44 protein-coding genes and 1 pseudogene (1 of these 45 running past the window's edge) are annotated in these 57,671 nt (G+C 67.8%); 23 read left to right on the forward strand and 22 right to left on the reverse strand.

Features of this window, described 5'->3' with window-relative positions:
• The 3 genes from dnaG to rpsU all read right to left on the reverse strand — a co-directional run.
• On the reverse strand, positions 1-1,365 hold a 1,365-nt coding region (gene dnaG, locus F8M74_RS03320), incomplete at its 3' end, for a DNA primase (protein WP_205604096.1).
• Between the two features lie 333 nt (positions 1,366-1,698).
• Positions 1,699-2,157: a GatB/YqeY domain-containing protein gene (locus F8M74_RS03325; protein WP_141255844.1), complete on the reverse strand. Its 459-nt coding sequence runs from the start codon at positions 2,155-2,157 to the stop codon at positions 1,699-1,701.
• Between the two features lie 105 nt (positions 2,158-2,262).
• Positions 2,263-2,457: a 30S ribosomal protein S21 gene (gene rpsU, locus F8M74_RS03330; RefSeq protein ID WP_002614080.1), complete on the reverse strand. Its 195-nt coding sequence runs from the start codon at positions 2,455-2,457 to the stop codon at positions 2,263-2,265.
• A gap of 111 nt (positions 2,458-2,568) precedes the next feature.
• On the opposite strand from rpsU, the gene F8M74_RS03335 reads away from it, so the two are divergent.
• Positions 2,569-4,182, forward strand: a complete 1,614-nt coding sequence (locus tag F8M74_RS03335; protein WP_141255846.1) for a HEAT repeat domain-containing protein — start codon at positions 2,569-2,571, stop codon at positions 4,180-4,182.
• Between the two features lie 24 nt (positions 4,183-4,206).
• On the opposite strand, the gene F8M74_RS03340 is transcribed toward F8M74_RS03335, so the two are convergent.
• Both F8M74_RS03340 and F8M74_RS03345 read right to left on the reverse strand, forming a co-directional pair.
• Positions 4,207-5,118, reverse strand: coding sequence for a GGDEF domain-containing protein (locus F8M74_RS03340; protein WP_026114337.1), 912 nt, complete (start codon positions 5,116-5,118; stop codon positions 4,207-4,209).
• A 60-nt stretch (positions 5,119-5,178) separates the two neighbouring features.
• Positions 5,179-6,240: an asparaginase gene (locus F8M74_RS03345; protein WP_141255848.1), complete on the reverse strand. Its 1,062-nt coding sequence runs from the start codon at positions 6,238-6,240 to the stop codon at positions 5,179-5,181.
• 72 nt (positions 6,241-6,312) lie between these two features.
• Between F8M74_RS03345 and F8M74_RS03350 the strand changes: the two genes are divergently transcribed.
• From F8M74_RS03350 to truD, 3 genes are read left to right on the forward strand one after another with little or no spacing between them, the layout of a single operon-like run.
• The gene (locus F8M74_RS03350; protein WP_141255850.1) at positions 6,313-7,299 is read left to right on the forward strand and encodes a thioredoxin domain-containing protein; all 987 of its coding nucleotides are present in this window, start codon (positions 6,313-6,315) and stop codon (positions 7,297-7,299) included.
• Positions 7,300-7,306: 7 nt separating this feature from the next.
• Positions 7,307-8,644 (forward strand): DUF4388 domain-containing protein, encoded by a 1,338-nt coding sequence (locus F8M74_RS03355; RefSeq protein ID WP_171410110.1) that lies wholly within the window; start codon positions 7,307-7,309, stop codon positions 8,642-8,644.
• The gene (truD, locus tag F8M74_RS03360) at positions 8,641-9,675 is read left to right on the forward strand and encodes a tRNA pseudouridine(13) synthase TruD (protein WP_141255854.1); all 1,035 of its coding nucleotides are present in this window, start codon (positions 8,641-8,643) and stop codon (positions 9,673-9,675) included. Before F8M74_RS03355 ends, truD begins: the two co-directional genes overlap by 4 nt.
• 92 nt (positions 9,676-9,767) lie before the next feature.
• Here the strand turns inward: truD and F8M74_RS03365 are convergent, their stop codons facing one another.
• Together F8M74_RS03365 and F8M74_RS03370 are read right to left on the reverse strand one after the other, a co-directional pair.
• On the reverse strand, positions 9,768-11,177 hold the full coding sequence (locus F8M74_RS03365) for an OmpA family protein (RefSeq protein ID WP_163884321.1): 1,410 nt from the start codon (positions 11,175-11,177) through the stop codon (positions 9,768-9,770).
• 17 nt (positions 11,178-11,194) lie between these two features.
• Positions 11,195-11,512: a DUF4398 domain-containing protein gene (locus F8M74_RS03370; protein ID WP_141255858.1), complete on the reverse strand. Its 318-nt coding sequence runs from the start codon at positions 11,510-11,512 to the stop codon at positions 11,195-11,197.
• A 77-nt stretch (positions 11,513-11,589) separates the two neighbouring features.
• Between F8M74_RS03370 and F8M74_RS03375 the strand changes: the two genes are divergently transcribed.
• Together F8M74_RS03375 and F8M74_RS03380 are read left to right on the forward strand one after the other, a co-directional pair.
• A complete protein-coding gene (locus F8M74_RS03375; RefSeq protein WP_141255859.1) occupies positions 11,590-12,645 on the forward strand; it encodes a HEAT repeat domain-containing protein in 1,056 nt (351 codons plus the stop codon).
• Positions 12,642-13,607 (forward strand): N-acetylmuramoyl-L-alanine amidase-like domain-containing protein, encoded by a 966-nt coding sequence (locus tag F8M74_RS03380; RefSeq protein WP_141255861.1) that lies wholly within the window; start codon positions 12,642-12,644, stop codon positions 13,605-13,607. Before F8M74_RS03375 ends, F8M74_RS03380 begins: the two co-directional genes overlap by 4 nt.
• Positions 13,608-13,613: 6 nt before the next feature.
• Here F8M74_RS03380 and F8M74_RS03385 read toward each other — a convergent pair whose 3' ends face one another.
• Positions 13,614-14,096 (reverse strand): DUF2007 domain-containing protein, encoded by a 483-nt coding sequence (locus tag F8M74_RS03385; protein WP_141255863.1) that lies wholly within the window; start codon positions 14,094-14,096, stop codon positions 13,614-13,616.
• A gap of 83 nt (positions 14,097-14,179) precedes the next feature.
• A complete protein-coding gene (locus tag F8M74_RS03390; protein WP_163884322.1) occupies positions 14,180-14,542 on the reverse strand; it encodes a response regulator in 363 nt (120 codons plus the stop codon).
• Positions 14,543-14,711: 169 nt separating this feature from the next.
• On the opposite strand from F8M74_RS03390, the gene raiA reads away from it, so the two are divergent.
• The 4 genes from raiA (at position 14,712) to F8M74_RS03410 (ending at position 18,656) form a co-directional block, all read left to right on the forward strand.
• Positions 14,712-15,071 (forward strand): ribosome-associated translation inhibitor RaiA, encoded by a 360-nt coding sequence (gene raiA / locus F8M74_RS03395; protein ID WP_011555159.1) that lies wholly within the window; start codon positions 14,712-14,714, stop codon positions 15,069-15,071.
• Between the two features lie 144 nt (positions 15,072-15,215).
• The gene (locus F8M74_RS03400; protein ID WP_141255865.1) at positions 15,216-17,309 is read left to right on the forward strand and encodes an MXAN_5187 family protein; all 2,094 of its coding nucleotides are present in this window, start codon (positions 15,216-15,218) and stop codon (positions 17,307-17,309) included.
• 137 nt (positions 17,310-17,446) lie between these two features.
• Positions 17,447-17,779, forward strand: coding sequence for an SMR family transporter (locus F8M74_RS03405; protein WP_011555157.1), 333 nt, complete (start codon positions 17,447-17,449; stop codon positions 17,777-17,779).
• Positions 17,780-17,831: 52 nt separating this feature from the next.
• Positions 17,832-18,656 carry a class I SAM-dependent methyltransferase gene (locus F8M74_RS03410; RefSeq protein WP_141255867.1) on the forward strand — a complete coding sequence of 275 codons (825 nt, stop codon included), beginning with the start codon at positions 17,832-17,834 and terminating at the stop codon, positions 18,654-18,656.
• A 1-nt stretch (position 18,657) separates the two neighbouring features.
• Here F8M74_RS03410 and F8M74_RS03415 read toward each other — a convergent pair whose 3' ends face one another.
• The 5 genes from F8M74_RS03415 to F8M74_RS03440 all read right to left on the reverse strand — a co-directional run bounded on the left by F8M74_RS03415 (position 18,658) and on the right by F8M74_RS03440 (position 26,864).
• The gene (locus tag F8M74_RS03415; RefSeq protein WP_163884323.1) at positions 18,658-20,307 is read right to left on the reverse strand and encodes an ATP-binding protein; all 1,650 of its coding nucleotides are present in this window, start codon (positions 20,305-20,307) and stop codon (positions 18,658-18,660) included.
• A 10-nt stretch (positions 20,308-20,317) separates the two neighbouring features.
• On the reverse strand, positions 20,318-21,688 hold the full coding sequence (locus tag F8M74_RS03420; protein ID WP_141255871.1) for a peptide ABC transporter substrate-binding protein: 1,371 nt from the start codon (positions 21,686-21,688) through the stop codon (positions 20,318-20,320).
• Positions 21,685-23,043 carry a VCBS repeat-containing protein gene (locus F8M74_RS03425; RefSeq protein WP_141255873.1) on the reverse strand — a complete coding sequence of 453 codons (1,359 nt, stop codon included), beginning with the start codon at positions 23,041-23,043 and terminating at the stop codon, positions 21,685-21,687. Before F8M74_RS03425 ends, F8M74_RS03420 begins: the two co-directional genes overlap by 4 nt.
• Positions 23,040-25,667, reverse strand: coding sequence for a penicillin-binding protein 1A (locus tag F8M74_RS03430; protein ID WP_216619701.1), 2,628 nt, complete (start codon positions 25,665-25,667; stop codon positions 23,040-23,042). Before F8M74_RS03430 ends, F8M74_RS03425 begins: the two co-directional genes overlap by 4 nt.
• 96 nt (positions 25,668-25,763) lie before the next feature.
• On the reverse strand, positions 25,764-26,864 hold the full coding sequence (locus tag F8M74_RS03440) for a tetratricopeptide repeat protein (RefSeq protein WP_141255876.1): 1,101 nt from the start codon (positions 26,862-26,864) through the stop codon (positions 25,764-25,766).
• A gap of 197 nt (positions 26,865-27,061) precedes the next feature.
• Here F8M74_RS03440 and xth point away from each other — a divergent pair, with 197 nt between their 5' ends.
• The 7 genes from xth to F8M74_RS03475 all read left to right on the forward strand — a co-directional run bounded on the left by xth (position 27,062) and on the right by F8M74_RS03475 (position 36,082).
• Positions 27,062-27,832: an exodeoxyribonuclease III gene (gene xth, locus F8M74_RS03445; protein ID WP_141255878.1), complete on the forward strand. Its 771-nt coding sequence runs from the start codon at positions 27,062-27,064 to the stop codon at positions 27,830-27,832.
• 99 nt (positions 27,833-27,931) lie between these two features.
• Positions 27,932-28,132 carry a hypothetical protein gene (locus F8M74_RS03450; protein WP_011555148.1) on the forward strand — a complete coding sequence of 67 codons (201 nt, stop codon included), beginning with the start codon at positions 27,932-27,934 and terminating at the stop codon, positions 28,130-28,132.
• Positions 28,133-28,502: 370 nt separating this feature from the next.
• The gene (locus F8M74_RS03455) at positions 28,503-28,883 is read left to right on the forward strand and encodes a hypothetical protein (RefSeq protein ID WP_228559898.1); all 381 of its coding nucleotides are present in this window, start codon (positions 28,503-28,505) and stop codon (positions 28,881-28,883) included.
• 421 nt (positions 28,884-29,304) lie between these two features.
• The gene (locus F8M74_RS03460; RefSeq protein ID WP_228559900.1) at positions 29,305-31,380 is read left to right on the forward strand and encodes a hypothetical protein; all 2,076 of its coding nucleotides are present in this window, start codon (positions 29,305-29,307) and stop codon (positions 31,378-31,380) included.
• Between the two features lie 81 nt (positions 31,381-31,461).
• Entirely contained in the window at positions 31,462-33,159 is a 1,698-nt protein-coding gene (locus tag F8M74_RS03465) for an MBL fold metallo-hydrolase (protein WP_141255882.1), read from the forward strand.
• The gene (locus tag F8M74_RS03470; protein ID WP_141255884.1) at positions 33,159-34,580 is read left to right on the forward strand and encodes an HEXXH motif-containing putative peptide modification protein; all 1,422 of its coding nucleotides are present in this window, start codon (positions 33,159-33,161) and stop codon (positions 34,578-34,580) included. Before F8M74_RS03465 ends, F8M74_RS03470 begins: the two co-directional genes overlap by 1 nt.
• Positions 34,577-36,082, forward strand: a complete 1,506-nt coding sequence (locus F8M74_RS03475; protein ID WP_141255886.1) for a radical SAM protein — start codon at positions 34,577-34,579, stop codon at positions 36,080-36,082. The genes F8M74_RS03470 and F8M74_RS03475 overlap by 4 nt, the downstream gene beginning before the upstream one ends.
• A gap of 27 nt (positions 36,083-36,109) precedes the next feature.
• Here F8M74_RS03475 and F8M74_RS03480 read toward each other — a convergent pair whose 3' ends face one another.
• The 3 genes from F8M74_RS03480 to F8M74_RS03490 all read right to left on the reverse strand — a co-directional run bounded on the left by F8M74_RS03480 (position 36,110) and on the right by F8M74_RS03490 (position 37,942).
• Positions 36,110-36,910 carry a glycosyltransferase family 9 protein gene (locus F8M74_RS03480; protein WP_228559902.1) on the reverse strand — a complete coding sequence of 267 codons (801 nt, stop codon included), beginning with the start codon at positions 36,908-36,910 and terminating at the stop codon, positions 36,110-36,112.
• A gap of 250 nt (positions 36,911-37,160) precedes the next feature.
• Positions 37,161-37,367 (reverse strand): hypothetical protein, encoded by a 207-nt coding sequence (locus tag F8M74_RS03485; protein ID WP_216619702.1) that lies wholly within the window; start codon positions 37,365-37,367, stop codon positions 37,161-37,163.
• 374 nt (positions 37,368-37,741) lie between these two features.
• The gene (locus tag F8M74_RS03490) at positions 37,742-37,942 is read right to left on the reverse strand and encodes a hypothetical protein (RefSeq protein WP_216619703.1); all 201 of its coding nucleotides are present in this window, start codon (positions 37,940-37,942) and stop codon (positions 37,742-37,744) included.
• Positions 37,943-38,217: 275 nt separating this feature from the next.
• Here F8M74_RS03490 and F8M74_RS03495 point away from each other — a divergent pair, with 275 nt between their 5' ends.
• Positions 38,218-40,641 carry an ABC transporter permease gene (locus tag F8M74_RS03495; protein ID WP_141255891.1) on the forward strand — a complete coding sequence of 808 codons (2,424 nt, stop codon included), beginning with the start codon at positions 38,218-38,220 and terminating at the stop codon, positions 40,639-40,641.
• 4 nt (positions 40,642-40,645) lie between these two features.
• Here F8M74_RS03495 and F8M74_RS03500 read toward each other — a convergent pair whose 3' ends face one another.
• Positions 40,646-42,403, reverse strand: coding sequence for an ABC transporter ATP-binding protein (locus F8M74_RS03500; protein WP_141255893.1), 1,758 nt, complete (start codon positions 42,401-42,403; stop codon positions 40,646-40,648).
• A gap of 104 nt (positions 42,404-42,507) precedes the next feature.
• The gene (locus tag F8M74_RS03505; protein WP_141255900.1) at positions 42,508-43,728 is read right to left on the reverse strand and encodes a M20/M25/M40 family metallo-hydrolase; all 1,221 of its coding nucleotides are present in this window, start codon (positions 43,726-43,728) and stop codon (positions 42,508-42,510) included.
• A gap of 286 nt (positions 43,729-44,014) precedes the next feature.
• Between F8M74_RS03505 and F8M74_RS03510 the strand changes: the two genes are divergently transcribed.
• Positions 44,015-45,631: a GMC family oxidoreductase gene (locus F8M74_RS03510; RefSeq protein WP_163884326.1), complete on the forward strand. Its 1,617-nt coding sequence runs from the start codon at positions 44,015-44,017 to the stop codon at positions 45,629-45,631.
• 2 nt (positions 45,632-45,633) lie between these two features.
• Here F8M74_RS03510 and F8M74_RS03515 read toward each other — a convergent pair whose 3' ends face one another.
• Complete coding sequence (locus tag F8M74_RS03515; RefSeq protein ID WP_141255897.1) at positions 45,634-46,149, reverse strand: OmpA family protein; 516 nt, start codon at positions 46,147-46,149, stop codon at positions 45,634-45,636.
• Positions 46,150-46,395: 246 nt separating this feature from the next.
• Between F8M74_RS03515 and dgt the strand changes: the two genes are divergently transcribed.
• The gene (dgt, locus tag F8M74_RS03520) at positions 46,396-47,814 is read left to right on the forward strand and encodes a dGTP triphosphohydrolase (RefSeq protein ID WP_141257529.1); all 1,419 of its coding nucleotides are present in this window, start codon (positions 46,396-46,398) and stop codon (positions 47,812-47,814) included.
• 171 nt (positions 47,815-47,985) lie between these two features.
• Here the strand turns inward: dgt and F8M74_RS03525 are convergent, their stop codons facing one another.
• Positions 47,986-48,951, reverse strand: a complete 966-nt coding sequence (locus tag F8M74_RS03525) for an IS630 family transposase (protein ID WP_141257527.1) — start codon at positions 48,949-48,951, stop codon at positions 47,986-47,988.
• Positions 48,952-48,997: 46 nt separating this feature from the next.
• On the opposite strand from F8M74_RS03525, the gene F8M74_RS38395 reads away from it, so the two are divergent.
• A complete protein-coding gene (locus tag F8M74_RS38395; RefSeq protein ID WP_228559905.1) occupies positions 48,998-49,378 on the forward strand; it encodes a LexA family transcriptional regulator in 381 nt (126 codons plus the stop codon).
• A gap of 42 nt (positions 49,379-49,420) precedes the next feature.
• Here the strand turns inward: F8M74_RS38395 and F8M74_RS03535 are convergent, their stop codons facing one another.
• The gene (locus F8M74_RS03535; protein ID WP_141257526.1) at positions 49,421-49,687 is read right to left on the reverse strand and encodes a hypothetical protein; all 267 of its coding nucleotides are present in this window, start codon (positions 49,685-49,687) and stop codon (positions 49,421-49,423) included.
• Between the two features lie 4,945 nt (positions 49,688-54,632).
• Here F8M74_RS03535 and F8M74_RS38615 point away from each other — a divergent pair.
• Both F8M74_RS38615 and F8M74_RS03545 read left to right on the forward strand, forming a co-directional pair.
• The gene (locus tag F8M74_RS38615; RefSeq protein ID WP_162295022.1) at positions 54,633-56,099 is read left to right on the forward strand and encodes an RHS repeat-associated core domain-containing protein; all 1,467 of its coding nucleotides are present in this window, start codon (positions 54,633-54,635) and stop codon (positions 56,097-56,099) included.
• 673 nt (positions 56,100-56,772) lie between these two features.
• A pseudogene (locus tag F8M74_RS03545) lies at positions 56,773-57,671 on the forward strand (ISL3 family transposase) (it continues 751 nt past the right edge of the window).

The following is a 57,671-nucleotide window of genomic DNA, read 5'->3' on the forward strand; positions in this document are numbered from 1 at the left end:
GGGCGGCTTCTCCAGGGGCGGGGCGGGACGGTTGGGGCTCGAAGGAGGTGCGTCCCCGCCGGCGGGCTTGGGCAGGGGCACCTTGCTGCGCAGGGCCGCCTCCACGTCCGCAGGCCGCCAGCCGAAGTGCTCGGCCACCGCGCTGAAGAGGGTGGCGCGCACCAGGCCCACGGGGACCTGTCCCACCACCGGCTTGAGCCGCTCGAGCGCTGCCATCTTCTCCTCGAAGCTCGCGGCCTTGCCCTCCGGGAGGAGCGAGGCGAACAGGTGGCCAGTGAGCGGGTGGGCGCCTTCCAGCAGCCGTTCCACGCCCTCCTGGCCCTCCCGACGCGCGAAGGTGTCTGGATCATCCCCTTGCGGCAGCAGGGCAACTCGCGCGGTCGCTCCCGCGGCGAGCAGGGGACCGGCAAGCCGTTCGACAGCGGCAAGGCCGGCCGAGTCTCCGTCCAACAGCAGAATCAGCTCGCGGGCCTCGGCGCGCTTCAGCACCTGCATGTGTCCGGCGGTGAGGTTGGTGGAGCACAGCGCCACCGCGTGCCGCACGCCCACCTGGTGCAGGCCAATGGCGTCGAAGTAGCCCTCCACCAGCACGGCGGCCTTGCGCTTGCGAATCTCGTCGCGGGACTGGTCCATGCCGAAGAGCGTCTCGCTCTTGTTGTAGAGCCGGGACTCGCGCGAGTTGAGGTACTTGGGCCCTTCATCCGCGCCAATCAGACGGCCACCGAAGGCGATGGGGCGGCCCTCCGGCGCGCGGATGGGCACCATCACTCGGCTGCGGAAGAAGTCGTAGAAGCCGTCGCCGCTGTTGCGCTTGAGGACCAGGCCGGCCTTCGCCGCCCACTCCAGCATGCCCAGCTTCTGGAAGCGCTCCGTCAGTGAGGCCCATTCGAGGGGCGCCCAGCCCAGGCCGAACGAAATGGCCGTCTCTTCGGAGACGCCGCGGCTGGCGACGTAGGCGCGGGCGGAGCGGCCTTCGTCCTGCTGCCACAGCATGGCGCGGAAGTGCTCGGCGGCCTGGTCCGTGGCCTCCTTGATTTGCTGCCGCTCCCGCATGCTGGGGTCCTGCTCGGCCTCCAGGTCCACGCCGAGGTCGCGCGCCAGGTCCCGCACCGCGTCCAGGAACGTCTTGCCCAGGTAGCGCTGCACGAAGGACACCGCGTCACCGCTCGCGCGGCAGCCATGGCAGAAATAGAAGCGCTTCTCCGGCACCACGTAGAACGAGGGTGTCTTCTCCTGATGGAAGGGACAGCAGGCCTTCCATTCGCGCCCGGCCTTCTTCAGGTCGACATGCCGGGAGATGAGCCCGACGAGGTCCACCCGTTCGAGGACCTCCTGGATCTTGTGCTCAGGAATCACGACTCCCACCCCCTGGCCCACCCCTGGGCGGGCCCAGCCCCTGCATCCTGCCCGACAGGGCTGACGTCGCCTGCCCACCGGCCGACCTGGCGGATCATCCCCATGGGGGCAGAAGCCGGAGCGCTCGCGAGGGGAGGGAGTGATTGCGGCATGGGGTGGACTCCTGAGGCCCCTGCACGCGACTTCCGCTGGGGGGAGCGGGGTGGCACGGCGGGACTGACCCAGGCACTTAATGACGAGGGGCCGAGGGAGCAAGTTTCCGCATCCCTGTCCAGCCCTTCAATGCAAAGGCGCCGCCGGTTTCCCGACAGCGCCAGCGCTGACCTCAGAACGGTGGAATGCTCAGGAGAGCTTCGCGAGCTCCGACTTCACGGCCTCGGAGATGGCTCGGCCTTCCGCCTTGCCGTGAATCTTGGCGTTCAGGTTCTTCATCACCGCGCCCATGTCCTTGGGCCCCTTGGCGCCCGTCTCGGCGATGGCGGCGCGGACCTCGGCGGCCAGCTCGTCGGCGGTCAGCTGCTTGGGCAGGTAGTTCTGGAGGATGCTGATTTCAGCCTCTTCCTTCTCCGCCAGCTCCGGGCGGCCACCCGACTTGAACTGCTCCACGGAGTCGCGGCGCTGCTTGATGAGGCCGGCGATGACGGTGAGGATTCCCGCGTCATCCAGGGCGGACGCGCCGGGCTCCACTTCCTTGTACTTCACCGCGCTCTTGAGCATCCGCAGCACGCTGAGCGTCAGCTCGTTCTTGGACCGCATCGCGTCCTTCAGGTCCGCGTCGATCCGCTCCTTCAGGGTGGCCATGGTCGCAACTCCAGGAGGGTAAGGCGTTGTTCAGGGGGACTTCGACGGCGGGAGCCAGGGCACCTGACATCGGTGGCGCCCCGGCTCCACGCGCGAGGCACGCGCCTAGAACGACTTGCGGGCCTTCTTCACAGCGCGCTTCTTGGCGGCGAGGGCCTTCTTCTTCCGCTTCACGGAAGGCTTCTCGTAGTGCTCGCGCTTACGGATCTCGGAAAGGATTCCAGCCTTCTCGGTGGCCTTCTTGAAGCGCTTGAGGGCGCTCTCAATGGACTCTCCTTCCTTCACTCGGATACCGGGCATGCAGTCACCTCCTTCCGCCGTACGTAGATGTGGGTGTAGATCAAAAGGGGCAGCGGGTATGACCCACTGGGAGGGAAAACGCAAGGACGCTGGACGAAAACGCTAAGTCGGATGGACTACACTGTCCGTCTCGTGAGCCCAGCCCTCCTCCTGGTGGTACTCCTGACGACCGGCCAGCAGCAAGGTGGGACCCCGACCCGAGAATGCTGGATGTCCTGCCAACGGCACGTGACGGATCCGTCCCTGCGCGCCCGGACTTGCAATAGCTGCCTGCCGGGTGGCCGCGTGGATTCCTGGGTGCAGGGCTTGGCGGGGCAGCGGCCCATTCCTCGTGCGCCGCTCGTCTCCGCCATGAAGGACCCGGACTGGCGGGTGAGGTGGGCGGCGGTGCGCGCGGATGCCAGGCGGCAGGGCGTCACGGATCGCCGGGCCCTGGCGGATTGGGTCATGGAGGAGCCGGTGTCGTCCAACCTGACTGCGTGTCTGACGGCGGCTCGCGCCGCGGCGGAGGCCGGGGCTTCCTCCGCGAAGTTCCTGCGAGATGCCGGACCTCGCGGCGCCAATGCCGCGGCCCGCGTGTGGGGGCGGCGGGAGGCCATTCGCGAGGCGCTGGAGTTGGAGCTGTACGCGGAGGACCTGGCGGTTCGGAGCTCGGCGCTGGCCCACCTGGCCGGGTTCCTGAGCCGCAAGCCCGCACGCGTCCTTCTGGACGCCATGGCGACGCGGCCGGAGAGCGTGGATGCGGTCAGCGCCAGCGCGCTCAAGGTGGTGGCCGGGCGCAGCCGGTCGTCGGTGGGACGGATGCTGCTGGATGAGGCGAAGCCCGCGGAGGAGGCGCGCATCAACCGGCTCTTCGCTGTGTATTCGAAGGAGCTGGAGGGGATGCAGCCGGAGCTGACCGTGGCGGATCCCCTTCAGCGCCGACGTGCGGTGGAGTCGTTGCGAGTGTATGGGCCGCTGGCGATGCGGGAGCTGGAGCGGGCGCTCGGCGATTCGGATCGATGGGTGCGCCGGGATGCGGCGCGGGCGCTGGCCGAGGCGGAAGGTGTCCCGCTGCGCACGGCGGCGGAGCGGCGCATCGAGTCGAGTGACGCGATGCAGGCTCGGCCGTGGCTGGAGGCCATGGCGAGGGAGAAGGGGTGTGTGGCGTTCTTCCTGGGGACGGCTCGGGACAAGGCGCTGGCCGCATCCGTCCGAGGGGCCGCGCTGGCACAGCTGGCGGACTGTGGCGAGGGGGCTCGGGACCGGGTGTCCTCGGTGGAGCCGTTTCTGACAGATGCGCAGCCGCTGCTGCGGGCAGGGGCCGTGCGGGCCTTGAGCGGTTTGACGACGCGGCAGCCGGGAGTGCCGGAGGCCACGTCGCGTGCGCTGAGGGACGGGGCTCCCGAGGTGGTGAGCGCCGCACTGGAGTTGCTGACGCTTCAACGGCAGACGTCCCGAGGCGATGAGGCCGCGATGCTGCTGGAGTCGGACCATGTGATGGTGCGCACCGTCGCCGCCGAGGCACTGGAGCAGATTGGCCGCGCGTCACATGTGAAGGCGCTGGCCGGGTGCCTGCGGGAGGACACGGAGGCCGCTGTGCGGGTGGCCGCGGCAATGGCCCTGGGCCGGATTGGTGGAGCGCAGGCGGCGGCCGCGCTATCGGACGCAGCGGCGCGCGACCCGGATTCCCATGTGAAGCACGTATCGCGCGAGGCGCTACGGCGACTGGGCTTCGGCCAGTAGGCGCGGGGGGGCCGCGCCCGAAACTCAGAGCCCGCTGATGGCCTTCGCGTCCACGCGGTTCCGGCCCGCGCGCTTGGCCCGGTACAGGTACTTGTCCGCCGCGGCGATGAGGTCCTCGGGCTGGGAGAAGTCCGAGTCCAGCAGCGTGGCCACGCCCAGGCTGATGGTCACCTTGATGGGCGTGCCACTGAAGACGAAGTCGGCCTTGTCCACGGCGTACCGGCAGCGCTCCGCGCACGCCAGGGCCTGGTCCTCGGCGGACTCGCGCAGCATCAGCGCGAACTCCTCGCCGCCGTAGCGCGCGAGCAGGTCCTCGGTGCGCACCGTGTCGCTCACCCGCTGGGCGATGCGCGTCAGCACGTAGTCACCGGCCGGGTGGCCATACGCGTCGTTGATCTTCTTGAAGTGGTCCACGTCGAAGAGGACCAGCGACAGCGGCACCCGGTGGCGCAGGCAGTAGCTGAACTCCTTGCGCACCGTCTCCAGGAAGTACTTCTTGTTGTAGACGCGGGTGAGGCCGTCACGCGTGGCGGACTCATAGATGCTGCGCTGGTACTGCTCCTCCAGCGCGTCCTGGATGGAGAACTTGAGGACGGTGTTGGAGCCGATCTGGATCTTGTCGCCGTCGTAGAGCGGGGCGGCGTTGACCTTCAGGCCGTTGAGGTACGTCCCGTTCGTGCTGGCCAGGTCCACCAACTGGAACCGGCCGTCTCCCAGCGCCACCACCTTGGCGTGCTTGCGGGAGATGCCGTCATCCTCGACCTGGAACTGCGCCTCGGAGCTGCGCCCCAGGACGACTTCGGAGCGGTCCAGCTTGAACATGCGCCCGATGCCCGCCGCGGACTTGGCGCTGATGACGATCAGATAGGCGCTCTGCTGCTGGGCACTGCCCAGCAGGTCCGAAATCGAATGGACGGAAGTTTTCTCCTCGGACATCGCGGCACCCATCTTACGGGCCGCCTTTTCGCGGCGGCAAGCATACTGCCCGACTCTCCACTACTCTCCTCGGGGCCGCCGAGTGGCGGGGGGGCCGGCGGGGGCCTCCGGAGCGACTGTCGGCCTTCCGACGGTCAATTCTCCGGCCACCGGGCCCTGGATGTAGCGCGCCAGGGCTCCGGACGAGCCGGAGTGGTAGGCCAGCCCCTGCATCAGCTTCACCAGGGCCGCCGACGGCGTCATGTCCGCGCCGCCCATCGCCCCGGCCTCCAGTGCCGCCGCCCCGGACTCATACAATGAGAGGTCCACGCCATTCCGGTGCGCCTGGCTCACCACCACCACCGGGACGCCCCGCTCGCGCGCCTGGAGGAAGAGCGGCGTCAGCGAGCGCCCCAGCTCCGGGGCGATGGGGAAGTTACCTGCCCCGTAGGCCTCCAGCACCAGTCCCCGGACGTGCGGTAGCAACTGGAGCGGCAGCGCAGGGTCCAGCCCCGGGTACACCTTGAGGAGGAAGACCTTGGCATCCAACCGCTCATAGAGGCGGAAGGCCCCGCGGGGCTTGAGGCCCGGCTCGAAGGTGGTGTCCACGCCCAGCGTGCCCAGCACGGGGAAGTTGGGGCTGTCGAAGGCGTCGTACTCGGACACCTTCACCTTGCGCGCCCGGTTGCCCCGGTACAGGCGCGAGTCGAAGCAGATGGTGACCTCGCGGGGCCCGTGCAGCGCGGACAGCACCGCGTCGATGAGGTTGAGCCGCGCGTCCGAGCGAATCTTGCCCAACGGCCGCTGCGAACCCGTCAACACCACGGGGCAGGGCGGGTTGCGCAACATGAAGGAGAGGGCGCTCGCGGTGTAGGCGAGCGTGTCCGTGCCGTGGGTCACCACGGCCCCGTCGAAGTGGGGCAGGCGCGCATGGAGGTGCGCGGCCATCCGGCTCCAGAGCTCCGGCTGCATCTCCGAGCTGTCCAGGTTGCTGAACAGCTCCAGCTCGATGTCGGCCAGCTCGAACAGCTCCGGCACGCGGGCCTTGAGTGTCTTGAAGAAGGCCGCGGGCTTCAGGGCGGACGGGCGCCCCCCGGCCATTCCGAGCGTACCCCCGGTATGCAGCAACAGGACTCTGGGCATGATGAACAGGCGCTTCCCTGCCAAGGCTGGCGTTGCTTTACAAGCCCCGCGCGCGTCGCTAAGACCCGCCGCGTGCTCCTTTTCTGCTGGAAGCGTGTCGTTCCCCTGCTGGCCGTCGCGGTCCTGACAGCCCCGGGGTGCAAGAATCCCGAGAGCGCGGCCCCGACGGGGGGGCAGTCGGCGTCGCCCGCCCCGCAGGCTTCCGCCGCTCCGGCCCCGGCCGAGCCCGTCGCCGCGCCCGTGGACCCGGCCGCGGCCGTGTCGGGCATCCCGGGCATGGACTTCTCCTCGCTGTCGCCCACGGCGAAGCGGGAGTTGGGCACGGTCTTCAATGACGAGTTCTGCTACTGCGGCTGCCCTCACACGCTGGGCGCCTGTCTGAAGTCGCACACTCCCTGCAAGCACGCCCGGCGCATGGCGCAGCTGGCCGCGCGCAGGGTGTCCGAGGGCAGCCCGGCCACCGAGGTCATCCTCTCCCTGTCGACGTACTACTCCGCCTTCCGCGACCCGCGGGCGCAGTTCAAGGTGGATGACCGGATGTGCATGGGCCCGGCCGGCGCGCCGGTGACGGTGGTGGAGTTCTCCGACTTCGAGTGCCCGTATTGCGCCAAGGCCCGCCCGGTGCTGGAGGCCTTCGCCAAGAAGCACGCGCAGCAGGTGCGCTTCTGCTACCTGCCGTTCCCCCTGTCCATGCATCCCAACGCGAAGCCGGCCGCCCAGGCGGCGCTGTGGGCGAGGGATCAGGGCAAGTTCTGGCAGATGCACGACGCCCTTTTCGAGCACCAGTCCAATCTCAAGCCCGATGCGATTGCCGCCCTGGCGACGTCGCTGGGCCTGGATGGCGCGAAGCTGGCGGCGCTCCTGAAGACGGACGCGTATAAGGAAGAGCTGGACGGCTACCGCAGCCAGGGCCGCGCGGCGGGCATCAGCGGCACGCCCTCTGTGTACTTCAACGGACGTGCGCTGGATCTGTCCTTCGTGGAGGCGGAGATGCTGTCGCACAGCCTGGAAGACGAGCTGGAGTGGTCCGCCAACAAGAACGCTTGGGCGGCTGACTGACGCCGCCATGACACCCCGCTTCCGCATCGACGCGTCGGCGCAGCTCGTCCCCGAGGACCGGCATGTGCCTTCACCGCTGGCGGGGCGCTCGGGGACGTACGCGTTGATGGCGACGGCGCCCGACCTGCTGGTGTTCTCCCGCACGCCCGCGGAGGGCGGCTCCATCCCGCTGCCGCGCGTGGTGCTGGCGGGGGACGCGGGCGGCTTCCCGCTGTCGGACCTCATCGCCTTCCTCAGCCAGTCGCGCTGGAGCGGCGTGGTGCGCGTCCACTCGCCGGGCGGAGAGCGCTCCGTCACCCTGCGCGAGGGTGAGGTGCGCGGCGCCTCCTCCGACGACCCGGCCGACCGGCTGGGCGAGGTGCTGGTGCGGATGGGCTACGTGGAGCGCGCCCAGGTGGAGGCGGCGCTGCGTGAGCAGCCGCCCTCCAAGGTGGGGCGCTCGCTGGTGGAGAAGGAGCTGCTCAAGTCGCACGACCTCTTCAAGTGCATCACCCACCAGGTGAGCGAAATCTTCCACGCCATCGTCCTGTGCCGCGAGGGGACCTTCTTCCTCATCGACCATCCGGTGGAGGACAAGTCCGGTCACATCATCCAGCTGTCCACGCAGAGCCTGCTGATGGACAGCATCCGGAAGATTGACGAGATGGCGCACTTCCGGAAGCGCATCCCCCACGGCCGACTGTACGTGACGCGCAAGCGCGCCTCGGACGGCAAGCTGGAGGAGGACGAGGACCGGGTGCTGGGCCTGCTCGACGGCCGGCGCACGATTCTGGAGCTGGGGCACGCAGCGCGCCTGTCGGAGTTCGACGTCACGAAGGTGGTCTTCCGCCTGCTGGAGGGCGGCTTCGCCTCGGTGACGGACAAGCCGCTGATGGTTCCTGGCCCGGGCGTCCCGGCGCCGATTCCCCAGCCGTCCGAGCGCACGGCGCAGGCCCCGGCCCGCGCGCCCGCGCGCCCGGTGGTGACGGTGGATCCGCGCCCGGTGGCCCGCGTCTTCAACTTCATCTTCCGTGAGATTCGCGACGAGGTGGCCAAGCAGGGCATGGATCGCGAGTTCATCGCCGCGGCCAACGCGGCCCTCTCCGGTCAGGGCCTGTCGTCGTCGCCGGTGCTGGAGGGGCTGGCCTTCGCTCCGGACGGCAGCCTCCCGGAGAGCAAGCTCATCGAGAGCTTCGAGCGCCACCGCGCGCAGCTGGGCAGTGAGCCCCTGGCGACCTTCAGGCAGGCGCTCAGCGACATGATGTTCTTCCTGCTCTTCCAGGCCGGTGAGTTGCTGGAGTCGCGCGCGGACGAGGACCTGGCCCGCCGCGTGAAGGAACTGCTGTCCACGCTCGAGGTATCGTGACGGATTCTGGTTGGCCGCGCCTGACGGCGGAGGTGCCCGGCTGTGGGGGCGCCTTCAAGTTGGTTCCCGAGGACTTCGAGGTGGAGGAGGTTCCCGCCTACCTGCCTTCCGGCGAGGGCGAGCACCTCTACCTCTGGGTGGAGAAGCGGGGCCGTGACACGCGCGAGCTGGTGCGCGCGCTGGCCGCGTCGCTGGGCGTGTCCGAGGACGACATCGGCGTGGCGGGGATGAAGGACCGGCACGCCATCACTCGGCAACTGGTGTCTGTGCCCGCGCGCGCCGAGCCGAAGGTGCCGGAGTTCGCCCTGGACGGCGTCCAGGTGCTGTGGACGAAGCGCCACGGCAACAAGCTCCGCACCGGGCACCTGCGGGGCAACCGCTTCCGCCTGCGCCTGCGCGACGTGAAGGATTCCGGCGCGGCGCGGGAGACGTTCTCCCGGCTGGTGGCGCAGGGCGTGCCCAACTACTTCGGCGAGCAGCGCTTCGGCCGGGCAGGGGACAACGCCGACCTGGGCCGGCTGCTGGTGCTGGGCCAGCGGCTGCCGAAGCGGCCGGATCGTTTCCAGCGCAAGTTGTACCTGTCCGCCTTCCAGTCGCGCCTCTTCAACCAGGCGCTGGCGGCGCGGCTGCACGCGGGGACGCTGTCCACCGCGCTCGCCGGCGACGTGCTGCGCAAGGAGGAGACGGGCGGCCTCTTCGTGTGCGAGTCACCCGAGGTGGACGGCCCCCGCGTGGCCGCTTTCGAGGTGAGCCCGGCAGGCCCGCTCTTCGGGCCGAAGATGACGGCCTCCGCCGGAGCCGTGGCCGAGCTCGAGGCGCGGCTGCTGACGGAAGCGGGCGTCACGCCGGAGGACTTCAAGCGCGGCGGTGGTGAGACGGAAGGCAGCCGCCGCCCCTACCGCGTCCGCCTGGGCTCGCCCGAGCTGACCGCGGAGAAGACGGCGGACGGTGAGGACCTCTGGCTCACCTTCGAGTTGCCTCGGGGCGCGTATGCCACCGAGGTCCTCCACGAGCTGCTCAAGGACGGCTGAGCCCCGAAACGACGACGCCTCCGCGGGCGCGAGGCCCCGGAGGCGTCTGGTGCGTCGTGCCCCGGCCAGGTGCGGCCGGGGCAGGGCGGCTGCTACTCCGCCACCTTGAACTCGGTCCGGCGGTTCATCGCGCGGCCCGTCTTGGTGCTGTTGGGGGCAATGGGCTGCGTCTCGCCAAAGCCCACGGCCTGGACGCGGCCCGGGTCGATGCCGCGGCGGATGAGTTGCGCCATGACCGCGTCCGCGCGGCGCTGGGACAGCCGCAGGTTGGAGGCGTCGTTGCCCATCGAGTCGGTGTGGCCCTCGATGCGGATGCGCTTGATCCACGGCGCGTCGCGCATGGCCTGCGCCACGTCGTCGAGCACCGCGGTGCTCTGCTTGCCGTAGATCTTGTGCGAGCCGGAGCTGAAGAGGATCTGCTTCTTGATTTCAATCCGGTCGCGCTTGATGACGACCATCTTGTACTGCTTGGCGCAGCCGCGCTCCTCCTGGACGCCCGGCTCCTCGGGGCATGCATCCAGCCGGTCCACGATGCCGTCACCGTCGGTGTCCTTGTCCGGGCAGCCGCCGTTCTCCGCCGGGCCGGCCTCGTTCGGGCACTTGTCCTGGACGTCCGGCGTACCGTCGCCATCATTGTCCAGGTCGGGGCAGCCGTCCTCGTCCTGGAAGCCGTCCTTGTCCTCGGGCTCGTCCGGGCACTTGTCGTCCACGTCGAGGATGCCGTCACCGTCCTTGTCGACGATGGGGCAGCCCAGGTTCTGCATGGGGCCAGCCTCGTTGGGGCACTTGTCGGCCGTGTCGACGATGCCGTCGCTGTCGTTGTCCAGGTCGGGGCAGCCGTCCTCGTCCTGGAAGCCGTCCTTGTCCTCGGCCTGGTCGGGGCACTTGTCCTCGGAGTCGATGATGCCGTCGCCGTCGCGGTCCTTGGGCGCCTCGGCCGGGCAGCCCTGGTTCTCCGGCACGCCGGGGGTGAGAGGGCACTTGTCGTTGCCGTCCAGCACGCCGTCGTTGTCGTTGTCCGGGTCGGGGCAGCCGTCCTCGTCCTGGAACCCGTCCATGTCCTCGGCCTGGTCGGGGCAGGGGTCGTCCTTGTCCAGGATGCCGTCGCCGTCGCTGTCCGTCTCCTCGATACGGACCACCACTTGCGGCTGTTGCGGCTGCTGGGGCTGTTGCGGCTGCGAGGCCTCCGGCCGGTCGCGGACCAGCACCTGGCGCGGGCCACAGTTCTTGGAGAGCTCCAGCGCGCGGTTCACCGCGGCGTCGGCGGTGCGCGCGTGGGTGTCGGCACGGCCGCTGTTGCCCTGGCTCAACTCGCCACGGGCGAAGTCGAGGTGGGCCTCGGCGGTGGCCAGCTCCACGGGCGCGCAGCGCAGGGCGCCGCTACGGCGGGCGCGCTCCACGTTGGCCGCGAGCACCTCCGTGTCCGCGCGAATCTTGCTGCCGCTGACACAGGAGAGGGAGAAGAGGAGGGGAAGCAGCGTGACCAGGGAAGGACGCGTCATCGGGAAGCGCTCGGTCATCACGGGTTCGGAGTACGGCCGCCGGGGTCGCTGCTTCCGGCCACGGCCATGGCCTTCTCGCGGGCCTCGTTGGCGTAGCGGGAGGCCTTCACGGCGAAGTCGACGCCGGCTTGATAGTCGGAGTACCCCACCTCCTCGCGGGCCTTGCCGATGTACAGGTTGGCGGCGGTCCACTCGTAGGGCGCGAGCTTCTCCGCCCCAGCGGTGCGCGCGGCCTGAATCTGCACTTCAGCGTCGAGGATGTTCGCGGTGGACTTCACGGGGCCGCACGCGGTGAGCGTCCCCGACACCGCCACCAACGCCATCAGCTTCTTCATAGGGTGGCGCCTTGAGAGAGAGGTGAAACCTGGCGGTCGTATCAATCGCCCCCTGGAGGGTCAAGAATCGGGCAGACGTGGCGGCCGGGGGACCGGGCATGTGGCGGGACTTTGACGGCCGGCGCCGCCCTTGCCATCGTCGGGGGCCCGTGCCTCCGTCCGTCCGCCTCGTCCTCCTGCTCTCGCTGCTCCTCCCCTGGACCGCCCTGTCCGGACCCGCGTCCGCCGCCAAACGGAACTCCCGGCGCGCGGACACGGACGCGGTCATCCAGACCGTGGTGCAGGGGGGCGCCGTCCCCGCGGCCGTCTCCCGCCTGCGTTTCCTGCGCGAGGAGGCCTACGCTGCCCGGGAAATCGCCACCACGCTGCGCACCGTCCACGAGGAGCGCCTGCGCCGCAACCTCACTGCGGTGCTTGCGGGGCTGGGAACGCGCGCCGCCGAGCCCACCCTTGCGGGCCTGGCGTCGGATGAGGACAGCGCGGTGCGGATGTATGCCGCGCAGGGCCTGGCGAAGCTCAACAGCCGGCTCACCCAGGTGCTGGTGCCGCTGCTGGAGGACAAGAGCAGCGGGGTCCGCCGCGAGGCGGCGCGGGCCCTGGGCGCCTCACGCAATCCGAAGATGGGCGCCCTGCTGGTGAAGACCGCCCGGAAGGAGCCGGAGCTGGAGGTGCGCGCGGCCCTGCTCGCCGCCGCGGGGGAGGCCGGGGACGCCAAGCAGGCGCCGGCCCTCAAGGAGTTCCTCGCCAGCGATTCGGAGAGCACCCGCTTCGCGGCGGCGCGCGGCCTGTGCCGGCTGGGCTCGCCGGAGGGCTTCGCCTTCGCGGGGAAGCTGCTCGGCTCGGACGACCGCTTCGTGCGCCGGCAGGGCCTGGAGCTCTACGAAGGCGTCAGCGCGAAGAAGGCTTCGCCCGCGCTCAAGCCGCTGCTGGAGGACAAGGACCGCGCGCTGGCCGCCAGCGCCGCCCGCATCCTCCACGAGGGCGGGGACGCGTCGATGTTGGAGTGGCTGGTGCTGGCGTCGTGGAACGCGAAGTCCGACGAGAAGCTCGCGTACGAGCGGGAGCTGGAGACGCTCCAACTGCGTGACGACCGGCGCAAGGCCATCCTCCGCAAGGCGGGTGTCGCGCAATGAAGGTCGTCGCGGTCCTGGCCGCGGCCCTGCTGTCGCAGGCGCCCGCGGTCCCCACGCCCCCGGAGGACGTGGATGCCCGGCCCGGTGCCGAAGCGCTCCTGGAGTCGCCCTCGGCGTCCAAGCAGCTCGCCACGGCCCGGCCGGTGAAGCCCAATGGCTGGGTGGGGCTCAGCGCGGAGGCGCGCGCCGCGCTCGTGTCGGAGGACGCGGACGCGCCGCTGATCGGGCGACTGCTGCGGATGAGCGAGCGCTTCATCAACACGCCCTATGTCCTGTCGCCGCTGGGCGAGGGCCAGGGCGTGGACCCCGACCCCACCTTCCGGCTGGACGCGGTGGACTGCCTCACCTTCGTGGAGCAGTCGATGGCGCTGAGCCTCGCGGGCAGCGAGGACGAGGTGGCGCCGCTGCTCGAGCGCATCCGCTACGCGAGCTCGCCCACCTATGAGGACCGCAACCACCTCATGGAGGCGCAGTGGCTGCCCAACAACATCCGCAAGGGCTTCCTGACGGACGTGACGCGGCGCTACGCGGGGGATGACGCCGTCACGGTGACGAAGTCGCTGACGAAGGTCACCTGGCAGTCGCGCTCGTCGCAGGCGCTGGGCCTGCCCAAGGCGCAGCAGGTGGTGGGCACGTACCCGCTGAACATGTTGCCCCTGGAGCGGGTGATGGCGCACGCGCGCGACATCCCCTCGGGCACCATCCTGGTGGTGATGCGCGAAGACCTGCCGCTGAAGGCCACCCGCATCACCCACCTGGGCTTCGTGGTGCAGCGCAAGAAGCGCACGTACCTGCGCCACGCCTCACGCGGCGGCTACAATCGTGTGGTGGACGAGGACCTGGAGACGTTCCTGGCCCGCAATGGCCGTTACTCGAAGTGGAAGGTGACGGGCGTCAGCCTCTTCGAGCCGCGCCGCCCCGATGTGGCGAGCGGCGGCTCGGTGGCGCGCCCGGTACCCTGAGCGCGTTCAGTAGGCCGGTGGCGGCGCGGCGGGGGATTCGGTCTCCCGCTCCTCGGCCTCGGCGGCGGGGGATTCGGTCTCCCGCTCCTCGGCCTCGGCGGCGGCGGCGGCCTCGTCGTTCGTGGCCAACTCCCGCAGGCGCTCCTGCTCAATCAGCGTCGCGGCCCGGACCTGCTGGTCGGCGGGGACGTGGATTTCCCACCAGGGCAGCACGTTGCCGGTGGTCAGCTTGTCCACGACGCCCGAGCGGCCAGCGCGCACCAGGACGGGGATGTTCGCGTCCTGGATGAGCTGCGCGTAGACCTCGGCGGAGAAGGGGTCCTCCGCGGAGCCAGCCCGGACGAAGATGCGGGTATCCAGCTCATGCGGGAGCGGCAGCCCCCTGCTGCGCATCTCCTCCGCGCTCACGAGGAGCGGGTTGCCTGGACAGTCAGCGCACGCATTGACGCCGTCCTGATACTCGGAGCCGCACCTCGCACAGTATTTCATCGCCGTCCCTCCTGCCCGTGGGTGTCTGGAGGGAAATAGTAGGTCTGGGTTCCGTGGACGGCACCCGGGGCCCGACACTTCGTTCAGTGTCGCGCTTCGTCGCCCAGCCTGCATACCGCGGCGCTGAGGCGCTCCACGTCGATGGGCTTGCGCAGCACCACGTCACAGTGTTCGGAGCCCTGCACCTGTGTGTAACCGGACACGAGGATGACGCGGGCCCGGGGTTCGCGCTCCTTGACCTTCTGCGCGAGCTCGGTGCCGCACATGCCTGGGAGGGATTCGTCCGTCACCACCACGTCCGGGTGCTCGGCCTCGAACATCTTGAGGCCGGCCAGGCCATCCGTGGCCGTCTTCACGTCGAACTCCGACTCCAGCAGCTCCGCCAGCAGCTCCCGGCTGTCCCCGTCGTCCTCGACCAGCAAGACCTTGATTCGTTCGGCGCCCATGCCCTTGAGAAACCCGCGCGGCGGTGGGGATTCGTCCTTCCCGGATGCGAGCGCTTCGCTGCCCAGCCGGCCGGAGAGCAGGGGAGCGCCATGCGGGCTCCATTAATGGGCAGGGGGTGGCTCACCACCGGGCGTCAGGCTGCCCATCTTTGGGCTCGGAGGAAATGCCATGAAGGTGTTGCTGCGTGGAGTGCACCTGAACCTGTCGGATGCTCTCAAGTCGTATGTCGACGAACACCTGGTGCGCCATATCGAACGGTTCGCGGATGACGAGGCAGCGGAAATCGACATCTCGCTGGTGGACACCAACGGGCCCAAGGGCGGCATGGACAAGGAATGCCGGGTCACGGTGCGACTGCCCGGGCTCTCCTCGGTGCATGTGACGGAGACGGCGGACTCGTTGTTCCCCGCCATCGACGCATCGCGTGACCGGTTGGAGACGAGCCTCAAGCGCATGCTGGGGAAGCGGCGCGATGTTCATACCAACGGCCTGCCCGAGGACGTGGCGGTCGACGTCCCCACCTATTAATCGCGGTTGGCGGCGGCAAGAGCCCGGCCTCCCAGGTCGTACACCTGGCGGCCGGGCTCGTCTTGTCCAGTGCCCGAATCTTGCTGGGGCCGAACGGTGAACGCTATAAGCGGAACCCTTCAACCTCGGGCTAAAAGGACGGCGATGGTCCGCCTCAAGTTCCTCGTCTTCGCATTCCTGGTCATCGGACTGGGCGTTGCTCATCTGCCGATGCTGTCGGGACCGCTGCGCGAGCGCGCCGTCGCGGGTGCATCGGCCCAGGCTTCCGCGGGCGCCGCCGAGGTGGCGCGCCGTGTGGATTCTCGTCGTGCTGAAGTGCAGTCGCTGGTGCTGAAGCTCGCGGCCATGCCGGAGGTGGTGTCCGCCGCTGCGCCGCCGCTTCCGGAGCAGCCCGCGCCGCGCAACCAGCGCGAGCGTGAGCGCGTCGAGGTGGATGTCGCCGCCGCCCGCGCCTTCACCGCCGAGCGCTTCGCCGCGGTGCGTAGCGCCGTCGAAGCCCTGATTCCCCAGGAACTCAAGGGCGCGGTGGTGGCCGTGGTCGCCCAGGACACGCAGTTCCACGCGGTGGCCGGGGCCGAGCCGTCCTCGGATGCGGCGAAGCTGGACGTGGTGAGCCTCGTCAAGTCCGGGGCCAGCGTGGTGGATGCCTTCGGTGCGCCGCATGCGTTCGCCGCGGTGCCGTTGTCGTGGAACGCCGGGGCGCCGGCGGTGACGCTGGTGCTGGGCGCGCCGCTGCTGGACGAGGGCGGGCTGGAGGCCGCCGTCCAGGCGTCGGGCGCGGCCGCGCTGGCGCTGGTGAAGGGCGACGCGCTGGCGGGCGTCGCCGGTCCGCAGAAGCTGCTGGCGGAAGGTTCGCTGACGAAGGTCGCCGCGGATGCCTCGGGCGTGGTGCTGAGCACCGGCAAGTTCCTGGAGCTGGGCCCGGTGGCGCTGCCTGTCTTCACCCAGAATGACCCCCTGGGTGGGAACGCGCCGCTGATGGTGGGCTCGCGCCGCGCGCTGGCCAGCACGCCGCTGGAGGTGCTCGCCATCGCCAGCACGCAGCCGGTGCTGGGCACGCTGGCCGCGTATCAGCAGAACGCGCTGTTCGCCCTGGCGGGCCTGCTGGGCCTGAGCCTCCTGTGGACGCTGATGATGGGCTCCGGCCGCAAGGCGGCTGACGCGGAGGCGTCCAGTGGCAGCTCCGACACGCTGAGCCTGTCGGCAGCCATGGCCTCGGCGCCCGCGCCGGCCGCCGTCACGCAGCCGCCGGCCCCCGCGCCCGCCGCCGACCCGTTCGCTTTCGCGCCGCCGCCCGCCGCTCCGGCTCCGGCGCCAGCCGCGGACCCGTTCGCCTTCGCGCCGCCGCCCGCGGCTCCCGCGCCCGCGGCGGACCCGTTCGCTTTTGCTCCTCCGGCCCCCGCGCCCGCCGCGGACCCGTTCGCTTTTGCTCCTCCGGCTCCCGCGCCCGCCGCAGACCCGTTCGCGCTGCAGGCGCCGCCGCCGGCGGGAGACCCGTTCGCGATGTCGCGCCCGGCGCAGGCTCCCATGGGCGATCCATTCGCGTTCGCCCCGCCGGCTCCGCCTCCGGCCCCCGCGGCGGACCCGTTTGCCTTTGCCCCTCCGGCGCCCGCGCCCGCGGCGGACCCCTTCGGCTCGGCCGAGGCGTTCCCGTTCCCCGCGCCGCCGCAGCAGCAGCCCGCGCACGCGGGGGCGATGCCGTTCGAGTCCTCTCCCGAGTCCTTCGGTGGGCCCGAGCCGCTGTCGCCCGCGTCGCCTCGCCGGGGCGCGTTCGCCTTCGAGGACCAGCCCACGGCGGCGTACTCGCTGCAACAGGCGGCGGACCCCTTCGCCCTGGCGGCCTCCCAGGCCGCACCGGACAGCCCGGAGACGACGCGCGTGGCGGCGATTCCGCGCGAGCTGCTCCAAGCCAGCGCGCGGCCTCCGACGTCGGACGCCATCCCCATGCCGCCGCCGCGCTCCGCCCCTCAGCCCGCCGCGATTCCGCTTCCGGGTCTGGGCAACTCCGCGGTGGCGCTCACCGACGAGCAGCACTTCCAGGAGGTCTTCCGCGAGTTCCTCACCACCCGTGAGCGGTGTGGCGAGGCGGCCGACGGCCTGACGTACGACAAGTTCGTGCAGAAGCTCCGCAAGAACAAGGAGCAGCTCGTCCAGAAGTACGCGTGCAAGACGGTGCGCTTCCAGGTCTACGTGAAGGAAGGCAAGGCGGCTCTCAAGGCCACGCCCGTCAAGGACTGAGCCCGAGCGCGGCCCTGTCCGCTGCTGAAGTGCCGAAGGCCCGTGGTCTCCTCGAGAGGCCGCGGGCCTTCTCGTTTCGGACGTTCGCGCGGGCCGCCTTCGGAGCCGGTGGTTATAGAGGCCCGCGGAGGCGGTTCATGCACAACGCGGTCTATCTGGGGATTGCCATCGTGGCCGAGGTGGTGGCGACCTCTGCGCTGAAGAGCTCCAACGGCTTCACGCGGCTGGGGCCGTCCATCCTCGTGGTGCTGGGCTATGGCGTGGCCTTCTTCTGCCTGTCCTTCGCGCTGAGGACCATCCCCACGGGCATCGCCTACGCCATCTGGTCCGGGGCGGGCATCGTCCTCGTCTCCGGCGTGGCGTGGCTCCTTCACGGCCAGCGGTTGGACGTCCCCGCGCTCGTGGGCATCGGGCTCATCCTGGCGGGCGTCATCGTCATCAATACCTTCTCCAGGTCGGCGGCGCACTGAGGCGCCTGGCGGAGTTCGCTCGGGAGAAGTCGTTGATATCAGGAGGGGGACGATGCAGACGCGGTACGTGCCGAACCTCACGGGGATTCCGGAGACGATGCTCTGGACGCTGCACTGCCGAGCAGGGGAGGCGAAGCGGCCGGACGGCGTCCTGAAGGACGCGGAGGCGCTGCGCATCTACGGCGCCATCGACTACGACTTCGAGAAGTCCTTTGGCCGCGCGGAGCCGTCCCTCGCGATTCGCGCGGTGGCGATGGACCGGGGCATTCGCGCGTGGCTGGCCACGCACCCTGACGGCTTCGTGGTGTCGCTGGGAGAAGGGCTGGAGACGCAGGCGCAGCGGCTGGACAACGGGCAGTTGCGCTGGCTGAGCGTGGACCTTCCGGAAGCCGTGGCCATCCGGGAGCGCTTCCTCACGCCGAACGAGCGGCTGATGCACTTCCCGGTGAGCGCCCTGGACCGGGCATGGATGGACCGCGTGGACGCCAGCAAGGGCGTGTTCATCGTCGCGCAGGGCCTCTTCATGTACTTCGAGGAAGACGACGTCCGTCGGCTCATCGTGGACATCGCCGAGCGCTTCCCGGGCGCCGAGCTCCTTTTCGACACGATTCCCCGCTGGCTCTCGCGGCGCACGCTCAAGGGGCTGCGCCGCACCCGCGCGTACCAGGTGCCACCCATGCCCTGGGGCATCAACCGCGACGCGCTGGAGGCGACGCTGCGGCGGTGGGAGCCGCGAATCCGCCAGGTGGAATTGAAGCCCTACACCTTCCCGCGGGGCTTCTTCCGGTACGGTTACAACGGTCTCAACGTGCTGCCCTGGGTGAAGGAACGGTTGCCCGTGCTGGTCCACGTCCGCTTCGCGGAGCGCAGCGTCTGAGTCAGGCTTCGCGCGGCAGCACGAGGCTGAAGCGCGCGCCGTGGCCGGGCTCTCCGCCCACCTCCAGCTTGCCGCCGTGCTCCTGGAGGATGCGCGAGGCGATGGCCAACCCCAGGCCGGTGCCGCCGTCCTTGGTGGTGAAGTAGGGCTCGAAGACCCGGGCGCGGTGCTCCAGGGGAATGCCAGGGCCGCTGTCCTCCACCTCGACGATGGCGTCGGCTTCGGTGGAGCGTACGCGCACGCGCAGGGTGCCCCCCGTGGACGCCATGGCCTCCTCGGCGTTCTTCACCAGGTTCACCAGCACCTGGGTGAGCTGGTCGCGGTCCACCCGCGCCACCACGCCCGTCTGGAGCGTGGGCAGAATCTGGATGCCGGCCGGAGGCGTGGCGTACAGCGCCAGCACGCTCTGCGCCAGCTCGCCCAGGTCCACGGGCGCCAGCTGCGGCTTGGGCATCCGCGCGAAGTGGCTGAACTCGTCGACGATGCGGCGCAGCCGGTCCACTTCCTCCAGCACCACGCCCGCGCTCTCCTTGAACATGTCTGGGAAGCGTGGGTGCTTCGCTTCTTGCGCGGCTTGGAGCGTCTCCAGCGACATGCGGATGGGCGTCAGCGGGTTCTTGATTTCGTGGGCCAGTCGCCGCGCCACTTCCTGCCACGCGGCGATGCGCTCGCTGACCATCAGCCGCTCGGTGGTGGCCTTCAGCTCGGACGTCATGCGGTTGAACGTCCGCACCAGCTCGCCCACCTCGCCGCTGGCCTCCACCGTCACCTGGGACTCCAGCGCGCCTTCGGCCACGCGCCGGGCGCCCTCGGTAAGGGCCTCCACTGGCCGCGTCATCCACCGGGACACCAGCAGGCCCAGCAGCACCGCGAAAGTGCCGCCCAGCGCCGCCAGCAGGAGGAATGCGCGCATGACGCCCTGTTCCGCTTCACGCGCGGCGGCGCGGCTGAAGACGAGCCGCACCGTGGCCGCTTCTCCCAGCGGCAGCGCCTTCGTCACCGTCGGCGGTTCGGCCGTGCCCGCGCTGGCCAGGGGCGTGTCACCCGCCAGCAGCGTCACCTGCGTCTGGGTGAGGCGGGCCAGGTGCTGCGCCAGGCTCTCATCGAGCAGCACGCCGCCCACGGCCCACAGCCGCAAGTCCCCGAAGTCCACCGGGCGCGCGGTGACGAGCGCCGGAAGCTGACGGAGTCCGGAGGCCGTGCGCACCTCCACGCGTACTGGCACGGGCCGGGGTGACTTCTGCTGGGTGACGGCGAAGAGGGCCGGGTCCGGGTCTCCCCGGCGCGCGGGCAGGTGGCCGGAGGAGAGCACTCTTCCTTCGCGGTCGAAGAGGGCCAGCACGCTCAGGCCGCGGCTCTTCATCAGGGCCTCGGCGGTGCCGGCCTGGATGGCGCGGGTGGGGCGGTCGCGGGCCTCGCGGGCCAGGTCCTCCATGCTGGTGCTGTCCACCAGCTCCTCCACCGCGCGGCGGGCCGTGGCGCTGGAGCGCTCCAGGGACTCCTGCGCGGAGGCGGTGGCGGCCTCCATGCGCGCGTCCAGCTCGCGCGACAACGTGTCGCGCAAGCGGGTGAGGGTGGGGGGCACGACGACCGCGAGCGGAACCAGGGCCAGCAGGGCGAAGGCGAGCGCCAGCCGCGTCCTCAAGCGCATGCCGTTCTCCTCAAGGACGTCCTCCCATCGCCGTCCCCTCCGGTGGAAGCACGTGCAGTCCGTCCAGCGAGGGGAGGCCTTGTGCATCCATCATCACCCCGCCCACGTCCGGAGCGAAGCGCATTCCCAGCCCCTGCACGTACAGGGGGACCAGGGGCACGGACGCGGCCAGGGCCAGGGCCCGCTCGCGCGCCCGCGCGTCCCGTGCCGCGGAGGACGGAAGCGCGCCGATGGCGGGCAGCTCCACGCCCAGCAAGTCCTTGCGCCCACCGGCATCCAGCACCACCGCCAGCGCGGGCCCGGGGATGGGGGGCAGCAGCAGCGCGTGCAGCATCAGCTCGAAGTCGCCCTGGGCCCAGCGGGCGCGCAGGGCCGCGCGCGGGAGCGCCTCCAGCGCCACGGTGTAGCCGCGCTCGTGCAGCTTCACCTGGATGCGCTCCGCCACCGCGCGCTGGTCCTCCACCGATGCGTCGTAGCGCAGCGTCACCGTCCGCGCGGGGCTCGCCGACGGCGCGGACGGCCGGGGGCGCGCGGGCGCGTCCAGCATCGCTGGCGGGAGCAGGTGCGGCATGGGCTGCGCGGGCGCCTGGACGAAGAGGCGGGTCAGGTCCTCGCGGTCGATGGCGCTCTCCACGGCCTGCCGGAAGTCCGGGGGCAGCCGCCGTGGGGAGAAGGCCAGGAAGGTGGCGTAGAGCGGGGCGCCGGCCGTGGTGTCCGTCTCCGACGCGACGCCCAGCTCCACCTGGACCTGCCGGGACGACCACAGCCGTGAGAGGCCGCGCTGGTCCGTGGCGGTGAGCAGCAACCGGTCCAGGTACGGGCGTCCCTGGGGCCAGGCCGTCTGCGCTTCCAGGGCCCCGCGTCCCGCGGCGGTGAAGGGGCCAAGGGCGTTGGCGGAGGCGGGCGGCGCCAGCGCCGGATGGCACAACGCGCGCTCGAGGTCCGGCCAGGGGTAGGCCAGCGTCAGCTCCAGCGTGGCGCCCTGGGGCGTCACCTGCCGCGCCTCACCGCGCAGCGGATGGAAGAGGGCCCGGTACGGTGATGCGCCGTCGTTGCTCGCCAGCCGCATCCATGCACGCGCGAGCGCGGTGGCGGACGCGGGGCCGGGCAGGGTGATGCGCAGGGACTGGGGCGTGGGACGTGACAGCTCCCGCGCGAGCGCGGGCTCGAAGCCGCCGTCCTGTGTGGCACGGCACACCGGTGGGGAAAGCAGCCCCAGCAGCGTTGCTTCCAGGGGCGTGTCGGCCAGCGCGGGCTCGGCCACTTCCGGCGGGCCGCCATGGGCGACGCGCAGCTCACCCCCGTAACGAGGACGGCCGGCCGCCTGCGCGGACGCGGACGCGAGCAACGCGAGGCAGGCAAGGGTGGAGCGGAGTCTCATGGCGCCCCCTGGCGCAGGAGGAACAGCTCGCTGGTGCCGTCCGGCTTCCAGAGGCCCACGATGACTTCGCGGCGCTTGTCGCCGTCCAGGCGGGCCGTCACCACGTACAGCGCGCGGCCCGTGGGCAGGGCGCCCTGCCACAGCGGTTCGTGCGTGCCGGGGTCGTCCCCGGAGGTGCCGTGCACGCGCAGCACATCGGGGGCGGGGGTGAGCTGAGTCGAGGTGGTGATGAGCTCCGGCACGCCGTCCCCATCCAGGTCTCCCAGCGCGCTGCCGGCGCCCAGGTTCGTCCAGCGCGCCGGTGCCGCGCCCGCGTGCGTGTAGAAGGCCGCGGTGCCATCCGGGTGGACGAACAGCATCCGCTGGGCATCCATGCTCGCGGTGGTGAAGGGCGCGGGCACCGTCAGCGCGCGGCCCTCCGCCAGCTTCAGGGTGGGCGCGAAGGCTGTCTGTCCCGGAACGAAAGTGCCTCGCTCGGTGGCGCCCAGCGGCGCCGTGTCCAGCGTCCCCACGGCGCGCAGGGTGGCGCGGGCCTTGTCCAGCGCCAGCAGCTCGCCGTGCGCATGGCGGGTGCTCCACGCGGCCAGCCGGGGTGGCCCCGGCAGGAACGCCAACGCGCCAAAGGGCTCCCGGGTGGTGGCGCTTCCAGCGGGTAGGGAGTCCAGCGCCTTGCGCGCGACGAGCCGCCCCTCCGCGTCGAAGACGGAGACGTCATGCTCCGTCAGGGCCACCACTTCATCCCGGCCATCCCCGTCCAGGTCCCCGGCGGCGAGCGCCGCCAGGGGATGCTCCAGTCGCGCCAGCGTCGCGCCCAGCAGTCGGATGCCTTGAGGGCCCGTTTCCGGGGGCGACGTGGGCGAAGTGCCTCCGCCCTCCAACGCGAGCGCCAACACGGTCGGGTCCGCGGGCACCGTCTCCACCAGCGCGGCGGCGGGCTTGGGTGGCCGCGTGGGCGTGCGGCCGGACCAGAAGTTCACCCAGGTGCCAATCACATCACCTCGGGCGCGCAGTTCGCCGCCTTCGACGTTCAGCGAGAGTCGCACCAGCGTCCGGGCACCTTGCGCGCGCGCCAGCGTCTCGGCGGCATCGGCCGTGGGCGCTTCCAGCACCACGGGCGGCAGGCCCGCGGAGGAGAGCTGCGAGGCGAGCATCGTGCTCACCGCGCGGCGGAGCTCAGCCGAGCCGCCCGTGACATTCACCGCCACCGGCGACTCCACGCCACGCTGCGCGCGCACGGCCCCCGTCACCTGCCGGGCGAGCCGGGGAATGGCGGCGGTGGTGTCGGACGCAGGCGCCGCCCGCGCCGCGAGCGTGGCCAGCACGGGGGCGAGCAGCAGGGCTCGGGCAGGGCTCACAATCCCCGCCTGTTGCCTTCGTCGAGGAAGAACTGGTCGGTGGTCACCTGCCCCGGCGGCGGCGCCTCCGCGGTGGGCTGCGTGCCTTCGAGGAAGGGCTCCAGCCGGCCCGGGACGGAGTTGCCCGCCAGCAGTCCGCTGATGGGGTCGATGCGCACTTGCACGACGCCGGGGGGCACCTCGAACTCCCGCGTGGGCAGCCCTTCGTGGGCCACGCGCATGAACTGGAGCCAGATGGGCAGCGCGGCGCGGCCACCCGTCTCACTGCCGCCCAGCGGCGCGTTGTTGTCGAAGCCCACCCACGCGCTGGCCACCCAGTCCGCCGTGTAGCCGGAGAACCACGTGTCGCGGGACTGCTGCGTGGTGCCCGTCTTGCCAGCGGCGGGGCGCTCCAGCGCGAGCACGGCCCGGCCCGAGCCGTCCTCCACCACGCTGCGCATCAGCGACGTGGTGAGGTAGGCCACCGCGGGCGGCAGCGTCTCCTCGAAGGCCGGCTGATGCTCCTCCAGCACCTTGCCGCGCGCGTCGCGCACGCGCAGCAGCAGCAAGGGCTCCGCATAGCGGCCACTGGCCTGGAGCGTGGCGTAGGCGTTGGCGGCCTCCAGCATCGTGACTTCACCGGTGCCCAGGGCCAGCGTGAGGTTCTCCGGCAGCGGGGAGTGGATGCCAGCCCGGCGCGCGACGTCGATGGTGGTGGCCGGGGTGAGCGCCTCGATGAGGCGCACGGACACCGTGTTCTTCGACTTGGTGAGCGCCTCACGCAGCGTCATCGGCCCGTGGAACTGACGGTCGTAGTTCTGCGGCTTCCACGTCTTGCCCGTGTACGGGTCGCGGACGGCTTCGGGGGCGTCATTGACCTTGGACAGCGGCGTGTAGCGGCCACTGCCCATGGCGGCGGCGTAGAGGAACGGCTTGAAGGACGAGCCAGGCTGCCGCTTCGCCTGCGTCGCGCGGTTAAAGGACGAGCGCTCCGCGTCGTAGCCGCCCACCAGCGCCACCACGTGCCGGTTCTCCGGACGGATGACCACCAGTCCGCCCTGCACCTCGGGAACCTGGTCCAGCGTCGCTTCCACGAAGGCTGGCGCGGGCGGTGCCTTGAGCACGCGCACGAAGACGAGCTCTCCCTCCGTGAAGACGTCGGAAATCTTCTTCGGCGTGCTCTTACCCTTCTGCCTCGCCCAGGAGACGGCCGCGAAGGCCACCTCGGCGGTGCGGCCCACCAGGTCCACGCGCGCCACGTTGCGCTTGTCGTCCACCTGCATGACGTAGCCCGTGAGGCGCAGGCCTTCCTCCATGGGCTTGAGGCGCACTGACTGCGCCAGGAGTTGGTCCGCGGAGAGGGGCGCCTCGTCTTCGGGCGATAGGTCCGGCCGCTGCTCCTCGGTGCCTTCCTCTTCCAGCGGGTCCAGGGGCGCACCCGCGGTCTCGGGCGTCTTCGGCTCTTCCTTCTCCACCTTCGCCAGCGAGGACAGGTCCGCGACGTAGCCCTGGTCCTTCTGGCGGCGGCCCGCCTCCTCGATGCGCGTGGCGATGAGGGCCCGGTATCGCTCCCACTGGCTCTTCTCCAGCGCGCCACGGGGACCGCGGTAGCCCTGGCGCCGGTCCACCGCCTCCAGGCCGTCGCGCACCGACTGTTCCGCCGCGAGCTGGAGCTTGGGCACCATGGCGATGTCCACGCGCAGCCCGCCCTCCATCACCGCCTGCTCGCCGTAGCGCGCGATGAGCGTGCGGCGAATCTCCTCCGTGTAATACGGCCCCACCACCTTGCCCCGGCGGGGAGCCAGGACGATGGGCTTCTCCTTCTCTGCCTCCGCCACGTCCGCGGACACGAAGCCGTTGCGCGCCATCTGGTCCAGCACGTAGCGCTGACGCGACTTCGCCCGCGTGATGTTCGTCACCGGGTTGATGCGGTGCGGGAGCTGCACCGTGCCCGCGAGCACGGCGGCCTCGCCCACGTTCAAGTCCTTGGCGTGCTTGCCGAAGTAGAAGAGCGCCGCCTCCTCCATGCCGTAGCGGCGCTGCCCGTAGTAGGACTGGTTGATGTAGAGCGAGAGAATCTGGTCCTTGGTGAGCGCTTCCTCCACGCGTGGCGTGAGAATCCACTCGCGCGCCTTGCGGGAGAAGCTGCGCTCAGGGGTCAGCAGCAGGTTCTTCACCACCTGCTGGGTGATGGTGGACGCGCCGGACTTGCGGCTGTTGGGGATGAGGTTCTTGATGGCCGCGCGGGTGATGCCGAAGAAGTCCAGGCCCTCGTGCTTGTAGAAGTCCGCGTCTTCGGCGGCCAGGAAGGCGTTGCGGACGTGGGGCGGCAGGTCCTCCACGCGAATCAACGTGCGCCGCTCGTGCGCGAACTCGGCGCAGAGCGTGCCGTCACCGCACGTCACCTTCGTCACCTGAGGCGGCTGGTAGTTGCGCAGCGCGTCCACGGAGGGCAGGTCCTGGCTGTAGTACGCGTAGCCGCCCGCCAGGGTGATGGCGCCGAGCACCAGGCACACGAGGCCGGTGATGAGCAGCCGCTTCGTCCAGCGCCACAGCCGGGCACCGAACCCCGGTCGCGAAGGCGGCGCGGGGGGAGTGGGTGTGGAGGAATCGGGCGAAGAGGGCATCTGGGGAGCCGTGGTCATTGCGCTGGAAAGAAAGTCCGCAGGTTAGACCGGGGGACACCGAACGGGAACCGCTCTGGAGGCTCGCCCGGCGCAGGGCCTCCAGGCAGGAAGGCGCTACCGGGAAGCAGGCGCCTCACCCTGGATGGGTCGCTGCTGCCCATGCTCCCTCCGGGCGCCTGCCATGTCCGCGTGGGCCGTGCGGCGCATCCGGTCAGCGTTGACGTGGGCCTGGACGTAGCGCGGTGACAGGTGCATGGCGGCGGCATAGGCCGCCCGGGCGACCTCCACCTGTCCGAGCCGCTCGTAGGCCACGCCCAGGTTGTTGTGCACATAAGCCACGTGCGGGAGCAGCTCCGCCGCCCGGACGAGCACGTCCGCGGCCTTCTGGGCCTCTCCGGCACGCAGGTAGGTGAGGCCCAGGTTGTTGAGGGCATAGCCGTGCTCGGGGTGGAGGTGGACCGCCTGCTCGAAACGCAGCATCGCTTTCGCCAGCTCACCCTGCGCCAGGTGCGCGCGCCCGAGCACCTGATAGGCCTCCACGTACTCGGGATTGCGCAGCACGGCTTCCTCGCCCACGGAAACCGCTTCGGCATGGTGGCCCAGGGACACCAGCAGCCGCGCCTGACGCACCAAGGGGCGGGCATCCAGGGGAAGCAGGCGGCCGAGCTGGGCATGGGCACGCACGGCCAGGTCCGTCCGGCCCGTGAGCCCGGCGAGCTCCGCCGCCAGCGCCAAGGCGGCCACGTCGTCGGGGGCGTCATGAATCGCACGGCGGCACTCGGTGAGCGCGCCGGCGAGGTCGTCCCAGTCGCGCAACAGGTGGGCCCGGCTCAAGTGGTCCACGCGCCGTCCATGTCTGTGTGGCAACGCGAGCTCGGCGTCCGGCGCGATGTTCGAACCTTCCGACACGCCTCCGGACGCGTCGCCGACGTGCGCGATGCCGATGTCTCTACGAGGCGCGGGCTGCTCGAAAGCCGGCGGAAACGCGGCGGCGTCACCCCGAGGACTGGCTGCATCCGGTGCCGTGGCGTCCGCGTTGGACGTGGACTGCTCCTCCGCGGCCAGCCACGCGCGCAGCGCCCGGGGCAGCGGCGCATCCGCCCACGCCAGGGCCAGCCCGAGCACCACGAGGCTTGCCAGCACCAGCGCGCGCCGCACGGAGGTCGGCGGGCGGAATCTGGTGTGGGACGTGGGCTTCGTGTGGTTGCGGCGCATGGCGGCGACCTCGACTGCTGGCGGGGCTCCCGGGACGGGGACTCCGGGGCGCCGTGTGCCGGCCTCCCACCCTGCGTCATTGCGACTGGCGTGCCACGCATGCTCCCAGAGGGACGGAGGGGGCTGTGTGGCCCTGTGGCCACAGGGCCGGGGAAAAGCATGGCGGGGGGCGCGGGCGGCATGCGACGGTCCGCGCGATGAAGATCGCCACCTGGAACGTGAACTCGGTGCGGGCCCGTCAGGAACGGCTGCTCGCCTGGTTGAAGAAGGCCCAGCCGGATGTCCTCTGCCTGCAGGAGCTCAAGTGCGTGGACGACGACTTCCCCATGGAGGCCGTGCGGGAGTTGGGCTACCACGCATCCGTCCACGGGCAGAAGACGTACAACGGCGTCGCCATCCTCGCGAAGGAGGAGCCGAAGGACGTCGTGAAGGGCCTGTCCGACGGCGTGGATGATTCGCATGCGCGCCTCATCGCGGCGACCGTGGGCGGCATCCGCGTGGTGAGCGCGTACGCGCCCAATGGCCAGTCGGTGGACTCGCCGCAGTACCAGTACAAACTGGAGTGGTACGGCCGGCTGAGGCGCTACCTGGACACACGGCACAAGCCCGACGAGCCCCTGGTGCTGGGCGGGGACTGGAACGTGGCGCCCGAGGACATCGACACCTATGACCCGAAGTTGTGGGAAGGCCAGACGCTCTTCACGCTGAAGGAGCGGGATGCCCTCCAGCGCCTGGGCGCCTTCGGGCTTTCGGATGCCTTCCGCAGGCTGCACCCTGGCGTTCAGAAGTTCACCTGGTGGGATTACCGCATGCTCGGCTTCCCGAAGAACCTGGGCCTGCGCATCGACCACCTCTACGTGACGGCGCCCGTGGCCGAGCGACTGACGGTCGTGGACGTGGACCGCGAGGAGCGCAAGGGCAAGCAGCCCTCGGACCACGCTCCCGTGTGGCTCGAGCTGCGCGACTGAGGCGGCATTCGCGAGCGGCCATGTCATCGCTTGCATGGCCGCTCTCCATGAGCACCTGGCTCGCGGTGGGATTCGTGCGATGCTCCAGGGCTGAAGGCCATGACGACGCCCCCGCCCGAATCGCTGCCGTTTCCCGACAGCCTTTGCCACCGCTGCGCCGCGCCACCTCGCTACGTCCAGTCGAGGACCACGACCTTCATCCTCTGCCCGCTGCTGCCTCAGAAGTACCCTCCGCAGCCGGTCCGTGCGTGTGCGCTCTTCAAGCCGAAGCCGCCGGAGACGCCCCCGGTGTCCCGCTGAGGTCGGTCTCGATATTCCAGGAATCCTTGGCCCGTCCTGAATGCCAGGCACCCCGACTTCCGGCAGGGTAGATTCCGCGCTGCGTCCGAGGAGAAAAACCGGAGTGCGCCACCCGAGGGGACCGATGCGACGTTGTTATCGCCGCACCCGCGTCCCGCCATCACCGACGTGACGGAGGGCGCGCTGTTCGCCGGGCGCTATGTCCTCGAGGAGTTGGCCGGGCGCGGTGGAATGCGAGCACTCGGGCGGCGCGGCTGGTCCTGGCGCTCTGTGAAGGCCTGGCGGCGGCGCATTCCGCGGGCGTCGTGCACCGGGACTAGGCATGGCGGTCCTCATCCTCCGCATGCGGGGCGCGGCCTGGAGGGGCGACATGGACGACGTCCGCCAGTGCCGGGACGCGTTGAACGAAGACCCGAGCCACATGGCCTCCTACGTAGCCACCTACTGCTCGGCGGCGCTGGGCGAGGTGTCGGAGGAGGCCGCGATGGCCACCCTGGACGGCATGCTCACCCGGCAGCAGGTGAACTCGCGCTTCGCGTCGATGGTGTGTCAGTTCGCGGCGGAGTTGATGTGCATCCGGGGCGCGCCCGCCGAGGCGCTGCGTTATCTCCAGCAGGCGGCGAACCTGGCGCTCATCGACCTGGAGTGGATGGACCGCTGCCCGGCGCTGACACCCCTGCGCGCGCAGCCCGGCTTCGCGGAGGCGCGGCGCAAGGTGCGCTCCCGCGTGGAAGCCATCTGGTCCGCATGAAGCGCTCCTCGGCGCCTGTCAGCGCATCCCCCTGACGGCGGGAGCTGGACGTAAGGCGCGGGGATACCCGCTTCGCCAGCTGAGGCATGCGGCCGTGCTTGCACTCCACCAGGAACCCGTGGGGCGACTCCTCGGACAATTCGTGCAACAGCAGCCAGAAGCTCCCGCGCGCAACACCCGCATCGGCTTCATGTTGGCGGACACGGAGTCCCGCGGGGTGCCCGGTGCGTGTCTCGCGCCGGGGCTTCGGGCTTCGCTGCCGAGTGGAGGATGGGGCGCCGCGAGAGTATCAGTTCGCCAATTTTACACGGAGTGGGGGTCTAAATTGATTTCAGCAATTTACATGGAGAGGTGATTGACCCTGAGCTTCGCGCTCGGGCACGCTTTGCGTCCATTCGCCAGCGTCGCTCGGAGGAAGCCCGTGTCTGTTCAGATTCCAGGAGAGCCGATCCGGCCCACGGCAGAGATGCTGGATGGCGCGATTGGCGCGGCGGTTGCCGCACTGGAGCAGCTTCCCGTCGCTGAGATGCTGGCTTCCACGGGAGCGGGCGTTCATTCGGTGGACTCGCCGGCGGCGGCAACGCTGGTCCTCCTCGCGTTGGCCGAGAGTGAGGGGGCTGGGCATGCGCATGGGGCGTCCTGCGTGCGGCGGCTGCTCTCCAGTCGCGCGTCGACCGGCTTCTGGCGTTTCTCCCCTGATTCGGAACGGTCGGAAGCGGGGGAGTCGGCCCGCGCGCTGGTTGCGTTGAGGCAATGGAACATCCCGCTGGACCCACCCCCGGCGCTCGCTGCGCTCCTGTCGCGCGACGCAGCGCAGACATCGTCCGAGTCAGGGACGGCGGCCATCGAGGGCGTTCCTCATGAAGCGGACGTCGCCACGACCGCGGACCTCCTGCTCCTGGCGGCGCACGAAGGGCGGTCGCTACCGGGCCGCGCCGCGCTTGTTTCCGAGAGGGTTCGAACCCAGGGGCTTCTGGGCTGCGCACGCGGTGAGCCCGCGGTTTCGCCTTTCCTGCTGGGCTACCTGCTGACGCGCTGGGTTCGTCACGTGGGTGACCACTGGCAGCTCGCGGTCCCCCTTCGGGCAGAACTCATTTCGCTCTGGGAGAAGGGGGAGGTGCGCGGCGCGGTGAATGTCGCCCTCGCGATGAGTGCCCTGATGAACCTGGGGCGCCCCACGGACGTCAACCTCTTCGAGCGGACGTTGGATTCCATGGCGTCCCTGCTGCTGAGCGGGCAGAGCGAGGAGGGACTCTGGCCCGTGGCGCCGCTATACGAGGCCAGGGACGTCGTCTACGGCTCGCTCGAGGCATCGGCGGCGCTGTGTATCGAAGCGCTCGTCCGGTACGTCCGAATCGCGCGCATCGCGGCGGACCGGACCGACAACTTCCTCCCGGGGGCGCTCCCGCCTCGGTCGGGCGCCTGGAAGGAGACGTTGGCGGCTTTCGACAATGATTATCCGCCCGCACTGTTTTCTCCCGAGTCGCGAGCCCGACTGCTCGCGCTGGGTGAATGGCTGCCCGCGGCGCTGGAGGGCGATGGGGGCTTCGAGGTCCGGCTGCTGGAGGGGACGCCTCGGGTGGACTTCATCCTGGGAATCAAACACGACGGTCAGGCGCTGCTTGCTGGCAGGCATCCTCACTCAGAACTCCCAGCGCCCTTGTTCGCTGCTCCCGAGTGGCAGCGCATTCGCGACTTCGCGCGAGGGTGGGCTGAGCCGGGCGGGCTGCTCGACCGGGAAGTCGACGCGTTCTGGTTGGAGTTCGACCTGGATGCGCCAGTCGCCTCGCCTCCGCTGCCCATCGTGTTCCTCTGCACACGGGACCAGCCTGTCGCCGTCAACGAAGCGCTCCACCGGCAGAAGTCGGATACCTACCGCGCGACGCTCCACGCGGGGCTTCCGCTCTTGCGTGGGGATGAGGCACCGCTCACGCCAGAGCTTCAGCGGGGAATGGATGTCTGCATCGAGGCGCTGCCTCCCGGTGCACACCTCTATGCGGCCTGCGTGATGATGTCGCGGCGCAGCAAGAACCTGCGCTTCACGCTCAAGAACGTGCCTCCCGAGCGCGTGGTGGCGTACCTGGAATCCGTGGCGTGGCCAGGAGACTTCCAGCAACTGCGGGACACTCTCGCGTGGGTCCTCCCACTTGGCGTCAATCGCTTCATGCTCAACCTGGACCTGGCGCCGCAGCTGCTGCCGACGCTGGGGCTTGAATGCTCATTCCAGGGACGTGCGCAGCCCGCCGAGGAGCCCCGGTGGCAACGCCTGCTCGACGAACTCGTGACGCGGGGACTCTGCGCACCCTCACGGCGTGACGCGCTGCTGGCGTGGCCGGGGCGCACGCAGGTCAATCTGCCCGCTGGCTCGGCCACGCGAGAGAGTGTCTTCGATAAGCGGCTCGCGCACGTCAAGCTGGGCTTGACGGGGGGCCCGGTGATTGAGGCCAAGGCCTATCTGGCCACACACCGTACGTCCGAGCTGCTCCGGCCGCGCTGAGTCGTCATCCCCGTGGTCTGGATTGACGCTCGGGGATACGAATTGATACGTTGAATTCTGAATATTCATAATGGGCAGGCTGTGCAGACTTTCATCGAGCACCTGGGCCACACCTCTTTTGTCATTCAGCGCGGTCCTCTGAGGGTTCTCATCGACCCGGTGCTGGTGCTGCGGGAGCTGGAGTTTCGGCAGCCTGCATGTCCCGCGTGGTTTTTCGATGACCTGTCATCGGTGGACGCGGTCTTCTTCTCCCACGCGCACGACGACCATCTCCATCCACCCAGCCTGTTGGGGCTTCGCGAAGACGTCGCCCTCTACTTCCTCGACAGGCCGAAGCCGGGCGCGGCGCCCGAGTCGAGCGCTCGCGCGATTCTCACGGCGCTGGGCTTTCGCAATCTCCATCCCTTCCAGGAGGGGGATGTCGTCGAGCTGGCCCAGGACCTGCGCATCCACATCCTGCCCGCGCAGTGTTCGGGGGAGGGCGAGGAGCAATGTGCCCTGCTGGTGGAGACGCCGGATGTGCTGGCGCTGGACGCGGTGGATGTGACGGATTCACCCCGGACGCGCGAAGCGCTGGAGGCCTTCCGGGGCCGGGTTGATGTCGCCTTCGTTCCCACGGGGGCCTCGGTCCAGTGGCAGGGCTTCTGGAATCAGATGGACTCCGTGGGAGCGCTCGCGTTCTGCGACTGGTTGAAGCCAGCGCGTATCGCGACCTGTGGGGGCACGCTGTCCATGGCGGGGCGGCCGCGGGAAGACCGCCTGGAGCGCTACCCGGTTGACCGGGCGCATTGGATGGCCGCCGCGGTCACGCGCGCTCATGACTCGGCGCTCGTGCCCTGGAAGCCCCCGTATCGGCTTGTCTACGGCGAGCACGTCCTGGAGCGCTGCGCGCTGCTGCAGCCCGGCCGTCGTTTCGAACCGGCGCGGGGGCAGCGGCGTCCTCAGGCCCTGTTGACGACCTTCTTCACGGGATATCACCCGAGCAAACCCATTCAGCGTTGGGGCTGGGGAGACAACAACGACCTCGCGCGCTGGCTGGAGCCGTTCGAGGGCATCCGGGAAGTGGTGCGCGCATCCACCCGCGACCTGCGCTACTTGCTGGAGCGGTGCCAGGTGTCCGTCAACAAGACCCCCGCGGCGGTCCTGGCGCCCCGGACGCTCCGCTGCCTCGTGGAGGGCAAGGCCTTCGAGCTCGCGGCGAGGCTGGTCTCGCTCCTCCCGTCGAAGGTCTCGGAGCCCTCAGACATGGATGCTGGCTACTTCGCCGCTGTCGAGGCCGCGCTCTTGTGTGAGCCGGCGCTCGAAGAGCCGCTGCGGGAGGACCTGGCGGCCTGTCTGTGGATGGACCGGGGCCTGTTCCACATTCAGTGCATGTCACGCCGGATGAAGGAACTGGCCCGCCGTGACGAGCGCACCGAGGCGCTTCGCGCGAGCCACCTGTCGGTCCTGCGTGACAGCCTCCTCCAGCGCCGCCCGGTGTTGGGGCCCTACCACCTGCGAGTCACGCGAGACCTGGCGCGGCTGCTGGACGCGCGCCCGCTGTCGCCGGAGACGTCCGAGGTCCTGTGTTACGCGAGCCCGGCGGGCATCCGCTATCAGCCGCTGTCGACGCTCGAGGCGCTCCTGCTGGACCAATGTGACGGACGCACGGTCGCCGAGATGGTCGGCGACGTGAGCGCGGCCCTCTCCCTGCCTCACGACGACGTCCGGTCGGCCATCTTCACGTTCTTGTCCCATCTGACGCACGAGTCGCCGTTGGTGCTCGACTGGAGTCACTGATGCAATTCCAAGATGCATTCACGTTCCCGACGCCGTTGTCCCCCGAGACGGAAGCCTCGGCGCGTGAGCTGTTGCGTGCGCAGCAGATGGGGCAGCTCGATTTGCTCATGGGCTGGGTCCAGCAGCCGGAGCGGCTCGGGAAGTTGGGGGGATGTGCCGCGGAGCTCCAGTCCCTCCTCTCCGAGGCGTTCGAGCTCGTCGAGCGCGCGCCGACGCTGGCGCGTGAGTTCCTGGAGCACTGGAGCACGACGGTGCTGCTCGGCCGCTTGCTGGGGCCCGCCGTCGTCGGGCCTGACTTGATTCAATGCCTGATGGGCAACCTCGCGTCCCTGCTCATCGTCCAGCGGCTGCGGGGAGAGGTCACCCACGGCGAAGCCTTCTTCGTGACGCCGCGGACCCTCTACTGCCTGCCTCGGGGGGAGCGGCTCGACGTGCGCGGCCCCGGCGAGGGGCGCGTCGTTTGGCACTTCTCTGGCGCGGAGTGCCTGCTCTCCGCCGAGGGGCACGCCGGCCCCGGGCTGCGCATCCCGCTGCCGCTTACGGGCGATGCGCCCGTGAGCATCCAGCCGCTGCCCTGGTCCGAGACCTGGAACGTTCCGGTGCTGGACGACAGCGAGATGCTCGGCATCACCGGCCGGCGCGAGCAAGCGGGCATCCCGGACGATGGGAGCACGGGCACCTGGCGGCCCATGCCCCTGCTGCGAAGCACGGAGGAAGCCTTCCACATCCTGAGGGAGCTGTGGCCCGAAGTGCTCGACTGGGCCCGCGTGTTGCTCCCCGCGCTCGTCGACATGGGCGGCCCGGAGAACCGGAGCGTGCGTTGCTCGTCCTCGTATGGGGCTGGCACGCCTGTCTTTCTCACGCGCGTGGCCAACGGCCTGGAGCATGCGGAGGACCTGGTCCACGAGCTGCAACACGAGCGCATGTATCTGCTGCTCGACTCGCGCGCATTCGGACGGTGGGACGACTCACGTCCCGATTTCGTCTCCGCCTACCGCACCGACCCTCGCCCCCTGCGTGGCGTGCATCTGGGCCTGCACTCCTTCCTGGCGGTGAACCGGCTCCGGCTGCTGGCGCTGGACAGGCCCGAGTTCAAGCAGCGGGAGTGGCGCTTCCAACTGCTCAAGTCACACCGCTGCAACCTGCTCTCCTTCCGGACCCTCCTGGACTTCGAGCGTCCCACGCCCGAAGGGCGCGTGCTCCTCGCGCAGATGGCCCAGGCCCTGAGTGAGCAGCACCCGCTCATCGAGCGTGTCGCGGATGCGGACATGGACCAGGCCTTCGATGCCTGGATGAAGCAGCACTTCTCGCGGGTGGCCGCCAGCGGCCCCGTGGTGAATGACGCCGAGACATACATGGACTGGCGCGAGTCGGCAGTGCTCGCGGCCCGCTATTCCCAGCACGCCGGAGGTGCCGCATGAGGGTCCCAGGGTTGCGTTATCGCGACGAGTGGCTGCCCAACTTCTTCCCCGCGAAGCAGGTGGGCCCGGACCACTTCGTGCGGCTGTCCCGGACGGGCGCCATGCAACTGCTGTCCGGCGCGGAGAATGCCCAGCTCGATGAAATCTCCATGGATGAGGCCCTGTTCGAGCGGCTCGAGCAGACCAGCCATCTCATCACCGCGCAGAACTCCTCGCGCGTACTGGAGGACCTCAAGCGCTGGCATGACCGGACCTACGCGGGGCCGGGGCTCCATATCGTCGTGCTGTCCAAGCGGTGCAACCTCAACTGCACCTACTGCCACATGAACCCGGAGAACATCTCCGCGGACTCCAAGCGCTTCGACATGCAGCCCGATGTCGCGGATGCCATCATCCGCTTCGCGCTCGGTTCTCCGGCCCCCTTCCTGGGTTTCGAGTTCCAGGGCGGCGAGCCCTTCTTGAACTTCGAGGGCATGAAGTACTTCGTCGCGGAGGCCCGCAGGCAGAACGAGGCCGTGGGCAAGCGGCTCCGCTTCTCCGTGGTGAGCAACCTCATGGTCGCCACCGACGAGCACATCGCGTACTGCAAGGAGAACCGCATCAACGTGTCGTATTCGTTGAACGGTCCCGAGGACATTCACGACTCATTCCGAGTCACGCGGAGCGGGGCGGGCAGCTTCGGCAAGGTCATGGAGCGGCTGACCCACTTCCGCGACCGATTCCCCGGGGTGCTCAGCGCGTCGCCCCTGTGCGTGGTGGGGGCCTCCAACGCCAAGGAGCTGAAGCGCACCATCGACTTCTATCATGCGCAGGGCTTCAAGGACCTCGCCATCCTGAAGCTCAAGGCCCTGGGCAACGCTCGCAAGGAGAAGCTGCCCTTCGACATCCAGGACTTCCTCCACTACTACCTGGACGCGCTCGATTACATCTACGAGAAGAACCGCCAGGAGAACGAGAACTACTCCGAGCGCGTGGTCCGGGTCGTCCTGGCCAAGATTCTCCAGCCGACGGATACGGGCTTCGTGGACTGGCGCAACCCGGTCGGGGACTTCGGTTCGGCCATCACCTATGACCATGACGGCGAAATCCTGCCGTCGGACGAAGCCCGTTCGATGCGCTCCGAGTTCGGCTTGGGCAACGTGAAGGGGACGACCTATGACGCGCTCATCCGCAACAAGGCCACGTTCCGGTCCATGAACCTGTCGCTGCGGGATCGTGACCCGCAGTGCCGCGAGTGCGCCTTCAATCCCTACTGCGGCGTGCTGCCGGTGCTCGACTATGCCCGGACCGGGGACGCGACGCCGCGCCCCCATGCTTCCGAGGAATGCCTGCAGACGTTGGCGGTCGTGGAGTGGGTCCTGCGCAAGCTGGTGGAGGATCCCATCCCCCTGTTGCGGATGATGCCTGGAATGGACGCCGCCCTGGTGGAGATGGCCAACGGTCTGCCGGCAGAGGCTTCTTCGCAGGCCATGCCGCCGATGCTGAGCGTGCAGAGCGGCTGAGGCCGCCGGGGCAGGCGCCCTCGCCGCTCAGGCGGGGCGCAGCCGCCCGGCGGCGAGGTCCGTGAGCGCGCCGAGGACTTCTTCCTCGGTGATGTCGTCCATGCTCCCGTTCCCGGTGGGCTCGCGGAAGGCCGGAGTGAAACGAAAGCCCCATTGCTGGGGGGAGGTCGTTCCGAACAGGCCCACCGAAGGGAGCCGGAAGAAGTCCGCCGCATGCAGCATGCAGGAGTCGATGCCGAGGAAGCCATCACAGGCGCCGAGCAGCGCCATGGCGACATCGAGTGGGGCGCCTGGGACGGACAGCACGCGGCCCTCATGGACCATGGGCGCCAGCTCCGTGGCGCTGTAGTCCACGTTGAGCACGAGCCATTCGGGATGGGCTGTCAGGAAGGCATCCAGCACCGCACGGTAGCGGGCGACGGGCCACTGTTTCCGGGCGCCGGTCTCCGTATGGAGCGCGAGCACCTTGGCCCCATCGGGGACGCTGTCACGAAAGTTCCTGGCGGCCTCGGTGGCCTCGGCCGTCAGCACGGGAGCCTGGGCGAAGTCCTCCAGCCGCAGGGTGGGATCCACCTGCTGGGCCAGCGAGAAGAGCCGGTCCGCGGAATGCTGGGATTCTTCACTCCGGACCCACTGCTTGTAACGGCGATACAGGCCGACCGTCTCGGTGGCCGCCGGAAACCCCTCGAGCAGCTCGGAGACACCCGTCGCGTGCCAGGTGTTGAAACAGACAAACAAGTCGCAGGCTCCCACCGCCTGCCGGAGCGTCTCGGCGTCGATGCTCCGCTCCGTGCCCTGCGTGGTCGCGCGGACCTCGTGAATCTTCATGAGCCCGAGCTCTTGATAGAAGAACAGGCTTGAATCACCTGGCGCACCCACCAGTCTGATTCGACCCGGGTACAGCTGACTCAGGGCTCGCAGGGCGGGAAGGGCGAGGAGCCGGTCCCCAATCCCATTCAGGTGAAATACGACGGGGGCTTGGGCAGAACGAAGTTCTTGCTGCATGGAGGGGCAATCCTTGCGTCAAGACAACCTGCTCCCAGGTGCCCCTGGATGGGCACCGGGGAGCAGGAACCTGCTAGAACCAGCCGTCAGACGTGTGGCTGGTGTGATCCTGCGGCTCCTGGTCCTTGACGGGGCCGCCGACCGCGCGCGCGGTGATCTGGGCGAAATCGCCACGACCCAGGATCATGCTCAGCTGGCCGCGGAGCGCGTCCACCTTCGCGGGATCCAGCTGCTTGAACGTCACCACCTCGGGCTTCAGAACGATGTTGCTCTCAACCATGAGGAACTCCAGGAGAGGTGAATCAAACCACACGCGCGGCACGAGCTTGTCGCCGAACGTGCCGAGCCTGACACCCGTGGATGTCAGCGGCTCGGATCCCAAAGAGTACGGCGTCCCTCGAACGAATGTCCAGGCGTAGACGTGTTTTCGCTGAAACAACTGCTACACGTGAGATTCGGCGCGCTTGACCCGGGTACGGCTGACTCAGGGTTCGCGGGTCGGGGAGGGCGAGGAGCCGGTCTCCAATCCCATCCAGGTGAACACCACCGGGGCTCGGAGCGAGTGATGCTCCTGCGGCGGGAAGGGGGCAATCCTTGCGTCAAGACAACCTGCTCCCCGGTGCCCAGGGATGGGCGCCGGGGAGCAGAGACCTGCTAGAACCAGCCGTCAGACGTGTGGCTGGTGTGATCCTGCGGCTCCTTGACGACGACGGCGCCCGCGCGAGCGGAGAGCGTGGGGAACTCGCCACGACCCAGGATCATGCTCAGCTGGCCGCGGAGCGCGTCCACCTTCGCGGGATCCAGCTGCTTGAACGTCACCACCTCGGGCTTCAGAACGATGTTGCTCTCAACCATGAGGGACTCCAGGGGAGGTGAATCAAACCACACGCGCGGCACGAGATTGTCGCCGTACGTGCCGAGCCTGACGCCAGTTGATGCCTGTAGCTCGGATCTCCAAGAGTACGGCGTACCTCGAACGAATGTCCAGGCTTAGACATGTTTTTGATGAAATGTCTGCCAGTTGTGGAAATTCACGGACTTGGGTGTTCTCGCGCGCCGGGCCTGGGCCTTCGTGGTGACGCGCGTCGCCGAGGCACACGCCGCATGGCATGCTGTTGCGTGAGAGGGTCATGGATACAATTCGTCAGGACATCCGGTTTGGCGCCAGGCTGTTGCTCAAGAGCCCGACGTTCACCCTGGTCGCGATGTTGACGCTGGCACTGGGGATTGGCGCGAGCACGGCGATATTCAGCGTGGTCAACTCCATCTGGCTCCAGCCCATGCGTTTCCCGCATGAGGAGCGTCTGGTGATGGTGTGGGACTCGCTTCCCAAGGCGGGTGTCGAGCGGAGCGAGACGTCCCTGGCGACGCTGGCGGACTGGACCGCGCAGGCGGGGGGCTTCGAGCACGTGGCGGGGATTGTCCCGCGGAGCTTGAACCTGGGCGGCGCGCTGCAGCCGGAGCGGCTCCAGGCGTTTCGGGTGGGTGCCGCGATGTTCCCCGCGCTGGAGGCGAGGCCCTCGCTGGGCAGGGCGTTCTCCGCGGAAGAGGACCGCGTGGGTGGCGAGGCGGTGGTGGTGCTGTCGGACGGGTTGTGGCGGCGCCGGTTTGGTGGCGCGCCCTCCGTGCTGGGTGAGTCCGTGACGCTGGATGGTGCGCCCTACACGGTCGTGGGCGTGATGCCGAAGAGCTTCGACTTCCCGCCTGGCGCCGAAGCCTGGGTGCCGCTCGCGCCGACGCAGGCGGAGCTGGATGCGCGCGGGGACCGGAAGGTTCGGGTGGTGGGCCGCCTCAAGCCTGGCTTCTCCGTGGCGATGGCGGAGGACGCCCTGCGGGTCCTCGCGGGGCAACTGGCGGAGCGGTACCCCGACACGGATTCGGAGCGCACCGTGCGGCTGACGTCCGTGCGCGAGGCCTACCTGGGGCCCTTGAGGCCGCTGCTCATCACCCTGGCGGGCGCGGTGGGCTTCGTGTTGCTCATCGGGTGCGCGAACGTCGCGAGCCTGCTGCTGGCGCGCGCGGCGGCCCGGCGGCGGGAGTTGGCCATTCGTGGGGCGCTGGGGGCGAGCCCGACGCGCCTGATGGTCCAGGCCCTGACCGAGAGCGTCCTGCTGTCGCTCCTGGGCGGGGGCTTGGGAATCCTGGGCGCGCTGTGGGGCACGCACATGATTGCCACCATGCTGCCGCCCGGATTGGCGGAGCGCCTGCCCGGGTGGCAATCCATCCAGGTGGATGGAGGGGCGCTGCTGTTCTGTGTCGGGCTGTCTGCCATTACCGGGGTGCTGTTTGGCCTGGCGCCCGCGTTCCAGATGTCGCGGCAGAACCCGCTGGAGGCGATGCGGGAGGGGGCGGGCGCCACGGCGGGGCGAAAGAGCATCCGCTCGGCCCTGGTGACGGCGGAGGTGGCCCTGGCCTTGATGCTGGTCGTCGGCGCGAGCCTGATGCTTCGAAGCCTCTACCAGCTCCAGGGGACCTCACCCGGCTTCGCCGCCGAACGCGTGTTCTACTTCGACGTCACGCTGCCGGAGACCAAGTACCCGACGGACGCCGAGCGGGTTCGCTTCTTCCATGCGCTGCAGGAGCGGTTGTCTTCCATGCCGGGAGCCCAGGCTGTCTCGGCGGCCAGCCTGCCGCCCATCAGCCGTCGCAGTCAGAGCTCGAACATCTATCTGGAGGGGCAGCCGAAGCCGCTGCCCGGGCAGTTGCCCGAGGCCAGTCAGCGCGTCATCTCCCCGGGCTATTTCCGGACCATGGGCATCCCCTTGCACGAGGGGCGCGATTTCAATGCGTTGGACGTGGAGGATGCGCCCCGGGTCGCGATGATCAACTCAGCCCTGGCGCGGCGCTTCTGGCCCGGGGAGTCGCCACTGGGCAAGCGCTTCTTCACGGGAGGCACCGAGCCATGGGAGGTCATCGGCGTGGTGGGTGACGTCCGGACGCTGTGGCGCGGGCAGGTGCGTTCATCCGTGCCGGAGTTCTACCTGCCGCTGGCGCAGGCTCCGCGTGACGCGATGGTGATGATGGTGACTGTGGGAGGGACGGGGGCGGCGGCGTCGTCGCTGGCGCTGTCCTTGCGTGAGGGAATGGCGTCGTTGGACCCCGAGCAACCACCGCCGTCGCCGCGGCCTTTGGAGGAGCTCATCGCGGAGTCGTTCGGCTCCAGGCACCTGCTGGCCGCGCTGCTGGGGTTCTTCGCGTGTGTGGCGCTGCTGCTGGCCGCCGGGGGCGTCTACGGCATCATGGCCTACTCCGTCACCCAGCGGCGGACGGAGATTGGCGTGCGCATGGCGCTGGGCGCGCGGGAAGGGAGCATCTTCTGGTTGATATTGAGCCAGGCGCTGCGGCTCGCCGGGCTGGGGGTCCTCATCGGCTCCGTGCTGGCGCTGGTCCTGGCGCGTGGCCTGTCGAAGCTGCTCTTCGAGGTCAGCCCCGCGGACCCGCTCATCTTCGTCGGGACGGCTTTCGTGCTGCTCGTCGTGGCGCTGGTGGCGGGCTACGTGCCCGCCTGGCGCGCCGCGCGCGTCCCGCCCAGCATGGCCATGCGCGAGGAGTGAGGGCTCAGGCGGCGATGAACTGCCGTTCCACGAGGCGCTTGTAGAGGCCGTCCTGGGTGATGAGCGCCTCGTGGTTTCCGTGCTGGACGACGCGGCCCTGGTCCAGCACGAAGATGCGGTCGACGCCCGCCACGGTGGACAAGCGGTGGGCGATGATGAGGGTGGTGCGTCCCACCATGAGCCGGTCCAGCGCCTCCTTGACCAGGTGCTCGCTTTCAGAGTCCAGCGCGCTGGTGGCTTCGTCCAGGATGAGCAGTCGCGGATCCTTGAGGACCGCACGGGCAATGGCGACGCGCTGCTTCTGCCCTCCCGAGAGCTGGATGCCCCGCTCGCCGACGCGCGTGCGGTAGCCTTCTGGAAACCGGCTCACGAAGTCGTGGGCATTGGCGATGCGGGCCGCGGCTTCCACTTCCGCATCGGTGGCGTCGGTGCGTCCGTAGCGGATGTTGTCGGCGATGCTGCCTGAGAAGAGCGTGGGCTCCTGCGACACGATGCCAATGTTCTGACGGAGCCAGCGGACGTCGAGCGTTCGCAGGTTCGTCCCATCGACGAGGATGGCCCCCTGGTCCGGATCGTAGAAGCGCATCAACAGCGAGGCGACGGTCGACTTGCCCGCGCCCGAGTGTCCCACCAGCGCCACGACTTCACCGGGGGCGACGTCCAGGTCCAGGCCTTGGAGGACGGGCACGTCTCGGCGCGTGGGGTAGCTGAAGCTGACGTCGCGGAAGCGCAGGTGGCCTTCCATGTTCGCGGGCCGCTCGCCGCCGTTGACGGAGATGGCGGGCGTACGGTCGATGAGCTCGAAGACGCGCTCGGTGGCGCCTCCGGCCTTCATGAACTCCGCCCACAGCTCGCTCAGGGCGCCGACGGCCATGACGACCATCAGCGTGTACATCAGGAAGGAGGTCAGTCCACCCACCGTGATGTCGCCCGAAACGACCATGTGCGTGCCGTACCAGAAGACGAGCAGGGTCGAAGCCAGGCCGGTGAAGCCCGTTCCTCCCATGAAGAAGCCCGAGGAGACGATTCTCGTGCGCGCCAGCGCCAGGGCCTTGCCGATGGCACGGCCATAGCTCCGGCGCTCCGCGTCTTCGGCGACGAAGGCCTGGACGGTCTGAATGCCATAGAGTGACTCGGCGGCGACTTCATTGGCTTCGGCCACCGCGGCCTGGGCGTCTCGCGCGAGCTGCCGGGCTTTGCGGCCGTAGAACAGCGCCCCCAGCGTCACGGGGGGGACGACCGCCAGCATGACGAGCGTCAACCGGGGCGAGGTGTAGAGCAGCAGCGCCAGCCCTCCAATCAACGTGGTCGCGTTGCGGAGCATGATGGCGATGTGCGTACTGACGGCACCCTGGATGAGGGCGGTGTCCGTGGACAGCCGGCTGGTGAGGCCGCCAGTGCGGTGCTGGTCGAAGAACGCGATCTCCTGCTCCAGCAAGCTGCGATACAGCCGCTCCCGCAGGTTGCTGACAATGCGCTCACCCGCGATGTTGAAGAAGGCGAAGCGCAGCCCGATGGCCACCGACTGGATGAAACACACCCCCAGCATCCACAGGGTGGTGTCGTTCACCATATCGAGCGTGGCGGTGGTCAAGGCTTCGTCGAGAATGACCCGAATGGCCTGAGGGAAGAGCAGGCCTCCCGCGCTCCCGATGAAGAGGAAGCACGTGCCGAGCAAGAGCAGCCTCCACTCGGGACGAGCCAGTGCGAGGACGCGACGAAGGGATGCGTGGCTCAGTGGCGGATTCTGAATCAAGCCCATTTCACGCAGGCTAGTCCAGATGCCGCCAAAGTTGTAATCCCGACAAAACTTGTGATGCAGGGGCCCGGCGCATGTCTCGCGCCGGGGCCCCTGGGCTTCAGGGCCTACTGCGCGGTGCCCTTGGCCAGCTCGGCGACATAGGCGGCGGCAATCTTGGAGAACTTGAGCGCGTGCGCGGCGCTGCTGTCGGAGTTCGCCAGGGTGTCCCTGGGGGTGTGGATGTTGGGGTTCTTCTGGACGACGGTCCCCTCGAAGGGGATGGAGGCCGCGAAGCCCTGGTTGTGCCAGGAGGCGTGGTCCGAGCACCCGTAGCCGCAGGTCGTATTGGTGAACGGCACGCCGACGTACGTCGTTATCAGGTCGCGGATGAACTGGTTCTGGGCGACGTTCGTGTTGTCGGTGACGATGCCCACATCCGATGTGGCGTTGGGGTGCTTGTAGTTCGTCATGTCGAGCTGCATCACCCCCACGACGTTGATGTTGTTGCTCTTGTGGGAGATGGCGATCTCCCGCGAGCCGCGCAGACCCGTCTCCTCCGCGGCGTAGGCCATGAACTTCACCGTCCGCTGGGGGCGGTAGTTGCGAGCCATGGCGGCGCGGATGACTTCGGTGAACGTCGCGATGCCGGACGCGTCGTCATCGGCGCCGGGCGCGGTGCTGGTGGAGCTGATGGAGTCCAGGTGGCCGCCCACCACGACGACCTCGCCAGGCAGTTCGGTGCCGGGGATGGTGAGGATGACCGAGGGCTGTCGCCAGCCCGTGTGGGGGTAGTACGCCACGGTGACGTCCGTGCGCCCCGCGCCGGTGACGTAGCCCTGCCACTTCGCCAGGAGCATGGCCGCGGCGTCCACGCCCCCTTGCGAGCTCTGGCTGCGCGTGGGGAAGGCGGACAGGTCGGCGATGGTGGTGCGGATGTTCGCGGCAGAGAGCTCACCCACTAGCGTGTTCGCGGTCGCGGCGTTGGTGAGGGTGTAGCTGACGGCCTTCTGGGTCGCATTGGGGACTACGGGCGCCAGGGACGCCAGTGCTTCCTCCTTCGTCTCGTAGGTGATGAAGCCCGCGCACCGGTCGAACTTCTCGTGCATCATCAGCGCCAGCCGCGACAGCTGAGACTCCTTCAGCTGGAACACGCCCGCGTGCTCCTGCTGCTTGAGGGCGGTGGGCACGTTCCAACCTTCGGCCGCGAAGGTCTCCTGCATGGGCGTGATGGCATCCGTGCCAATCGCAATCCAGACAGTCTTGTCAGCTGGCTTGGCCTTGATCGGCTCGGCAAGGGCCAGCGGGGCATTCAGCAGCAACAGCGCGACCGGCATCCAGGTCTTCATTCGCATTGCTCCTCCAGGGAGACGGCGTTGCGTCGCAGCTCGGGGGACGGGCTGCGGGGAGGAGCCTCTGCTTTTCGAGAAATAAAGGCTTTCTGATAGCTGGCCGGAGTGTGAAAAAGAAGACATGCCCACAGTGAATATGGGCTGGGCGGGCAGGCGCTTTGTTCCCCGCACCGCCTGAATCTCCGTGCCGGGCTGATGCATCCCTTTGTCGTAGAGTGGCGCCGCCGGCATGCGCTGGTGCGTGACCTGTGTGGCGTGGTGCCCGTCGGGAGGCAGGATGGCCATGGACTGCGACTGGCTCATCATCGGCTCGGGGTTCGGTGGCAGCGTCAGCGCGCTTCGGCTGACCGAGAAGGGCTACCGCGTCATGCTCCTGGAGAAGGGGCGGCGCTTGCGCGCCCCGGACTTCCCGAAGACGAACTGGGAACTGAAGCGCTGGCTCTGGATGCCCACGCTGGGGTGGCGGGGCCTGTTCGAGATGACGTTCTTCCGCCACGTCACCGTCCTGTCGGGCGTGGGCGTGGGCGGCGGCTCGCTCGTGTACGCCAACACGCTCCCCATCCCCCGGGACGACTTCTTCCAGGCCTCCTCGTGGGGCCACCTCGCCGCGTGGAAGGAGGAACTGGCGCCGCACTACACCACCGCACGGAGGATGCTGGGCGCCACGCCGAATCCACTGCGCACCGTGCCAGACCAGGTGCTCCAGGACGTGGGCACGGACCTGGGCCGCACCGACTTCCAGCCCACCACCGTGGCCGTGTACTTCGGCGAGCCGGGCGTCACCGTGAAGGACCCATACTTCAATGGGGAGGGACCGGACCGGACGGGCTGCAACGCGTGTGGCGGGTGCATGCTGGGGTGTCGTTTCGACGCCAAGAACACGCTCGACAAGAACTACCTCCACCTGGCGGAGCGGCGCGGCCTCACGCTGCACGCGGACACTGAAGTCACCTGGGTGCGACCGCTGCCAGACGGGGGCTACGAAGTCGAAGCGCTCCAAGGGGCGCGGCGCTTCTTCCGGAAGAAGGTGCGGTTCACCGCGAAGCACGTCGTCTTTGCGGGGGGCGTGCTGGGCACCCTGGACCTGCTGCTCAAGTTGAAGGCGAGCCCGGACGGACTGCCGCGCCTGTCGGACCGGCTGGGAGACGGCGTGCGCACCAACTCCGAGGCGCTCGTGGGTGTGGTGAGCGGCCGCAAGGGGCAGGATTTGTCACGGGGCATCGCCATCGGTTCCATCCTGCACACCGATGCCCAGTCCCACCTGGAGCCGGTGCGCTACTCCGCGGGCTCGGGCTTCTTCCGGTTGCTGATGGCGCCGCAGGTCTCCGGGGCCACGATGCTCCAGCGCTTCGCGCGGCTGGTGGGCCTGCTGGTCCGGCATCCGCTGCGCTTCCTCAAGGCGTGGTTCGTCCCCGACTTCGCGCGGCGGACGATGATTCTGCTCTACATGCGCACCCTGGAAGGGCACCTGCGCATGAAGCGCTCGCGGAGGCTGGGGCTGAGCACTGCGCTCCAGGAGGGCCCGGCGCCGAGCGCCAACATGCCGGAGGCGTTCGACCTGGCCCGGCGCGTGGCGGACAAGCTGGATGGCTATCCGATGACCATCGTCAGCGAGACCCTGCTGGGCATTCCGACGACGGCGCACATCCTGGGCGGCTGCTGCATGGGGGACTCGGCGGAGACGGGCGTCATCGACTCGCGGCACCGCGTGTTCGGCCATGAGGGGTTGTATGTGGTGGACGGCTCCGCCATCTCCGCCAATCCGGGCGTCAATCCGTCGCTCACGATTACGGCGCTGGCCGAGCGCGCGATGACCTTCATTCCCGCGGCCCGGACGGCGCCGCGGGACGAGGTGGCCGCACCCGCGGTGCCCGTGTCCTCGGGCGCCCGCGTGAGCTGAGGCTACAGGCGGACCTGGAGCTCGTAGCGGCGGTTCTTCGCCTTCTTGGCGGCGGTGTCGTCGGGCTTCACCAGCGGCTTCTCGGAGCCGTAGCCCACGGCGATGATTTCGCCACGGGGGATGCCGCGCGCGATGAGCTCCTTGACGATGGTCTCCGCGCGCTGCTCGCTGAGCTTCTTGTTCTTGGCCGCGTCACCGGTGGAGTCGGTGTGGCCGGAGACCTCGAACTTGTAGGTCTTCACGCCGGCGGCGACGAGCTGCTTCTTGGCGTCGACGAGCGCGTTGGTCAGCTTCTTGAGCTTGGCGTCGCAGCCGGCATCGAGCTGAGCGGTGCCTGTCTTGAAGCTGCACTGGTTCTGCCGGCCCTCGTCCATCAGCTTGGTGTTGACGCGCTTCTCCACGGCGGACTTGCCGGCATCGCCCGCGGCCTTGGTGAGGGCGCCGAACCCGCCCTGCGCGGAGGCCACGCCGGGAAGGGTGAGTAGCGACACGGTGATGCACAGGGCCTTGAGCTTCATACGTGAGGACGCCTCCGTTGGATGGGCGGTGTTCGCCTGGGGGAAGGCTGCCCGGGGGCCGCGCCTTCGTCCAGCGGCGCGGTGTCTCTTGGGAGGGGTGGCGGGGGCCCGTCCGCCCGGCCGGTAAAACTTGCCTCGGTGCGTGAGGGGAGCAGCATGTCACCCCGGGTCCCTTCGCACAGCGAGGCAGGCGTGAGCAGCAGCAGTCGAACGGAGCGTTGGCGGCGGCTTCTTTCAGGTTACCGGGTGGGCTCGGAGAAGAAGCCGGTGGAGGAGCCGGCGCCCGTCCTGAGTGACATGGACGCGCTGCTCCAGGACGAGCGGACCGACTACGACCGGGACTATGACCGCATCGTCTTCTCCGCGGAGTTCCGTTGCCTGCACGACAAGACGCAGGTGTTTCCGCTGTCCACGAGCGACTACACGCGCACGCGGCTGACCCACAGCATCGAGGCTTCCTGTGTCGGGCGCTCGCTGGGGAATCTGGCGGGACGGGGACTGCGGGCGCGCGACGTCATGGTGAATCCCTCGCACCTGGGCACCATCGTTGCGGCGGCGTGCCTGGCGCATGACATTGGCAATCCGCCCTTCGGCCACTCCGGCGAGGCGGCCATCCAGCATTGGGTGTCACAGCGGCTGGCGCGGCCCGGTGCCGAGGTGGACGGGCGGAAGAGCCCCTTCGAGAAGGTGGAGCAGTGGCAGGACCTGGAGGACTTCGAAGGTAACGCGCAGGGCTTCCGCATTCTCAACCGGCTCCAGTCGCGCGAGCGGCGGGGCGGCTTGCGCTACACCGCGGCGACGTTGGGTGCGATGAGCAAGTACCCGCGCGCGTCGGTGCTGCCGGGCGGGCGTGAGCGGGACAAGGCTCGCGTGTCGGAGAAGAAGTTCGGTTACTTCCAGGACGACGAGGCTCTGGCGCTGGAGGCGTACCGCGCTGTGGGCCTGGTGGAGCGGGAGACTGGGGTGTTCTCCCGGCATCCGCTGGCGTTCCTCGTCGAGGCGGCGGATGACATCTGCTACGCGGTCATCGACCTGGAGGACTCGGCGAAGCTGGGGCTGATTCCCATCAAGGATGCGTGTGAGCTGCTGGACGCGGTGCTGCCTCGTCCGGTGAAAGGGCCCGTGCGCCCGCCGCCGTCGCATCCGGAGACACGGCTGGCTCAGGCGCGTGCGCGGGCCATTGGCGAGCTCATCCAGGCCTCCGTGAAGGTGTTTCTGGAGAACGTGGAGGCGATGGAAGACGGGAAGTGGGAGACGCCGTTGGCCTCCGCGCGGGACGACGTGGCGAAGCCGCTGAAGGCCATCCGCAACCTCACGCGGCGCTACGGCTATGAAAGCGAGCGCGTGCTCCAGATTGAGAGCGCGGGTTTCAAGACGCTGGGCGGATTGCTGGACATGTTCGCGATGGCGGTCGTCACCGACACGCCGAACCGCGAGGAGAAGAAGCTGCGGCAATTGCTGCCACTGGACCTCTTCCAGCGTCCGGAGCACATCCGGGACACTGCGGAAGAGCCCGCGTCCCGGGACGAAGCCATCACCGAGGCGGTGGCTCGTCTGTCGAAGTACCAGCGCTTGCTGTGCGTGACGGACTACATCTCCGGCATGACGGACGGCTTCGCCGTGGAGCTGTTCCAACGGCTGTCAGGCATCAAGCTGCCGACGTAGTAGATGTGACGTGTATCAGCTTGGTCACGAAGGCTGCCTCAGGGCTGCTGCAGCCTGATGTACATGCTGCTGTGGCTTGCTCCTTTCCTGGCCGGCACTTTCCGATAGGGGCAGGGGTCTGCAGCTGGGGTCGGATTGGACTAAACGCCCGATCATGAATCTCGCACGCGCTCAGGCGGCGCGCCGCAGATGGACCTTGCGGAGGATAGGACTGGCACGCCGCTGGGCGTTGCGAGCGTGCAGGTAGGCATGGACGCGCCGCATGAGCTTCTGGAGGGTGCGGCAGCGATGGTTGCGAGTGACGTTGGCGTGGAGGTCCAGCCAGACGCGCTCAATGCGATTGGCGTCCGGGCAGTAAGTCGGCAGGAAGTGGAGGACAATCCGGCCACCGAGTTGCTTGAGCGCCTTTCTCGTCTTCTGGCTGCTGTGGATGGAGGCGTTGTCCAGGATGAGGTGGATTCGTGGGGCGCCAGGGTACTCACCGGTGATGCGCCAAAGCAGTTGGATGAAGAGTGGGCTGGCCTTCGACTTGCCTTCCATCCAGGTGAGGCGGCCCGTCTTCGAGTCCAGGGCGCCGGCCAGGTATCGCTTCTTGTTGTTGCCTGGCGTGAGCACCACCTGGCGCTGGCCGGGCAGGCACCAGTCACGTCCCACCTTCGGATTGAGATGGATGTCCACCTCGTCCACATGGAGGACCGGCTCGTTGGACCGGGCACATGCTTCCAGGCACCGCAACTCGAAGAGACTCCGGCGCCGCTTCCAGCCCGGCCAAGGGCAGCCCACCACGGGTTTGGCCACCTTCAGGCTCGCACCGAGGGTGGCAAGCGCACGGCCCATGGTGGCAACCGACACCCGCGCCAGGCCCCGGCGCTCCATCTCCAGCGCGAGCAACTCCCGTGTCCACGTCGGGCGGCACCAGCCCACCTCTTCGGGAGTACCCGCCAGCACGCGCGAGAGAATGGCGGGGAAGCGCTCATCCACCTTCACCTCGCCATTGGCCGCCCTGCGGTCCAACAGGGCTTTACGCCGTCCCGTCCGGTAGCGATTGACCGCGGAGACAACCGTAGAGGCGGCGCACGCCAGAGCGCGCGCTACCTGCCTGCACGATTCGCCGCACGACACTCCCACCACCGCCATGCACCGCCGCAGGGTGAGCGGGCAGCCGCTCCTTTCACTCCAGCGAATGAGAGAGCGGCGCTGCAGCCGTGAAAGACGGGGACTACCTTTGTCCCTGGGCGGGGCCTTTCTGATTCCTGGTCTTCTGCGCACACAGAGCCGAACGGGATGTGCCTCTGCCTCTTTCTGTCGCCCCGCGCGCCCGCCCGCTCACCAACCGCGTTCGAGAATCACGCGCGGTGGTTTAGCCTTCATCTACGCCTATACCAAGCTCAACCGGCGCCCTCCCGCGGTGGCCGACATGCAGCGCTACTTCGGCACCACTCCGCCCACCGTCTACCGAATGGTGCTTGAGCTTGAACGCCGAGGGCTCATCCGGCGCAGCGCCGGACAGGCCCGCAGCATCGAACTGCTCCTGGCTCCGGAACTTCTGCCCGCCCTGCACTGAGCAGTCCCAAAGCCAGCCGGTCAGAACCTCTGTGCTTAGGTACTAGGCCCCCATATTGGCACGCTGGGTGAGATTTGGTTCACCGGGATGTGGATCAGCGAGCACTTGCTGTTCTTTTACATCGGGGGTGGATTGGTTTTTGTTGTGATATGGCGGCGTTGTTGAGGCGTTTGAGTCGACGAGGCGCACGTCGAGGACGGGGTTGCGCGCTCGGAGTGACTTCTGAGAGGTTAGTGGTTCGGCGCATCCGTCCAGGTCCGTCCAGTCAGCGTTGGAGTTTTCAAATGATGCAGCGGTGTAATCCATCATCCGCTTGTTCGAGTCATCGGATCGTCGCCTCTTTGATTAGCGTGCGCTCATGGGCCGTCGTGGCGGCCGGGATGGTTTTGGGGGCGTGCTGGGAAGACAAGCGGGTGGAATCGGTGCAGCCCGCCTTGGTGCCGCCGATCACTGAGCATCGAAAGTTGCAGGTAGGGAGCGGCACCGGGAAGGTGGGCATGGATTGCTCCGCAGGAGGGGCTTCGGATTGCGAAACGAAGCTGTGTCTTCAGTCAACGAATGTGAAGACCCTGTCTGCGGGGCGTGCGGGGGGGTATGTCTGCAGCACGCCGTGTGCGACCCGAGCCCAGTGTCCAGAAGAATGGATCTGTGTCCAATTTTACCCTGGTGAAGGAGGTCGTGCCTGTGTGCCACCTCATGGCTGGGCGCCTCATGCTGCCAATTTTCAAGCGGGCACCCGCTGAGACAATTGTCATCTCTGGTTATTGGTGCCTTGACGTTTGATACATCGTCGCAAGGTAGGCGACGCCTCTTATTTGAGGTCTTTGTGAAAATTTATTGGTGGCTGTGCCGTAGATCAGGTCTTGGGCTGTTTTTTCTGTTGGTAGGGTTGTTTACTGTCCCCGCTGAGGCGCAAATTGACTATTGCATCCCTACAGGCGGCACCTGTGGTGATGGCATACCGGTCATGCATTTGTGGAACTGTCCCTGTGATGGCTCTGATTGCGCGAGGGTGTGCAGTAATAATCAGACAAACCCTGACGGGACATGCGTGAGCGCCATCACCTGCACGCCAGTAGGAACCTGTCAGCAGGTGGCGAACCAGTTCAAGAGAGGGAGTTGTCCGAACTGGCCCTGTCAGCCTGGGAATGGCTGTGTCTCTGATGGTTGTTCGGGGACTTGTGTTTTTGATCCGATGTATAGTGTATCGGATGAGGGAGTGCAGTCATCGGAGCCAAAGGTGTATTGCGATGTCTCGTCGTGTGCTCAGTCGGACTGTCGCGATTCGCACTGTATTTGCTCTTCATCGGGAACCCCACTCCCCGTAGCGGGCGATCCCGTGGACATGACGCGTGGTACCAGTGTGTTGTGGGCAAGTGACTTTGGTGATTCACGGGACAACATTTCGGTGGGATTCTCCCGGAGTTATGTGTCGGGCCAGGGGATCCCAAGCCTACCGGCAAACATTGAATCGCCCCAGGGGGGCGCGGGTGTCGTCCCTGTTGCCTACACGCAAGCGCCTAAACCGTTTGGCTCGGCACCGGCTAATTTGCGCACCGCACTATGGACGCACGGCCTTTGGAGCTATGTGCGTGAAGATTCGCACTATTACATTTTGAAACGCGGCAACGGGGCTGAGCTTCACTTCACTCCTTGCGAAAATGTACCGTGCTGGGCAGGAAAACGCTCGAGCGAATCTGCTGGCGATAAACTCCAGCGCACCGCACAGGGGTTTGTGTTGGTGACTTCGTCAGGTGAACGTCATATCTACGCTGCGCCTTGGGCCGAAGAAGATGCCCCGGTGACGCCAAGTCATTATTTTTTGTCTCGCATTGAGGCCTCGAGCGGGAAGGTGCTCGCCGACGTGACGTATGCGTTGCCGCCAGGGTTGTCCTGTGTTCAGGGGACGGTCGCTGGTAGCGAAGGTGTGCCATATCTGTCGCAAGTGACACTGCCCAATGGAGTCGGCCTACGGTTGGAGTACGTGAAGTTGGGCAGTTCGACGGGGTATGCCCAATGTGTGGTGCGCCATTTGTACCGTCGAGCCACGCTTGCATCTGGAGTTGTTCATGAGCAGTTGCGCGCTACATATTATTATGAAGAACTCGCGGGGATTGAGTCGGCTGGACTGCTATCCAGGGTCGCGTTCTCTTCGGGGGAAGAGGATACGTATCAGTATCCGGAAGGAAGCCTCCTGGTGTCGCGCTCCGATGTACTGGTAGCTCACCATTCATACGACTCTACAGGACGAGTTACGGCTGCAAATGAAGCAGACGTTCAGCTTGAGATCGGTAACTCAAATCGATCTGCCTGTCCCTCAGGTCTCAATTGCTGCGGAACACAGTATACACGCCGACGCGCTTCCGATGTGACCGCGCACACAGGAAGGTTGAGTGCGGCAAAGTCGAATCTCGTACGCGATTATGACTTTGTTTCGGGCGTGAGTTCGGGGGCGAATCAAACTCTGCTGAGGGTGTCCGAATCGTGCTTCAATGGTGGATGCAGCCCAGGCACGATTCGCTACGACTGGACTTGTGGGAGCCCTGGAGAACCCCCGGTTCTCAAGGGGATTCAGGATAAACGAAGCAACTGGACCGTTTTTGATTACGCTTTCGTCACGGACTCCTCGGGAACAGTACGGCCGGAAAAGCGAACGGAGCACAAGGGAGCTCTCCATCAAGATGGCGGCGTAGCGCTAGAAGAAGCGAACTTCTCCTACGTTTATGACGATGCGAACCAGCAACTGCCTTCTATCTCTGAGCGCGATAGCTTGTTGATGCCGTCGAATGGCAAAGCACGTAGGGTCACTCGCTATGCGCCCGGTACCTCCCGCGTTACCGCAGTTCTGGAGTCCGGATGGACACGCATTTTCAACTCCGACACAGGGAATTGGAGCGACGAATTGCGCGTTCGTGGCACTTTCTATTTTTCGGCACGAACCGAGGGGGACACGACGCCCGACCCTGAAGGTCGTACGCTAGAAGAGCATGGCCCGTGCTGGGTAGAGAGTGAGAGTGCCACGGATTGCCCAGCAGGTGAAGGCTACAAGACTGTGCGCTACCACTACTGGCAGCAGAATGCCGGCTGGCCTCGGGCAGGTCGGTTGAGCGAAATCAGGGAGTCAGGGCCAAGCGTAGCTCCCTTGGCCACCTACGTCGACTATGCCTTCGACACCACAACCGGCGAGGAAGTGTCTACGCAGACGGATGCGAGCGGAGTGGTGAGAGAGTCGCGCTCCCTCAATGGGCGCTTGGTGAGTACTCGTGCCCTGCCGGGCAGCGGCGCAACTGCCGTAGTAACCACATACGGATACGACTCCGCGGGGCGCCTGACATGGACACGATTGCCGGAAGGCAACTACGAGGTGACTTGCTACCGGACCGGCACGCCGTCGGCAGCCTGCGCGGGAGGAAGCATGACGTCGAAGCTTCAGTGGCGCGCAAAGTCCGCCGTAGTGGATGGGGCTACGTGGAGCGAAAAGGTGACGTACTCGTATTGGGAGGACGGAACCCTGCAGCATGAGCGGCACCTGGATGCGGCAGGGGTCGTTCGTCTCGTCCGTGGCTATTCAGCAGATGCTCACCGCAGGCCCACGATGAAGTCGTGGGGAGAGCCCTACAGTGTCACGCGAGGCCGACGCTACGACGCGAATGATAACTTGGCTGGCGTAGGGAGTGGCACCTTCGCGAACTGCACCAGTGGTACTGCTATATGCAATAGCATGGTGTATGATCGGGCGAATCGCCTGAGTCGAGTTGATGACTATCCTACGAATGTCGTTGCGGACAGCCATCGTACCTGCTTCAAGCATGATCGGCACGGCAACATCACGAGCATAGAGTCGGGGCTCACCTCCTCCACCGATTGTGAAACCTACAGCCCTGGAGTTGGTGCGTCGCTTTACACCTACGACGACTTCGGTCAGTTGGTACAGCTTGAAAGCTCTGCGATGGGAGTTGGAAGTGCGCGCGGGGCGACTCGTTTCGCATACGACGCTGCGGGCCAGCAAATCGTCAAGCAGACGCCGTCGCAGGCAGCCGTGTCTCCGCGGGACTTCATTGAATCCACGTACGATGCGCTCGGACGACTGGCGCGAGTCGCCCGGTTGAGCCCACCTGCAAGCATGGAAGTGCTCTACCGCCAGGGGTACGAGGCAACCGAGATGCCCCCCGCATCTTGCGGGGTGCTGGAATTTACTCAGGGCCGTACGCGCTGGCGCGATGATTCATTCGGGCGCACTTGGTATGGATATGATTGGGCGGGGCGTGTCTTGCGCGAGGTGCGAGTCCGTCATGGCAGTGCGGACTGCAGCAGTTCCACTCCACACGCCAACCCGCATACGGCTTATACGTACAGCGTCAACGGCAATTTGACCTCAATCATCTATCCATATGGACGTGCCGTCCGCTACGTGCATGGAGAGGGTGCATGGGCGGATCGGGTACAGGAGGTCCGTGTGACTGCTTTTGGTGAGGACGGTAGCGCATCTGACGTCACGCTGCTGTCTCAGATTTCGTGGGAGCCTTATGGTGGCCTTCGCGGATATCGACAGCACCTGCAGGGGAGTAGTTCCGCTGTCAGTGTTGAGTACATGCTGGGGGCTGCAACCAAAGAGACAGGTAGATGTGCGACGGAAACCAATGGTGACATTGGTGCCAATGACAAGACTGGGCGAATCCGGGCGCTGTGGGTGTCGACACTTGGCTCCGGGGCTTCATGGGTGCCGGGGGCGGGCAATGGGGCGGTACTGCGTCAGACCTACGATTGGAGCGCGGACCAGGTGAAGAGGAGCATCAGTTGTCTGTTGGGTTCAAGCATCTTTACCTCGCCTGTTCAGACATTTTCATATGACAGGCTGCTTCGCCTGACGTCTGCCACTGGCACAATGGATTCTGGAGGCGGGCCCTTTGGTACACGCTCGTTCGGGTATGATGGGCGCGGCAATCGTACCTCCGAGGCAGGCGAGGCGAACTCCTGGACGCTCACGTATGGGGCTTCGCCCGCTCACCCTGACTGGCTTACTCAACGCACGAGTCAGCAGACGGATAGTTGGATTTCTCACGGCTACGGATATGACTCCGATGGTCGAGTATCGCAGAAGACGTGGCCGAATGATTCCGTTGGAAGCCCTGTGCATATTATCGACTTCGCTGCGGGGGCATGGGCCCACGGCGGCAATGACGTAGTGTTTCGAAGTGCGAGTGTGAATGGCGCCAGCTATAGCTATTATTATGATGCGGCAAATCGGCGTCGGATGAAGGTATACCCGACGGGAGCGGGTGACGAGTACTTCTACGACCTCGGGCACAACCTCTTGGTGGACATAGGGAATGACTCCCTCCTTTCGCCTGATGCTCACCCAACTGACGAGTATGTGTGGCTGGCCAACCGGCCAGTGGCGCTCATCCGTGGGCAATTGGACACCAACGGGGGGCGGATGTCTGACGGAGAAGTGGACTGTCGCCGTGCAGGCGAAATGGCGTCGTGTGGAATGTACTCGCTGGTGACGGACTACCTAGGCAAGCCCGCTTTGATGCTGGATGGGCAGGGCCGGGTGGTGGGGACGGGTGAGTATGATGCATTTGGTCAGGTCAACCGCGTTAACGTGGACGTGGAGACGCCGCATCCATACGGTACGCAGACTGGGGCATTTGGACCGACGCTTAAGCAGACCACTCCTCCGAATACAAGCGTGCAGATGCGGGTCTTGGTGGACGCACTAGACCTGTATGCGCCGGAAGGGCCTGCGTGCAGCGGCAGCCCGACGGATGAGCTTCAGGTGCATGATGCGAGCAGTGGCGTCGTGTTCGCAACGTTAGGAGCGGACCGGAGTCATGGGTGGACGGACTGGATAAGTCCTGGAAGTGCGGGTATTCAGCTGGCACTTGCAAGCGCGGGCGATTGTGACCCTGTGTCAGTTGGCTGCGCTTGTACTGGGACTGCGCCGACTGCGGCTCGCTCCCAGATGGGGGTAGCCGCGTCCGCCTACGAATACCGACGTTTGCAAACGGGCGCTCAGCCTTTGTGGACACCACTGCGCTTCCCTGGTCAGTACCACGACGCCGAGACCGACCTCTTCGAGAACTGGAATCGCTACTACGACCCGAGCATCGGCCGGTACCTGCAGCCGGAGCCGATGCTACAGAGCCCTCGGTATGTGCGTGCGATGGCATGGCGTGGCCGCTCCGTTGGTGCGTATGCCTATGCGCTGAATAACCCCCTCCACTTTGTTGATCGGAATGGTCTTACCGCGCTCCGCTATACTGTAAGTACCGGGAGTCTGTATGTGGATCCAGAGGTCCCAGGTAGGCACCCGTACGTTGTTCTCTCCTCGAGCGGGCGGTCGCCATGCTTGAATGTGTCATCACCGTCATGCGAGCGTTCTGCGGACACGGGGGCCATTCCGCGGGGGTGGTACGAGTTGTATCCGCATGAATTGAGCGACCCCTCATTGGCGAGGGACATCGCTAGGAGGGCCTTGTACGGTGACTGGGGAGATTGGAGAGTCAGACTTCATGCCATGCAGTGCAGTCCTGCTGACGCGTGGCCTTCCGGCATGGTGGCTCGAGATGGATTCTTCCTGCACTGTGGGGGCAGGCCCGGTAGCGCAGGTTGTATTGATGTTGGAGGGGGGATACTCGGAAGCGCCCTAACCGACCAACTGCAGGCCGATATTCTTGCAGATCCTGATGGCGTCGTGACTTTGGATGTAGAGTGGTGAATTAGTCCTACTTGGTCATCTCTCTCCGAGCTTCAGCGGTTCCCGAGGGGAATTCCCCTCGGGGAAGACCCGGTGTGACCCCTGTCGCAATAGGAGGCCAAATGAGACCTTCAGGAGCCGCCTCGCTATCGCTTGCCCTGGGAGCATGCAGTGCTGGCGTCCTGGCAACATACGGAGGGTACCTCACGCTCGTAGTGCCATCGGTCCGACAAGGGGAAGCAGTTTCGCCATTTCTTTGGGCCGTACTTGCTGGGCTAATTCCGCTTGGCGTCTTGAGTAGTGGAGTGCTTGCGTCAAGGCCCATCTTTTCCTTGATTGTTGGGGCGTTCACAGCTTGTCTGCGAATGGCCGTGGAGTTCGTCCTTTCGCTTAATGATGCCCCCGGATTTCTCAAGTCCAACGTGAGGGAGGCGCGAGGCACTGAGTTGATCGGTGCGCTGATCATGGAGGCGGTGGTTTGGGCAGCGGTCGCCTTCCTTTCATTTAGGGTGGGAGCGGCGTTTGGGCGCCGTCGGGCTGGGAGGCCGTCTCATACGCGGTGAGGAGGGATGCGGTGCCAGGAGGCGGTGTCTGAAGTTGCCCCGTTATCGCGGCTCTCCCGCACTTCGTGTGGTTCCCCTCGAAGGCATGGGCAGATGCGGCAGACGGCCAGCAGGGCGAATACACCCTGGGAATGGAAACGCTGTACTCCCTTCCTGGCTGTCGCGTGGAGCGGGTGACGCGCGGCGGTGTTTCGGACGTTGTCCTTGTGGCTCATCGGGAGGGCACTGGTGCCCGGTGTCCCTCCTGCCAGACGCCCAGTACCTGGGTGCATGGCAGCTACGTCTGACGCCCGGCGGACCTGCCCACCGCATGCCGCGCCGTGCAACTTGAGCTTCGCTTCCGGCGCTTCTGCTGTCGAAACCCGGAATGCTCGTGCCGTACGTTCGCTGAGCGGCCGGTGCGCCTGCTGTCGTCTCGGGCTCGTCGGACACGGCGGCTGTCCACCGCGCAGTGCGCCGTTGCAATCTCAGCCGGGGCAGAGGCTGGGGCCAGGCTGCTCACGTCCCTGGCCATGCCCACCAGTCCAGACACACTCCTGAGGCTGATTCGCCGCGCTCCGCTGCCTCCCCTCAGCCCCACCCGCGTCCTGGGGCTCGACGACTGGGCGCTGCGCAAGGGGCGTACCTACGGCTCCATCCTCGTCGACCTGGAAGCGCACTGCGTCCGCGACGTCTTGCCAGACTGCTCGACTCCCACGGTGAGCGCCTGGCTACGCCATCACCCCGGCGTGGAAGTCATCGCCAGAGACAGGTCGACCGAGTACGCACGGGCGGCGATGCTGGGCGCTCAAGATGCTCAGTAGGTGGCGGATCGCTGGCACTTGCTGCTGAATGGACGGCAGATGATGGAACGATGGATGACCGGCGCTCACCCTCGACTTCGAGCACTGCCAGCCGTGTCGGGTGGGGAGGAGCCGCCAGTCCGCCGGCACACCAGTTACTCGCGAACTCACGCCGACGCTCGTGCCCGAGAGGAGAGTCGCTCTCAGCGTGTCGCTGCATACGAGGCCGTCCGGTGTCGTCATCTGGC

The sequence above is a fragment of the Myxococcus sp. CA023 genome, assembly GCF_010998615.1.
Taxonomy (GTDB): domain Bacteria; phylum Myxococcota; class Myxococcia; order Myxococcales; family Myxococcaceae; genus Myxococcus.

Coding starts and splice junctions, on each gene's coding strand:
- F8M74_RS03515 (WP_141255897.1), bottom strand. CDS start 46,149: ATGAAGCTCAAGGCCCTGTGCATCACCGTGTCGCTACTCACCCTTCCC.
- F8M74_RS03355 (WP_171410110.1), top strand. CDS start 7,307: ATGACACCCCGCTTCCGCATCGACGCGTCGGCGCAGCTCGTCCCCGAG.
- F8M74_RS03490 (WP_216619703.1), bottom strand. CDS start 37,942: ATGGTTGAGAGCAACATCGTTCTGAAGCCCGAGGTGGTGACGTTCAAG.
- F8M74_RS03500 (WP_141255893.1), bottom strand. CDS start 42,403: ATGGGCTTGATTCAGAATCCGCCACTGAGCCACGCATCCCTTCGTCGC.
- F8M74_RS03400 (WP_141255865.1), top strand. CDS start 15,216: ATGGTCCGCCTCAAGTTCCTCGTCTTCGCATTCCTGGTCATCGGACTG.
- F8M74_RS03340 (WP_026114337.1), bottom strand. CDS start 5,118: ATGTCCGAGGAGAAAACTTCCGTCCATTCGATTTCGGACCTGCTGGGC.
- F8M74_RS03475 (WP_141255886.1), top strand. CDS start 34,577: ATGAGGGTCCCAGGGTTGCGTTATCGCGACGAGTGGCTGCCCAACTTC.
- F8M74_RS03345 (WP_141255848.1), bottom strand. CDS start 6,240: ATGCCCAGAGTCCTGTTGCTGCATACCGGGGGTACGCTCGGAATGGCC.
- raiA (WP_011555159.1), top strand. CDS start 14,712: ATGAAGGTGTTGCTGCGTGGAGTGCACCTGAACCTGTCGGATGCTCTC.
- F8M74_RS03495 (WP_141255891.1), top strand. CDS start 38,218: ATGGATACAATTCGTCAGGACATCCGGTTTGGCGCCAGGCTGTTGCTC.
- F8M74_RS03455 (WP_228559898.1), top strand. CDS start 28,503: ATGGACGACGTCCGCCAGTGCCGGGACGCGTTGAACGAAGACCCGAGC.
- F8M74_RS03335 (WP_141255846.1), top strand. CDS start 2,569: ATGGACTACACTGTCCGTCTCGTGAGCCCAGCCCTCCTCCTGGTGGTA.
- F8M74_RS03380 (WP_141255861.1), top strand. CDS start 12,642: ATGAAGGTCGTCGCGGTCCTGGCCGCGGCCCTGCTGTCGCAGGCGCCC.
- F8M74_RS03470 (WP_141255884.1), top strand. CDS start 33,159: ATGCAATTCCAAGATGCATTCACGTTCCCGACGCCGTTGTCCCCCGAG.
- F8M74_RS03385 (WP_141255863.1), bottom strand. CDS start 14,096: ATGAAATACTGTGCGAGGTGCGGCTCCGAGTATCAGGACGGCGTCAAT.
- F8M74_RS03370 (WP_141255858.1), bottom strand. CDS start 11,512: ATGAAGAAGCTGATGGCGTTGGTGGCGGTGTCGGGGACGCTCACCGCG.
- F8M74_RS03365 (WP_163884321.1), bottom strand. CDS start 11,177: ATGACGCGTCCTTCCCTGGTCACGCTGCTTCCCCTCCTCTTCTCCCTC.
- F8M74_RS03510 (WP_163884326.1), top strand. CDS start 44,015: ATGGACTGCGACTGGCTCATCATCGGCTCGGGGTTCGGTGGCAGCGTC.
- F8M74_RS03440 (WP_141255876.1), bottom strand. CDS start 26,864: ATGCGCCGCAACCACACGAAGCCCACGTCCCACACCAGATTCCGCCCG.
- F8M74_RS03420 (WP_141255871.1), bottom strand. CDS start 21,688: ATGAGACTCCGCTCCACCCTTGCCTGCCTCGCGTTGCTCGCGTCCGCG.
- F8M74_RS03480 (WP_228559902.1), bottom strand. CDS start 36,910: ATGAAGATTCACGAGGTCCGCGCGACCACGCAGGGCACGGAGCGGAGC.
- F8M74_RS03485 (WP_216619702.1), bottom strand. CDS start 37,367: ATGGTTGAGAGCAACATCGTTCTGAAGCCCGAGGTGGTGACGTTCAAG.
- F8M74_RS38395 (WP_228559905.1), top strand. CDS start 48,998: ATGAGAGAGCGGCGCTGCAGCCGTGAAAGACGGGGACTACCTTTGTCC.
- F8M74_RS03410 (WP_141255867.1), top strand. CDS start 17,832: ATGCAGACGCGGTACGTGCCGAACCTCACGGGGATTCCGGAGACGATG.
- rpsU (WP_002614080.1), bottom strand. CDS start 2,457: ATGCCCGGTATCCGAGTGAAGGAAGGAGAGTCCATTGAGAGCGCCCTC.
- F8M74_RS38615 (WP_162295022.1), top strand. CDS start 54,633: ATGAAGGTATACCCGACGGGAGCGGGTGACGAGTACTTCTACGACCTC.
- xth (WP_141255878.1), top strand. CDS start 27,062: ATGAAGATCGCCACCTGGAACGTGAACTCGGTGCGGGCCCGTCAGGAA.
- F8M74_RS03525 (WP_141257527.1), bottom strand. CDS start 48,951: ATGGCGGTGGTGGGAGTGTCGTGCGGCGAATCGTGCAGGCAGGTAGCG.
- F8M74_RS03430 (WP_216619701.1), bottom strand. CDS start 25,667: ATGACCACGGCTCCCCAGATGCCCTCTTCGCCCGATTCCTCCACACCC.
- F8M74_RS03535 (WP_141257526.1), bottom strand. CDS start 49,687: ATGATGGATTACACCGCTGCATCATTTGAAAACTCCAACGCTGACTGG.
- F8M74_RS03405 (WP_011555157.1), top strand. CDS start 17,447: ATGCACAACGCGGTCTATCTGGGGATTGCCATCGTGGCCGAGGTGGTG.
- F8M74_RS03325 (WP_141255844.1), bottom strand. CDS start 2,157: ATGGCCACCCTGAAGGAGCGGATCGACGCGGACCTGAAGGACGCGATG.
- F8M74_RS03505 (WP_141255900.1), bottom strand. CDS start 43,728: ATGAAGACCTGGATGCCGGTCGCGCTGTTGCTGCTGAATGCCCCGCTG.
- F8M74_RS03415 (WP_163884323.1), bottom strand. CDS start 20,307: ATGCGCTTGAGGACGCGGCTGGCGCTCGCCTTCGCCCTGCTGGCCCTG.
- F8M74_RS03390 (WP_163884322.1), bottom strand. CDS start 14,542: ATGGGCGCCGAACGAATCAAGGTCTTGCTGGTCGAGGACGACGGGGAC.
- F8M74_RS03450 (WP_011555148.1), top strand. CDS start 27,932: ATGACGACGCCCCCGCCCGAATCGCTGCCGTTTCCCGACAGCCTTTGC.